Source organism: Bdellovibrio bacteriovorus (assembly GCF_001592745.1).
GTDB lineage: Bacteria > Bdellovibrionota > Bdellovibrionia > Bdellovibrionales > Bdellovibrionaceae > Bdellovibrio > Bdellovibrio bacteriovorus_B.
Map to the genome: position 1 here is coordinate 317,384 of NZ_LUKD01000001.1, position 56,865 is coordinate 374,248.

Consider the following 56,865-nt stretch of genomic DNA (forward strand, 5'->3'; position numbering starts at 1 on the left):
TTTGAAGATAGATGAAAAATCCGACCCCGGGTTCAGGGTAGCAGGACGAGAAAAGAGAGAGCGACCCATGTCGGATGCGACCTTAGGAGCCTCGATATGGGGCAGACGGCCACGATGGCCGGCTGAGCGAACGGCCCCGGCTGGAAGGTTGGGCAGGAGCCCAACCTGGGAAGACCGAGTCCCCGGTTTTTTATTTTTCAAGCAATCAAAAGTGAATTCAATAACCCAGAAAGATCAAGCGTCGTCCGTAGGGGGCATCCACCTATTATATTTCTCTCATCAGAAATCACTGGGTCTCATAGCGTCTGCGGACCCACTCACTTATGGCATGCTTGACATTAAATAAATTAATTATACACTGTATATTTTAAAGGAGTCTCTATGATTACTGGACATGTCTTCATCGCTACGAGTCTTGACGGTTTCATCGCCCGGATGAACGGCGATATCGAATGGCTCCTCACTCGGGACGATCCGAACGAGGATCACGGTTACAACGACTTCATTAAGGACGTTGACGGAATTGTCATGGGCCGCGGAACCTACGAAAAAGCTCTCACATTCGAAAGTTGGTACTACAATCTTCCCGTGGTCGTTCTCTCGAAAACGCTTACCGAAGAGGACGTGCCCGAACATCTCAAAGATAAGGTTCAAATTTCAGCACTTTCTCCGCGAGAGGTACTGTTGCATTTAGAGAAAAAAGGATGGAGGAGGGCTTACGTGGATGGCGGTCAAACCATTCAGTCCTTCCTTCGAGAGAAATTGATTTCTGATCTCGTGATCACTTCTGTTCCGGTTCTCATAGGCGGAGGACGTCCGCTGTTCGGCTCGCTGATTGAAGACATCTCTCTCACGCACATCAAAACGCAGGTTTTTCCATCGGGCCTTATTCAATCCAAATACGAAGTGAACCGATGACTTCAAAGCGAGGACGCCCCCAATGCGACGCCGGAATAAGTGTGGATTTGATCCTCACAACGTCTCTAGAAATGCTTGAGCAAACCGGCCCCCATGGGTTTTCGATGCGGGCTCTTGCCTCAAGCCTTAAGATTACCCCGATGGCGATTTATCACTATTTCCCCAGTCGGGCTGCACTTATGAAGGCATTATCTGACGCAGTTTATAGCCAAGTCGTAAAGAATTTTGAATCTGCTCAAGGCGGCGAACGAGTTAAAATCAAGCACCTCCTAACGAGCTACTACCAGATGGGACTTCGGTACCCCAATCTGACCCTTACCGTCTTTTCAACTCCAGAAGCATTTTCGACTGAGGCAAAACGCATCACAGATCTTTTGTCCGAACTTTTGGAAGCGACAGCTCTTTCCCCGAAGAGAAGACAGATGTGGTTAGATATTCTAATAGACTTCACCCACGGTAGCGCCATCGCGACGGCGATGGTGCGCCGATCTAACGTTACCTCGGCGAAGAAACAAAGCCTGCGCTACTTCCAACAGCTCGACGAACTCCTTGATCAAATGTTCTAATTCGGCAACCATCCTCGGCTCTTGAATTTTAGAAACATGGAGTTTCCGGCTAAAAGCCAGAGATCTAAGATCCATTTTTTCAGAACTAAAAAGAAGGCTTAAGAACCGCGAGTCCAATAGCCACCGACGAAAGAATCAAAATCACGCCATAATGAATCGCAACGAACTTGGGCTTCTTCTTAATAGTGAACGCCACTACCCAAAGAAGAATCCAACATGCTGTCTTTGCTTGTGCCCAGTTTGGAAAATTCTCGTGCATGCCCAGCACGCCCACTAACTTAAATGCCGTCACGAAAACTAAAATCCAACTGATGCCGTGGGTGATGAAGCCCCATTTGCGAAGAGCGTTTTTGCCACCGATCCAGCATCCGCCAATGATAAATCCCAGGCTGACAACAAGGGCTGCGATACTGATGATATGAAGTGTTTTATACGTTAAATATTCCATGAAGACCTCTCTTATTAATGAAGGTCCACTCTAAAACCTCAGGTTAACTTGAGGTCAAGATGCAAAAAGTTGCGGGGATGCTTTCTTTTAGAGAAGAGCGGCGCCGGGACCTTTTTTCGCTAATCTGTCTTTTGGATTTCTTAACGGGCACTCTTTCAGAGATAAACATCCGCAACCAATGCAGCTATTCAATTGATCTTTCAGCTTCGTCATATGCGTGATTCGCTCTTCAAGATCTTTTTTCCATTTTGTTGATATCTTTTGCCAGTCAGCTTGTGAGGGCGAACGATCCTGAGGCAACAGTTTCAAGGTTTCTGCGATTTCCAGTAAAGAAAACCCAACACTTTGCGCCGCTTTAATTATAGCAACTACACGCAACATGCCTCGAGGAAAGCGTCTTTGATTGCCTTCCGTGCGCCATGATTTGATCAGGCCTTTTTCTTCATAAAAATGAATAGCAGATACAGGAACGCCGGATCTTTTCGATAACTCTCCAACACTCAGTGTTTGTCCTAATTCATTTGCGCCAAACATGCCAACCTCAACTTTACTTGAGGTCTAGCATGATCCATTGATCAGGTCAAAAAACACTTCGCGCAGATCCTCCCACAAAAAGGCTTAAACAGTCTCCGGCTTAAGACTCTTCACTAGGACTTCTTCACTATGACCCGAGTTCAGGGGCGCCGGCTCAGGGTAAAGATCCTGATAAGTTTTAATATGATTTTCATCAATACGCTTGTATAAGTCCGCGCGGCTGAGATCTTGATGTCTTGAGAATCCCATCGCACCGATAATATGCGCCACTGTTCCCAGGGTTTCGCCGTGGAAATTCTTAACACGTTCGCGCTTCGTGGGAACGTGCAGACCTTTTACCAAATTTGGATCTTGGGTTGCTACACCGGTCGGGCACTTGTTGTTGTTGCAGCGAAGTGCTTGAATACAACCCAAGGCCAACAACATCGAGCGAGCTGCATAAGTGGCATCAGCACCAATACAAAGAAGCTTCACGATATCAAACGCAGTGGTGATTTTTCCTGTCGCCAATACTTTTACTTTATCGCGCACGCCGAATTTTTTCAGGGTGTCTACGACAATCACTAAAGCGTCGATGCCGGGCATCCCCATATAGTTTGAGAATTCCAAAGGTGCGGCACCGGTTCCACCTTCCGCCCCATCAACCGCGATGAAGTCGGGATAAGAGTTCTTTTGCGCCATCAAAGACACCAGCTCTTCAAATTCTCTGCGATGACCTAAGCACAGTTTAATACCGACAGGTTTCCCGCCGGAAAGCTCGCGCAAGGTTTCAATGAAGGTCAACATCTCTGCGGCATCGTGGAAAGCACTATGTCCCGGAGGAGAAATCACGTCTTTCCCCAAAGGAACGTTACGAATATTGGCGATCTCTTGCGTGACTTTCTTTCCCGACAAAATTCCGCCATGACCTGGCTTAGCACCTTGAGACAGCTTGATCTCAATCATTTTCACATGAGGGTGTCGCGAATTCTTTTTGAAAAGTTCGGGATCAAAAACGCCGTCATGAGTGCGGCAACCGAAATAACCTGTTCCGATTTGCCAAATGAGATCTCCACCCATTTCCAAATGATACGGAGAAATACCGCCTTCCCCCGTGTTATGAGCGAAGTCGCCATCTTTAGCGCCGCCATTTAAGGATAGAATCGCGTTCGTCGAAAGAGAGCCAAAGCTCATCGCAGAGATATTTAGTAAGGATAAAGAGTAAGGCTGTTTACATTTTTCTCCGCCCACCATGATGCGCAGATCTTTTTCGCTGACATGCTTGGGATACATGGAATGAGTCACGAACTCATAGCCTTGTTTATAAACGTCGTGCTGAGTTCCAAACGGAACAGTGTCTAAAACTTTTTTGGCGCGCTGATAAACCACCGAACGTTGTTCACGACTGAACGGGCGACCATCTGTATTCGACTCAATAAAGTATTGATTGATCTCGGGGCGAATTGATTCCAAAAGATAGCGGAAATGGCCAAAGACCGGAAAATTCGATTTGATCGCGTGACGAGTTTGACGAATATCGCGAATACCCAACGCGAAGAAAGGAACGAAAAAGAAGAGAGATAACAACCCGATCGTCCAATAGAAATAAAATAAAACGTTCAACACACACACGACCACAAGGGCGATGTAAAACTCTTTTCTCATTATTGAGCCTCTAAATATGCATCCCTAAAACAATTGCGAAATCTTCAAAGCCCAGTATACAAAACTTTACCGATAAAGACAGTCACTTGGACTAAGGCTGTGCGCAGCGCCTTGGATCCGAACTTCATTCAAGAATTCGCCGTTTACGTCGTGCTGCACCACCACGGCACCATATCAGTTCATCAGTTTTCAGTGGTGTTCCAGATCCAGTCTATCGCGGAACGCAAAATTTCCTTTCCGCAGCGCGATAGGCCATTGTTATCACACGGCGACTCTTGTCGGAGATACCCCTGCATCTGCGATCACATTCAAACTACCAGTCATTCTCTGTACCAAAAAAAGTTAAGTAAGGCCAGGACCTAGAGGGGGTCAGCCAGTATCTTGGACCGATTCAAAACGCCGCCTCAATCGAACTTTCTTTTGAGATTTACCCGCGCACGCCGCGAACGTCTTTTTCGAAAAAATGATGAAAGTTCCTGCCAGTAAACTGCGCTTAAAATTGAACCAATTTTTTCATAATTTTCGCGAAGTTCAATTTTCCCGGGGCCTACAAACGTTAATGCGTTCATTGTTCGTTTCATTTTTTACTTCCTAGGTTGAGATCGATCTATGTTTAATAAATTTTCTTACTTCAAGTGCACTGACTGGAATCATTGTTAAAATCAGAAACAATATACATTCAGTCCACCCGATGTGAGTGACCTTGAAAACATTCTGAAATAGCGGGAAATGGTGAAGCGAGATTTGAAAAATCATCGGAACCATGACGGCCGCAATGTGATACATGTTGGAAAAAAGGCCCAGCTGGAAAACAGTCTGAGTTTCGCTACGACAGGCGAAAGATCTAAAGAGTTCCGCAAATACCAGGAAAGTAAATACATGTGTACGAGCCGTCGTCTCATCTTCATATTTTAAACTGTATCCGTAAACTAAAAGTGACATTACGCCGATCGTGATGCCTATAAAAATCATTTCTTTGTAAAAGTGACTGCTAAAAAAATTCTCTGCCGAAGGCCGCTTTGTCGTTTTCAGGAAATTCTTAGGCACAGGTTCTGCGGCCAAAGCCAGTGACGGTAGACCGTCAGTAACAAGATTAATCCAAAGCAGGTGGATCGGAGCCAGCGGTGCTGGCCAACCCACAATGGCCGCACCCAACATGATCAGAATTTCAGAGAGATTTCCCGAAAGAAGATATTGAATCGAGCGGCGGATATTCCCATAAATAGCCCGGCCTTCTTCCACCGCTGAAACAATTGTCGCAAAATTATCGTCTGTAAGGATCATTGAGGAAGCTTGGCGCGCGACCTCGGTTCCACCACGACCCATTGAAATGCCGATTGACGCCTGCTTCAATGCGGGAGCATCGTTGACTCCGTCGCCGGTCATAGCAACAACATGTCCGAGGGCTTGCCAGGATCTTACAATTCTCAATTTATGCTCTGGTGAAACCCGAGCGTAGACTGCTACTTTTTCAACTTGTTCGCGAAGCTCTGAATCGGATAGTTTTTCCAACTCGGGCCCGGCAAGAACACCATTAAAATTCTTGTCCAGGATGCCAAGTTCACCGGCAATTGCTTTCGCTGTCTCTGGATGGTCGCCTGTGATCATCACAACTTTGATCCCAGCCGCGCGGCAATCAGCTACCGCCCTAATGCTTTCAGTACGAGGCGGATCGGCAATGGATACAAGGCCTAAGAATTCCAAATTTTTTTCAACTTCGGACCAGGCAGGGAATTTTGTTCCTCGCTCAGCTATTGTGTCTGACAGATCTCTTCTCGCAATGGCCAAAAGTCTTCGTCCCTTAGCAGACAAGTCCTCTACGTTTTGAACGATCTTTTGCCGATCTCCTGTCGATAAATTGCAAAGCGAGATGACGGATTCAGGAGCCCCTTTACAATGAACCAAGATACCATCCCCATGCCGGCAAGCGACGCTCATTCTCTTTCGGTCGCTATCAAAACTCCATTCGAAAACTCTAGGGTACTTTCGCGTGAGACTGCCTGAATCCAAGCCCGCGTTTTGGGCTAAAACCAGCAGTGCAACCTCTGTGGGATCACCCGAATGACCGCCATCAGAATTAGGCGCCGCATTCGAGCACAGGACTGAACTCGTTATTAATTCAATCTCAGACTGAAGACTCTCGTCCACGGAGCGCAAGCCAGACTGCAAAGTGTAAACCTCACGAATGCGCATCTTTCCTGTCGTCAGCGTTCCAGTTTTGTCGGTACAAATGACACTGGTTGATCCCAGAGTTTCAACCGCAGGAAGATGCTTCACAATCGCATTCTTTTTCGTCATACGTCGAATGGCTAATGCTAACGCCAAAGTAACTACCGTCGGAAGCCCTTCAGGAATCGCGGCAACTGAGAGACTGATCGCAGTCATTGCGATCTCAAGCCATACTTCGCCGTGCAAGTATCCTAAGATGGCGACAAGAATGACGACGACTCCGCAGGCCCATAACAATTTTTGACTGACTTCCTCAAGCCTCAGCTGCAATGGCGTTGAAGCTTTGTCTGTACTTTCCAGGAGACTGGCAATTTTGCCTTTCTCCGTTTTAAGTCCGGTAGTTGTAACGATAGCCTTCGCAGTTCCTGTGGCCACTGCAGTTCCGGCAAATAACATATTTTTCCGATCAGCCACGACAGTCTCGATCTCTACCGGAGAAGTTCTCTTAGTAACAGGAATAGACTCACCAGTTAAGACCGCTTCATCTGCCGAAACCTGTCTGGCTTCAATGAGGCGAGCATCAGCTGCGACAAAGTCTCCGGACTCTAGAAATAAAATATCACCGGGAACAATCTGAGAAGCCGGGATCTCATGAATTTTACCGTCTCTTATGACTCGCCCCTTTGGTGCCGACATTTTTTTCAGAGCTTCAACCGCGGCTTCGGCTTTGATTTCTTGAAAGAAACCAATCAACGAATTGATGATGACGATTGTTAAAATGGCGACTGCGTCCACTGTTTCGCCCAAAGCAAACGAAATGACCATCGCCACTATGAGGATAATGACAACTGGGCTTTTAAATTGGTGAAGAAGGCGCGAAAGTCTTGAGACCTTCTTTTCGGTTCCCAATATATTGGGGCCAAACTTTTCTAGTCGGCTATTAGCTTCGTCAGGCCCAAGCCCTCGGTCCACGGTGACCTGATGTTCAGTCAAAATCTCATCAGCTTTTCGCGCCCAAGGGGGGATGGAACTATTTGGGCTCATGGCGTCCTTTGTGCGGGATAGACCCTTTTTTCCCTTAAGAGATAGAGGACCGGAATGACGAACAAAGTAAGTAATGTCAGTGAGATGAGGCCACCGAACATCGGCGATGAAAGTCGCTTCATCACGTCTGCGCCAAGTCCGGTAGCAAGCATGACAGGCAAAAGACCAAAGATATTCATGCTGACCGCCATGAGAACCGAACGCATGCTCTTTTGGGCTCCATCAACCGTAGCCGCGATAAAATCATCGTGACCCTTGAGTGTCCCTTCCTTACGTCTTCGATTCCATGCCTCGTCAATGAACACAATCATGATCGAAGCGGTTTCAACTGCCACACCAATTAGCGCGATGGCCCCAGCCCAAACAGCGACACTCGTGTTGTAATTGAGCCCCCACATGAGGAGAATGCCGCCAATGAGAGAAAGTGGAACAGAGAACATGATAAGCAAGCTTTTCGATACAGATCGCATACTGAAATACAGAAACGCGAAAATGAGTAAGAGTGTGAGTGGTAAAATGATTTTCATTCGATTCTGCATTCGCTCTAAATATTCATATTGCCCCGTCCAAGACACAAAATAACCAGGAGGCATTTTGATGTTTTCCAGAACTGCTTTTTTAGCATCGTTTACGTAGCTTCCGGGATCTCTATCTTGTAAGTCGATGTAGACGTACCCGGCTAACGAACCATTTTCGTTAAGAACCATTGGCGGTCCCTTTCGGGTTACGAGCTGGCCCAACTGTCCAAGCGGAATCTGTGTTCCAGTTGGAGTTGCCACAAGAGTCCGACTGAGCTTATCAATGCTATCTCGAAGTTCCCGCGGATAACGCACATTGATGGTATACCTTTCGCGACCTTCAATGGTTTGGGAAATTTCCATTCCACCTATGGCAGTCTCGACCACAATTTGGACATCACCAACGTTGAGACCATATCTTTGTAGATCTTCTCGGTTCGGCTCAAAATCGAGATAGTAGCCGCCAATAATTCGCTCGGCGTAAACGCTTCTGGTTCCAGGAACATTGGCTAAGGTTCGCTCAAGTTGTTGTCCGATGTCCTCAATGACCTTGAGGTCTTTACCAAACACCTTGATTCCGATGGGTGTACGTATACCCGTGGAAAGCATATCAATTCGCCCACGAATTGGCTTCGTCCAGGCGCGGTTGAGGCCCGGTACTTCGACGGCTTTGTCAAGCGCCGCAATCAGTTCATCTTCACTTAAACCTTTTCGCCATTCAGATCTTGGTTTCAACCGAATGGTGTATTCAAACATTGAAAGTGGTGCTGGATCTGTTGCTGTATCAAACTTGCCAGCCTTACCAAACACACTTTCAACTTCTGGTACGGTCTTTATAGCTTGGCTTTGGCGTGTCAGAAGATCTGTTGCTGAGGTCACTGAAATTCCGGGGACTGTAATTGGCATGAAAAGTAGATCACCTTCCCATAGCGAAGGCATAAATTCTGATCCCAAACGCGAAAAGCCAAACAGGCTCAAGGCCACCATAGCTGCGGTGGCAACCAACACGACCTTTGACTTCTTCAAACACCAAATCAAAGCAGGTCTATAGAGCGATTGTAACTTTCGGTTGACGGGATTTTCTTCTTCAGAGCGAATACGACCTTTCAGAAAGTAGGCGATCAAAGGCGGTGTCACAGTGATCGACACAAGGGCCGCGGCAATCATTGCGAAGGTCTTCGTGTAAGCCAGAGGATGAAACAGCTTTCCCTCTTGCGCTTGCAAAGCAAAAATAGGAAGAAATGAAACACTGATAATGAGTAAAGCACTAAAGATCGAAGGGCCGAGCTCTTGACAAGCCTCTGTCACAAGCTCCAAGCGGCTTCTTGATTGGCCATGTTCAGCAATTTTCTTATGAGAATTTTCAATAAACACGACGACACCATCTACAATGTCGCCAATGGCTAGAATGATTCCTCCCATCGACATGATATTAAGACTGATATCGAGGTGATAAAGGGGAATCATTGATATCAAAACGGACAGAGGCAGAGTAATAGCGACGACTAAAGCACTTCGGACGTGAAAGAGAAAGAGCAAAATGATTAAGCAGACGAGAACCATCTCTTCAAAGATGTTGTTCCTGAGCGTCTCAATGGCTTCTTGAATCAGACTCGAACGATCATATACGACTTTTAACTCTACGCCTGGCGGGAAGGCTCCTTTGACTTCCTCAATTTTGGCTTTAACTCGTTCAATGACTCGGGAAACCTCTTCGCCTTGTCTCATGACAATAAGGCCGCCGACCGTGTCACCTTTTCCATTGAAGTCAGAAAGGCCACGACGAATATTTGGCCCGATATTCACACGAGCCACATCCGCAACTCGAATAGGGGTTCCTGTGGAGCTTAGGCCTAACGAGATATTTTCGAGCTCACGAGGATCCTTAATATAGCCAAGACCTCGCACGTAATACTCTCGCTCAGAAATCTCGAGGGTCCTTCCACCAACATCCTTGTTGTTTTCCCGAATGGCACGGATCACACGCTCGATGGGAATTTTGAGCGATGCCAAGCGATTGGGATCGACTTCCACTTGATACTGCCTTTCAAAACCGCCAATGCTGCTGACTTCGGCTACCCCAGGCACAGAAGCCAGCCAATACTTCAAATACCAATCTTGAAAAGTCTTTATCTCAGCGAGATCATGCCGGCTTGATTTGTCTTCGAGCACATACTGAAAAACCCAGCCGACACCCGAAGCATCGGGACCTAAAGAAGTCTTTGCCCCCTGGGGAAGTTGCCCGGAAATTTTTGATAAATACTCAACAACTCGGCTTCTGGCCCAATATAGATCCGTATCGTCTTCAAAAATCACATAGACAAAAGACATTCCGAACATTGAAAAGCCACGAGCCACTTTAACCTTTGGAGCGGATAACATTGAAGCAACCAAGGGATAGGTGATCTGATCTTCCACAAGATCCGGGCTGCGGCCCATCCATTCGGTGTAGATAATTACCTGAGTCTCAGAGAGGTCAGGAATCGCATCGACTTGAATATTCTTAAGGCAGTAAATACCCCAAAGACCTAAAAATGCGGCAATAGCGAAAGTGATTCGAGAATTTCGAGAACACCAGTCAATTATCCTTGCAATCATATGCGATCACTTTCCATGGCCACTGTGTCCTTCTGAAGCTTTCTCTCCTCGCTGCAACGCCGCCTGAAGCTTACTTTCTGCATCTATAAGAAAATGAGCGCTGACGACAACTTCTTCGTTTTCTTTCAGTCCTGAAAGAACAATGAACTCTTGCCCAACGCGCGCACCTACTTTGACTTCTCTGGGTTCAAATCTCGAATTCTGCCTTCGGACAATGACGATTCGACGAACGCCTGTATCAATCACGGCATCATCAGGAATCACAATCGCATCACCCAAATTTTTCTTAAGCTCAACGTTGGCAAACATTCCTGGCTTGAGTTTCTGGTCCGGGTTTGGCATTTCAATTCGAGCTTTTGCGGTTCTTGTCTCCATTTCGACTTCAGGATAAATGTAACTGATCTTTCCTTTTAGAGTTCGATTCGCGTCGTAAGGAAGCTGAATGACTGTTTCATCGCCAACAGAGATGCTTGCCAGGTCATATTCGTATAAAGTGACGATTATCCAAACTTTCGATAGATCTGCGATATAGTAGAGCTCCATTTCTGGAGTGATATACATGCCTTTAATGGCTGTCTTATTGACGATAACTCCATCAACGGATGACTCAAAAGTGAGTGCTCTCTTGGCTTTTCCTGACTGTGTGAGTTTTGAAATTTCAGTTTCTGGTACGTTCCAAAGTCGCAAACGTTGAAGTGCGGCTTTAGCGATTTCTTGACCTGTACTGCCTTGCTTTCGTGCCGATAGATATTCTTCTTGAGTTGAGACCAGATCAGGACTGTAGAGACTGTAAAGCGGTTGCTTCTTCTTAATTTCCTTTCCGACATAATCTGCAAATACATCCTCGATCCATCCATTGATTCGAGTATGAACGTGGGCTTCCTTTGTTTGATCAGCCGTCACGGTGCCGACGGTGCGAATCGTGTGGTCGACTTTGCGTTTACTGGCCTTAGCAACCTTCAATCCCATTTTGCTTTGCTGTTCGACTGGAACTTCTACAGGAACCCGAGGATCCTCTTTCCTGGGTTCGGCTTTCTTTTGATCAGTTGCTTTCGGTGCAGGCGGAGGACTTCCGTGTTGGTGTCCAGCTTGAGCGAATGCCGACCGGGCTAGGAACAATGATATAAACGCTACTATCAAATGATTTTTCATTACATACCTTCCATACCTGAACCGTCATTGCTTCGAGTTCCACCAGATTTGGTTTTGCGAGTAGGTCCGCTTATTCCTGAGCCCATATTGACAGTTCCTGACCCCATTGAACCCATACCAGCATCAGATCCCATGGAATCGCCACCGAATAAGCTCGGCCGGCTTGGCGACAAGCGAAGAAGAGGCGGACTAGATAGCAAATCCTTCAGTCGCAAATTTGCTAAAAAGACATCCATTTGAGCCGCAACAAGCTCAAGTTCTTGCATGCGCTGAACCTTCAACGAATCAAGATACTGATCGAGAGATAGCTTGCGAGATGAATAACTTGTCTTCGCGTTCTGAACCGCTAGTCGCGTCGAGGGAAGGACTGAAGAAAGGTATAGCTTGACCACATCCTTGGAAGTCTTCAATTGCTCTTGAGCTTCCAACCACTCTGCGGAAATTCGGTTTACAAGACTCTGTCGCTCAAAATCGGCAACTCGCTTCTGTGCGGAAGCGGCCTGGCTCAAATCACTTTGCTTTCTCCAAAAGAAGAGCGGAAGACTTGCACCAAGCATGACACCCCAATTTTTCTTTTCATCCATCATTTCAGGATCAGGTTCCATCATCATTCCCTGCAATACGAAATCAGGAAAATAAGAAAGCTTTGCGAGTCGCTCTTCTTCGGAAGCCCGCTTCAAATAAAGATCAATCGAGCGAAGTTCGGGTTGTGCTGAAAGATCCGGCTGCGCAGGAGGGCTTGCGGGCTCCCTATATTCGAAGGCTAAAACAGGGATGGCAGCCTGTGCGGGCTGATTTCTCATTTCATTAAAGACGGCCGTGAGCGATTTTTGCTCCCTTTGAAGCCGCAGCTTCTCGACCTCCAAGATATTGAGCTCGACCTGTGAACGAAGCCATTCGTGGTGTCCAGAAGTTCCCGATTGATAACGGGCCTTGGAGCTATCAGCGACCGTCTTCAAAATCTGATGAAGGTCTCGATTGAGTTCAATAGCCTTCTGATTCAGAAATGTTTTGAAATATATTTGAGTTGCGAGAACTCGAATTTGCCGCGCGGCTGTCTCAACATCGCTCTTTGCTGAATCAGCTTCGTGGGTTGCAATAGCTGATCGGGCGGAGTTCTTTCCAGGAAAAGGAATCGTTTGACTAATTTGATATTTCTTAACGCCGCCCATACTACCATCAAAGGGCTTCTCATCTACGCCTGCGGCGATAAAGGGATCGTCCCAAGTAGAAGCTGGCCGCACCAGGAACTGCGCCTTCTCTGCAGCAGCCTTAGCCGCCTGCAAAGTTGGATTCGCCTCTTGCACTTGTGTAAGATAGTCTTCCAGCGCGCCCGCTTTCGCGCCTGCACTCGCACTCAAAGCCAAACACAATGTTGCAATCATGACTTTCACCTCGTGCCTCCAGCTCTTGCAAATTCCACGAGACCCTTCTTGCAGCACTCGGGAAGCTCTTGGCTAATAAGTTGAATTGCTCTATTAGCTTTTTCCATGAAGTTTGCTGAAGATTCGACTTGGTGATACTTCGGATGCCCAGACCAAATCCGATGAATTTTCTCATCGATACTTTGCGCCTGTAAGGCCGTTTCGATTCTCAAAGGATTTTGGTGGTTGTATCCGTGAGTTTCGCTGGGGGCTCTCAAGTGGATGACCGCTTGGTATCGGCTGTATTCAATATCTTTTGATGTTCTCAAAGTGGACCAAAACGTCTCTTCTTCAGAGGGCCAGTAAGCGACTCCGTCAAGGGTCCCTCGATCGCAGAGACCCAGGGCCCATTTCTTTTCGTTGAGAACCAATTCTTCCATATCACGCTGAATGTGAAAAATAGCCTTCTGGGCTGCAGCTTTTCCTGTGGGCGTTTCTAGACGCCAGAAGCCTCCTCCAAAAATAATGGAAGCGGACTCCGGAAGTATGGCGACATGTTCACAAAGCATTTTCTTTATCATTTCAAGGACTGCCGTTTTACCAGCACCGGGTCCTCCCGTAAGAACGACGAGCTTTGTGTCGTGTTTCAGATGCTGACAGGAACATTCGATGTCACATATAATAGGAGACGCGCTCATGTGCCTTCCAAATCATAAGTTTGCTCGTGCTTCGGCACTTCGCAAGACCATCCGAATCGATTGCTGAGATGACCCTTCAAAGATTCGGCAGCTTCGGGTTCGCCGTGAGTTATAAAAACCTTCTTTGGATGAATATTGGATTTATCCAGCCATTGAATGATCTCAGTGTAATCAGCGTGTGCGGACATGTTTTCAAGTACGTCGACTTGTGCGCGCACAGGAATGAACTCGCGAAAGATCTTAATCTCTTTTGCTCCATCTTGGATCTGTCGGCCCCTTGTTCCGGCGGCCTGAAAACCAGCGAGCAAAATGTGATTCTTAGGATCTGGAGCGAAGGCTTTTAGATGGTGAAGAATTCTTCCGCCGGTAGCCATGCCGCTGGCAGAAATAATAACCATAGGCCCCTTTCTCTCGTTGAGAGCCTTTGATTCCTCAACTGTCTTTACATACCGAACGACTTCACAAGTTTCACGGCATTGTTCATCTGAAAGCTTATGAAGTTGTCGATAGTCGCAAAAGAGTCCGGTGACATTAGAGGCCATTGGGCTATTGAGATACATCGGAATATTGGGAATGCGTCGCGATCTCTTGAGGACAGAAAGGTGATACATGAGAGTCTGGGCCCTTCCGACAGTAAAGGCTGGAATGATAACGACACCATGTCTTTTGGCGGCGTCATTAATAACTCTTTCTAGAGCAGCCTCGGGATTGGATTGACCGTGTTGACGATTGCCATAAGTCGATTCGACGACCAGGTAGTCGACTTCAGGAATCGAAACTGGTGGGCGAAGAATGACGTCTTGCTGTCGTCCAACATCCCCAGAGAATGCGATTTTTCTGTCACCTACAGATACGACGACAATCGCTGATCCCAAAATATGGCCTGAATATAAGAAACGCACTTTAGTGCCTGGGACAACCTCGAATTCTTTATCGAAAGGCTGGGGGTGAAAATATTCCAGGGATTTTTCAGCTTCTAGTTTCGTAAAGAGTGGAAGTGCAGGATTGTGTTTGGATAGCTTCTTGCGGTTAAGAAACTCAGCGTCCTCTTCTTGTAGGTATCCCGCATCAGGAAGAAGAATGCGGCAGAGGTCCAACGTCGCCTCGGTACAATAAACAGGCCCCTGAAATCCCTCTTTAATGAGTCTTGGAATATAACCAGAGTGATCGATATGCGCATGGGTCAGTAAGATCGCATCAATCGACTTCGGATCTACTAAGAAAGGTTCCCAGTTCTTAAGTCGAAGATCTTTAAGACCCTGGAACAAGCCGCAATCGATCAAAATATTTTTGTTTTTAATGGTGAGTAGATATTTCGATCCCGTAACAGTTTGTGCGGCCCCCAGAAATCGAAGTTGCATAAAATGACTCCTCCATCGGGACAAATAATCTCAATGCACTAAACAGAATGTCCCAGCTGCCACATTCGGCACTCCCCTTCTAGGAACCCGTTTCAAACCTGTGGATTTAACTAATCTATTGCCCATCTATCTCTCAGAGCTCGCATTTCGTTCAGTTCGGTTTCCTGAGCCTTGGCAATTCTTTTTCCTAAATTTCGTATAGCAGATCTTTCGGATCGTACTGCCGCTTCATTCCCTAGAAATATGGCGCCGGGATGGTGCATGATCATGGAATCCAAAAACGCGATATCAAATTCCAGCCCACTCAAGCGTTCCAACTTAGACATATCCATCTCTGCACCATTATATGTATATTCAGGGCTCGACGAATACCAACGTCTTCGCCATTCTTGAAGCTTCATCAGTTCTTCCTGTTGATCCTTTTTCATCATTTGAGCCATATGTTTCAACTTGGAGTGATAGGCCTTCGCGATGGCCATCTCTGCCATTTTGATACCACCTTCGTGATGGGCGCTCATCTCATCAATGAACTTCACACTATAAGGCCGTTTGTGAAAGGCTCCGTTCGCAAAAGCGACTTCATTCCCAAGAAATAAAACAAAAAAAGAAAAAACAAAGATCCATAATTTTTGAATACACATCATAAGACCCCCAATAATAAATTTTCACTCGAAACGTTTTTAGTTTTCAAAATTTCGTATTATCGGCTGATATTACTCTCCAAAGCTTCAATTGCTTCACGAGTTGAGCGGTTATTAATTTTCTCAAAGTCACCTCGGCGAGCCAGAAGTATACATCGCTCATTGTCGATCTCACGTTGGGTTCTAAAACCAAGTCTTCTTAAGACCGGCACAGGCGGACACCAACCTTGAACCGCATGCTGCAATAAGAAACCAGCCACAACTGCGGGTAATAAAAACCAACGTTTGTTAACTGTAGCACCCAACGTGAGGCCTGCGAGGACAATACTTGAAGCATTTGCTTCAATCACTCTCTCAATATCCCATTCACGTTCCAACTCGGCGAGACGCTGCTCAATGGCATCAACATCAAATCCTGTAAAGTTCAACCTGTCGATTGTCGCCTGTCGAATTTTTTCGTTGATGGCAGGTTTGGTATTTAATTGTACACGCGAACTACTCTCTGCGATTCGAAGTTGCACAGTTCCTCCTTATCTACCTGGAAATCCCAGGCTTTGTTCAGTTAACCAATTCAGTTTCCTTCTGGTCGTTCAGATACGTTACTTTCTCAATGCATCTAAAACATATCAGGCCACTTCGTCTTAAAGGATCATTTAATTGAAATACAGATTGTTCAAAAACAAGAACTCTTAATTGATCTAATTCCTGCAAACTTTTTGAAAACATTAAGACGAAAAGTCACAACGGAAAGACAAGTTGTCCTCTCTAGGACCTCAATAAACACAGGAACATTTTGGGAGTGGCTTACAACTTGCTCTTTCAATGATAGAAGGAGCAAGCAATGTCGAAACCATTCCTATTAATGACCTCAATCCTGATATGCGTTGGCTGTCAAACCATGCCCTCCTACAACGAGGCGGAACTGGATCGTAAAATTCAGGAGGAAAAGCCAGCAAATACTCCAGAAGATATTGTTCAAAGAGCCGCCGACGTATTTTCTTCTGCTCCCAATCTCACAGAAGATCAAAGAATCCGCCTAAACCGTCTTTACTTAAAAACCTATGCAGATTCAATGCAGATTAGAAAAGAAATTGGACAGATGAAATCTCTTCTCTTCAAAGAAGCCGCGATAAAAAAATTCAAGACTGGTGACGTGAATCAACTAACGCAAAGGATTGTTGCAGCCGACAACCGACGTTTAAATATCATGTTTAAGGCCCTCGAAGAAATGCAGAGTATAGTAGGATACGGCGAGGACAAACAAGAACTCTACGAATATTTGCGTAACTACGAAATACCAGGAAATGCCAGTCGATAAAGGTGTTACATGAATACTTATCACAGCCATCTAAATACCATTCCGGAAGCTGATTGTCTGAATATCTTAAAAAAAGCCAGTTTCGGCCACCTGGGCTTTCAGAAGAAAGACAGGATGATGATCCTTCCCATTAATTTTCTTTACAAAGATAAAAACATTTACAGTCATTCTTTAGAGGGAAGTAAACTGGAAGCAATGAGAGAACATCCCCGGGTCTGTTTGCAAACCGAAGTTACTGAGAGCGCAATAAAATGGAAGAGCGTTATCGCATGGGGACAATTTGAAGAATGCAGCGAGCAAGATGCAAATCAGATGATGCGGGACCTCATTAAAAACATGAATTTAACACATCAGAAATTTGGCGGTTCTTCTTTAGAAATAGACTTCTCTGCCCTATTAGAAAGAGCCGTTATTTACCGTATTAAAATTGACGAAGTCGTAGGGCGATCCGAAGGGTACAAGGATTGATATGACGAAAGCGCCTCTCTTAGCATGTCGTGGTCTGACAAAAGACTACACAATGGGAGAGATTCAGATACAAGCACTCCGGGGAATTAATTTAAATTTCAATGATAGCGAATTCGTTGTGCTTCTTGGGGCGTCCGGCAGTGGTAAATCCACGTTGCTTAATATTCTTGGAGGATTGGATGTGCCGACCTCAGGAGAAGTTGTTTTCGAAAACAAAACCTTAAGCAACGGCACCGCCGAAGAACTCACCTTATTTCGTCGCGAGAACGTAGGTTTTGTTTTTCAGTTTTACAATTTAATTCCGAATTTGACCGCCGCCGAAAATGTAGATCTTGTAACAGATATTTGCGAAGACCCGATGACATCAGCAAACGCTTTGACTTTGGTAGGCTTGAAAGAAAGACAATTTTTTTTTCCATCTCAACTTTCTGGGGGAGAACAACAACGGGTCGCCATCGCTCGTGCCATCGCGAAGAAACCCAAAATTCTTCTTTGTGATGAGCCTACTGGCGCCTTGGACCTACAGACAGGAAAAATGGTCTTATTGGCTATTCAACAAGTGCACAGAGAACTTGGTACACTGGTGATCGTTATCACCCACAACTCGGCCATTGCCGATCTGGCAGACAGAGTTCTTTATCTTGGAGACGGAAAAATCTTAAAGGAGCGGATCAACGAAAAAAAGATCTCTATAGATGAGGTTTACTGGTGAAACCTTTAAATACAAAACTGCTGCGCGACCTAGGCTCACTAAAGCTTCAGATTTTTTCCATGGCAGTTTTGCTATCCTGTGGAATTGCACTACTCACCGCTTCTTGGAGCGCCTATGTTTCGCTCTCGAAAGCCCGTGATGAATTTTATCAGAGCTATGAATTCAGTGATATTTTTGCAGAGGTGGTGCGTGCTCCCTCCTTCGTGTTAACGCAGATTCAGAACTTACCGGGCGTAGATTTTGCCGAAAGTCGCATCACAGCTTCAGGCCTAATTGATCTTGAGTCCCAAAACGAGCCCGCACTCGGGCTCGTGATCTCGATCCCGAAAACACTTGGACTGAACCGAATCCATTTGCGTGGAGGCCGCTGGCCTGAAGTCGGTTCGAGCACGGAAGTGTTGGTGCATGAAAGCTTCGCTTTAGTTCATAAACTGAAGGCCGGAGACATCTTTTTTATCAACATCAAAGGACAACGTCGAAAGCTGCAGGTTTCCGGTATTGCTATATCTCCGGAATATGTTTATGCACTCAATCCTCTAGCACCATTTCCTGACGATCGTCACTTTGCTGTTCTTTGGATGCTTGAAAGTGCATTAGAGGAAATCACCGGGCTCCAGGAGGCCTTCAACGGCATCGTCATCAAGAGTCGTCGAGATAAAGACATCCCGGGTATTATAAGAAATGTCGATCTGATTCTTGCTCCCTACGGGGGAATCGGCGCCTACGACCGAAGCCAACAGATCAGCAATATGTTTGTACAAGATGAAATTCGCCAGCAAAGATCTATGTCCTATGTCGTTCCTACTATTTTCATATTGGTGGCTATCTTCATTTTACATACGGTCTTGCATCGTCTTATCAGTATCCAGCGTCCACAGATCGCGACACTAAAATCGTTGGGTTATGCTTCGTCGTCAGTTGCTCTGCACTATTGGAAGCTTGTCACAGTTATTTTGAGCGCAGGACTCATTCCTGGCTTTCTTTTTGCGCAAGGAATCGGTCTTTGGTATGCATCTTTGTATCGACAATACTTTCGTTTCCCTAGCATCGAATTTTCTGTCTCCCCCATCGCATTCATAATAGCCATTTCTGTCAGCTTCATTCCTGGTTGGCTTGTAGTCTTAAATGCACTCAGGTCGATCTTTCGACTTCAACCCGCTGAAGCCATGCGGCCGTTGACCACATTGAATTTTCAAATGACACGGGCTCAGACTCTTTTTACCACTCAAAAAAAGACACTGACCAAAATTATTTTAAGGGATCTTTTGGCCCGCCCCATACGTACATCTCTATCGGTTCTGGGGCTCGCGGCCGCCGTCGCCATTCTTATCAATGGAACGTTCTGGGGAGACGTCGTCAGCTTTTTTATTCATCGTCAATTCCGCGAGGCCAGCCGAGAGGATCTCGAAGTGCGCTTCGTTCACCCAAGAAAAAAGGAAGTGGTGAGTGAACTTTTGCGTATTCCAGGGGTCGAGATGGTCGAAGGCGCGCGTATCGTGGGGGTCAAGATGATTTTTAGAAATATCCGTCAAAATACAGCGGTCATTACGACACAAGAAAACCCTCAGCTGCGACGCGCTCTTTCTGTAACAGGAAATCTTATTCGTCCTTTGCCGGGAACAGTTCTCCTTACACGTTATTACAAAGAAAAATACGACCTGACGTTCGGAGACCGCGTCACTCTTGAAATATCTGACAAGAGCCACAAGCCTTTTTCTGCGGTCGTGGGTGGCTTTGTTGACGATATGGTTGGAGCCGCTGTTTATGCAACCAAGTCAGATCTTCAGCGTTGGCTTCATGAAGAGTCTGCGATTGACAGTGTTTATCTTAAAGTGGACCCCAAAAAAGTTGGGAGCATTTATGTGCGTCTAAAATCCGCCCCGGAAGTTTTATCCGTTCAAGTAAAAAGTCTTCTCTTACAAAGTTTCAATCGCACAGTTGCAGAAATGATCACCGTCTTTAAGACGATACTCATTGGTTTTGCCATATCCATTACGTGCTCGGTTTTATTCAACATGTCACGCATAAATATTTCAGAGAAATCTTGGGAGCTTGCTAGTATGAAAATCATGGGGTTCAAGAACTCTGAAATTTTCCAAATTCTGTTTCTAGAGATAGGAGCGCAAGTTCTTGTTGCACTGGGGCCGGGATGCATTCTTGGATACTATCTGTCTCTTTTAAGCACCCGCCTTATTCATTCTGAAACTATGGCCTTTCCGTTGATCATTCTTCCATCTACCTATGCCCTGGCCATAGTCGTTGTCGTGCTGTCCTACACTGTCATCGGTATATACGTACGAAAAAGCATCACCCGCTTAAACATGACTGAAGCATTGAAGGCGAGGGACTGAAGATGAAAAAGGCAAAGACCCTTCTAGCTCCGTTCATCTATGGACTTTTATTCTGTGTTGCCGGACTGAGCCTATGGCTTTTGTTCCGTACGAAAGCCGTCGAGGTTGAGATTGTATCAGTACAAAAGAAATCTTTCGAAGAAATTTTGACTCTTGATGGGGTCGTACGTTCGACCACAAAGTTCACGGTCACCGCTTTTACTACGGGCGACTTAGACAGAATCGATCTCAAAGTAGGTGATCCTGTCTCCAAGAACCAAAAAATCACGACTCTGCATTGGGACCTTCACAAGAGTATCGTAAGTCCCGTAGACGGAATAATTTCAAAAATTTATCGTGACTCTGCTGGTCCCGTGGCTCGTGGCGAGCCTTTAGTTGACATCATAGACCCGATAAACCTTGAAGTCGTTGTGGAAGCATTGACGACGGATGCCGTGAGATTGAATGAGGGAACGCGTGCTTACATAGATGCTTTTGGCATGGAACCTCCACTTCCCGCAAAGGTACGGCGAATCAGTCGGGCGGGATTTGTAAAACTGTCCGCTCTGGGAATAGAAGAAGAAAAAACACCTGTATATTTAAAGTTTTTAAAGAATCCCCCCTCATCTATAGGGGACAACTTTCACGTGGAAGTACACTTTATAATTTCACAAAGAAATAATGTACTCACCGTCCCCGCCGGGGCTCTTTTTAAAGATGAGGATTCTTGGGCGGTCTACACTCTTGAAAAAAATAGAGCGCGTCTAAGAATCGTAAAACTCGAAGTCAAAACCGACACCGCCGCAGTGGTTTCCAGCGGTTTAAAAGAAGGAGATCTTGTCATACTCTTTCCTAGCGATCTGATATCAGATGGAAGAAAAGTAAAGGCACGTTCCTTCAAATAATTTGGACAAGTTGTCTAGTCAAAATGTCAAGTTGTCACTGACATTCCTTAAAGGCTCCAATTCAGTTGGCACCGACTTTGCTATCATAAATCAAAAATCTGATTATCAAGGAGGCACGTGATGGCAAGCAATCTACAAAAATGGTTCGATAACCGCAGTTTAAGTCCATTCAAAAGTTTTTCCCAAATGGACGATCCGTTTGAGAGAATTCTGAATGAATTGATGAACATGCGTAAAGGCAGTTTAAGTCAGTTTGAATTTTCCCCTTCCTGCGAGATATCCGAGGAAGACAACAATTATGTGATGACATTTGACCTTCCGGGTGTAAATAAAGAACAAGTGAAGGTTGAGGTCGACAATAATCAAATCACGGTTTCAGCAGAACGCCGAGATGAGAAAAAGAAGGATACAAAAAAGACACACCTGTCGGAAATCCAGTACGGTTCCTATCAAAGAACATTTACTTTACCAAGCAGCATTGACGAGAAAAGAGTGGATGCAAAATTTGATAATGGCGTCCTCACACTGACAATTCCCAAAAATGTAACGACCAAACAAAAGCAAATCCCGGTGCACTAAAATGATTGAGGCTTACGACATTTCGTGAGCCTCTGACCGCATCCCATTTGTAACTTCAAAACTCCAGAAAAATTGTACTAAGCTCAGACTCAGCCACTGAGGTCGGAGGACCTATGTCTCAAGTACTGAGTCAAGATTTTCAATCTCATAACATACAGCTGCAACGCCTGATAAACTCGTTGCCAAGAATTGCGCAGACAGACGCCAATATTCTTATTCAGGGCGAAAGCGGCACGGGAAAAGAAATGCTGGCAAGAACTATTCATCGGCTGAGTCCCCGCGCAAGCCGCCCCCTCCTGGCGGTGAACTGTTCCGCCATTCCCGAAGCTCTATTTGAGTCGGAATTGTTTGGTCATCGGAGAGGCTCTTTTACCGGTGCCGTGAATGACTACAAAGGCATTTTTGAGGCTGCTAAAGGCGGAACCGTTTTTTTAGACGAAATCGGTGATCTTCCTCTTCATTTGCAATCGAAACTGTTGCGGGTTCTTCAAGAAAGAACAGTGCGACCAGTTGGCGCTACGTCCGAATATAAAGTGGAATTTAATATCATCTCGGCAACTCATAAGAATCTAAAGCAGGAGATAAAAGAAGGTAAATTCCGCGAAGACCTTTATTACCGTCTCAATGTAATTCCCATCACTCTGCCGCCCTTGCGTGAACGCAAAGAGGATATCCCTAATCTGATAAATAAGTTTATAACAATTATTTCCGAAAAGTATTCAAACCGAATCTCTGTGAAGTTTTCTGAAGACGCCATAAAACATCTTATAAACCGTCCCTGGTCAGGCAATATTCGGGAACTTGAAAACTATATCGAAAGAGCTGTGGTTTTAAACCTAAATAGAAATATTATAGGCGTGAAGGAACTACCCGAAACCGAAGAAAACCAGACATTTTCTTTGGGAGACATTTTTAAGGATCTTCCGAATTTAGAAAATCTTCAGAATACTTATGTTCATTACGTCCTTGAGTCCGTAAATTACCATCAAGGACGAGCGGCAGAAATACTAGGCGTCAGTCGAAGAACAATATCCCGAAAATTAAATCAAAAGTGGAACTCAAACTCTTTTAAAAATAGCTAACTTATTGGAGGTAAAACTTATGGAGTGGTTTTTAGTCGCAAATCAACGAGAAGCAAAAATTTTCGTGAAATCAGAGGGCATTGAAAGAGTTCGCAAGATACACTCTTTTGAAAATCCGTTGTCTCACGAAAAAAAAAGTGACCTTATTAGAAAAAAAGCCGGACGCGGCGTCAAGTCGATAGGAAAAATTGCATCTATAGGCTACAGTGTAACGAAAAGAAGCGACCCACAAGAACAGGCGGCAATCCAATTTGCACGAGAGATTTCCGAGATGTTATCCAAAGAGCTGGAAAATGATTCTTTTCAATCGCTAACAGTATTCGCTGAGCCAGACTTTCTTGGAAAAATCCGACACGAGATGAGCCAGACTCTACTAAAGAGAGTCACCGACTGGGTTCCTAAGGACTTGTTGAAAACGCCACAAAAGGAACTGGCGCAGGCTATTCTTGGATAAACCATTATCTGGAGGGATACTCGGTCCCTTCCCTACAAACCTCTGATGACGCTACGACAAATAATTACCGGTATCGGAGATTTTAAAATAACGTTGCGGGCGGTGCTTCCTAGAAAAGTTGTGAGAAATCTATTTCGGCTGTGGGTGCCCATCACAATTAAATCGTAAGCACCTTCAGCCTTCTTTGCCAGGACATCTTCCAGATTCGCTTCTTCTTTGAGAAACAGTGCTTCCACATCTGCGTTTATCTTTTTATACTCCTCCACCTTATCACTTAACAGCTTTTCTGCATCCTTGCCTATTTCTTCAAACATGGAATCTACAGACGTGGGGACTACGTTGCGCGAGTATAGCATTTGTTTCAAGTGATAAATTTCGTGTCCCGGTGAATTGCAAATCGTCAGTCGCGCATTCAGCTTCCGAGCTAAAGACGCCGCATAGTCTTCTGCGCGCACGCTGGCGGAAGAGAGATCGGTTAGCAGTAAAATTCTTAAAACCCCCTCTTCTGGGAATTCGAAATGAAGTCTTTGTGCTTCGGGTCCCACAATCAGGATGGGGGTTGCCGCTCGTCTTAAAACTTCTTCTGACGTACTCCCCAGAAGCGCTTTTGCAATTCCATGCTTGCCTTGAGAACCCATCACGATCATTTCGAGTAAATCGTCGATCTTTTCTTCAGAAAGAATATGAGTAACAGGGTCTCCTTCTTTTAAAAAGATTTTTGATTTTACGGGATAATGAGCCATGTCGACTTCTAGAAGTCCCATCGATTCTTTATCTTTTGCTTTAACCTCTTCGACCACGGGTCTACGAAAAAGCCGTCCTTCTAGGTTTTCGACAAAAATAACCCTCAAAGGGAGCTTCAGTCGTTGGCTTATTTCTGCTGCGATGGCTCTCAGTATATGAGACCGTGATCGCCCTTCTTCAGATGTATTTGCTATGTCATCAGCTAATAGAACAGATTTTTCAATCATAAGATCCTTCAACGACCGGGTTTCATCTTGAGTGTTACTTGAGCTTCTTCATAACCGCCAAGATCGGTCAGCTTTTTAAATCCTTGGTCCCTCATAATCGTAACGGCTAGCGTGGCCCGCTTGCCAAATTTGCAGTAAACTTTATAACTATCGTCTTTATTTAATGCCGACACTCGTTCCGAGAAATTACTGTTTAAAACATCAATATTTATTGCGCCTGGAAGGTGGCTTTCAGAAAACTCTTCGGGAGTTCTAACATCCAAAAGAACATCCCTTGCAAACACCGTCGAAGTCACTAATAAGACAAATAGGAATGCAAACCTTACTAGAATATACATAGAGTTTCCCCCTCCCCTAATGTTATTAATTGAATCCATTAAACGCCTGAACTTTCGAGGGAGAATGCATCAATACAGAAGTACAATTAACGTGTCTTTAAGTACGCATCGACCACTCTTTGCATAGCAAAGAGTCCCGAGTCCACTTTTTTTAGAAAGGACTTATCGTGAGCAATAAACACAAAGTTTTTGTGCTGTGACCACAAAGATAAAAGTCTTTGGTTGATTTCAATAGCCTTCTCCAAAGTTTCAATGCGCATTGGATTACCACCTTCGATTGATATGCCGCCGACAGCAGCAGTTTCAAAAAAAAGGACGACATCATAGCGAGTCAACTCTGCTTGAAGACTGGTGCTTAAGCTTTCAAAAAAATCGTTGGATTCTCCCGGCCAATAAGCGGCTCCGTCTACTGTTCCTCGGTCGCAAAGTAGAATTCTGTCTTCATATTCTGCCGCCTGGGCATCTTCCAAACAGACCTGCACCTGATAGATTGCTTTTTGTGTGACCTTTTTTACGTCCTGTCGCAAGGACCGTGGAAATCCTCCGGAGTAAAGAAGAGTCGCGGCTTCAGGTACAATGACTACGCGCTCTCCTAATTCACGTCGATATAAATCTGCAGCGGTGGTTTTTCCTCCACCGGGCCCTCCTGTCAAGACGACGCGAAAGTCCTTTCTAGGCATTGGCTTCCCCCCAAAATATTATGGATGAATTAAAATACTTCAGGTGAAAAATGTACTCGCAAGTGCAAAGAAGCATGTTGCGAGAATTTCACGGAAATGAAATATCACAAGGGTGGAGGTCTTTAGTGAAAGCGATGATCCTAAAAAGCCATGCGATGATCGAATACAATCCCCTTCAATTGACGGATGTCGAAATACCGGAGCCTGGTCCCGACGAGGTTTTGATTAAAGTACTCTGCTGTGCCGTTTGCCGCACGGACATTCACGTTATTGAAGGAGACCTCAATCCATCAACAATGCCAGTGATCCCTGGACATCAAGCTACGGGAGTTGTGACAAAAGTTGGAAGGCACTGCAACTTCATCAGTGTAGGCGACTGGGTTGGCGTTGCTTGGTTAGGTAGAACATGTGGCACTTGTATTTACTGCCAAACAGATAAAGAGAATCTTTGTCTACAGCCTCAATTCACTGGATATAATCTTCAAGGAGGTTATTCCGAATACATGGTAGCTGCAGAAAAATTCGTTTACCCTCTTCCTAAAGACGCGAACCAATTTCAAATTTCTCCCCTTTTATGCGCAGGTATCGTTGGGTATCGCGCCTTAAAAAGAAGTAACTTCGAGCTTGGTCAACATCTTTTGTTGATTGGTTTCGGTTCTTCAGCTCACCTGATGTTGCAATTAGTTGTTGCCCAAGGTGGAAAAGTATCTGTTGTAACTCGAGCTAAAAATCACCAAAAGCTCGCCTTGGAGTTAGGAGCCGTCTGGGCCGGTGATTCAACTGCTGATCTTTCAGAAACAGTGGACTGTGCCATTCTTTTTGCCCCCGCTGGTGACCTCGTTCCACAAACTCTTTCCGCATTGAAGAGAGGTGGAACGCTCGCCGTGGCTGGTATACATCTTTCGCCCATTCCACAGCTTGAATACGAAACACATCTTTTTTATGAAAGGGATTTACGGTCCGTAACGGCTAATACAAGACACGATGGCGTCGAGTTCTTACAGAAAGCTTTTCAATATAACATCTTGCCTAAAGTTCAAATCTACCGTCTTCAAGACGCTAACAAAGCTCTTCTCGACTTGAAAATGGACCGCATAAACGGAACAGCGGTCTTGTCGATGCCCGATTCCGATTATTGAATGAACTACTGTGCCATCCATCCACCATCAGCGACCAGTGCATGGCCGGTGACAAATGAGGCTTGATCTGAACAAAGCCAAACCACCGCCGCAGCAATTTCTTCAGGAGAGCCGACACGCCCCATGGGCGTAGACCTTTTTAACTCTTCGAGAGCCACTGGGTCTCCTTTGGTAAATCGGTCGACCATAGGTGTTTGTATGACTCCAGGACAGACCGCATTCACTCTGATATTTTGAGACGCATACTCTAAGGCCGCATTTTTCGTCAGTCCGATGACTCCGTGCTTGCTGGCTACATAAGCAGGAATCGCCTTGAATCCAACCAAGCCAGCAATAGAGGAACAATTCACAATCGCACCTCCTCCACCTTTGATCATGCTGGGGATTTCATACTTCATACAAAGCCAAATACTGCGCAGATTAACATCAATGACTTTGTTCCAGTTTTCCTCAGTAGCGTCTGTAACGAAAGCCTGTTCCCCTTCGATACCCGCATTGTTAAAGGCATGAGAAATCGGTCCCATACGCTTTTCGACGTGTTCGGCAAGAGTTTTAACGGCTACAGGGTTTGAAACATCGCACGGAAAAAAGACGGCTTCTCCCCCATTTTGCACAATCAAGCGAACAGTTTCTATGCCACCTTCCTCGCTCTTATCCGACACCGCAACCCAAGCACCTTCCTGAGCAAAGGCTATGGCGGAGGCTCTTCCAATTCCCGAGCCAGCTCCCGTGACAAGAACTACTTTCCCAGAATAGTCGTATGTAAGGCCTGCCATAACTCCTCCATCTCAATAGGTTTCGCACAAATTAAGCCGATCGAATAGGTGTTTGCAAACCAATCACATTTTTTTTTTGAAAGAGAAGCGTTTCCAAAATTCAAAACAAAATACTCCAACAATAGATGCAAACAATGAAAGCAAAAGATCCTGTGCATGTAAGAAAGAGAAGTGAAATAGTCCGCGAAAAAAAGGGACATAAAGCACAAGTAACAGAACGACCAAAGATGAAATTACAACAGGCCAAAGGAACCTGTTACGCGAAAAGCCTTTCCAGTCCATTTCACGCATCCAGCTTCTATTCATAAATACGAGTGCCAGATTTGAAAAGAACAAGACTGTAAAACCCAACGCACGCGAATCTAGCTCTCCGCGCCCCCGCTTCAGAGAATATAGAAAAACAAAAAAGATTATGGAGAAGATAATCAGACCTTGCACAACGGCCGGAGCCATGGCTTTTCCGGAAAAAATGGGCTGATCTTCTCTTCGCGGATTTCTTCGCATGATATTCGTCGAGCCGGGCTCAGCTTCAAAAACAAGAGAACACGTCGGTTCAATTAAAAGATGTAAGAACGCGACGTGCACCGGCATAAGAATGATTGGAAGATTCAGTAAAACAGGAAGAACCGAAATACCTGCTATAGGAATATGAACGGCAGTAAGATAGCCAATGGCTGCCTGAAGGTTATCATAAATTCTCCGTCCTATACGAATCCCCTTTACAATGGTCGTAAAATCGTCGTCTAACAACACAATCGAAGCCGCTTCACGGGCCACATCAGTCCCCTTTTGTCCCATGGCAATTCCCACCTGTGCTGCAGCCAGCGCGGGCGCATCGTTCACTCCGTCGCCTGTCATAGCGACCACCTCTCCCCGTTCTTGAAGGGCTTTAACGATTCTGAGTTTCTGTTCTGGGAGCATACGGGAAAAACAATTTGATTCATTGAGTTGTTCTTTCAACTCAGTGTCCGTCATTTTTTCCAGATCAGAACCACTAAGAATTTTCTGCGACTGACGCAGGCCGATTTCTTCTGCCACCGTAGCTGCTGTTTTGGCATGATCTCCCGTCATCATGATCACACGTATTCCCGCCTCATGGCACTCTTTGACGGCATCCGCAACGCCGGGCCTTACAGGGTCAGAAAAACCCAAGAGCCCTAGAAACTCAAGGGGTAGATCAATCTGATTAGCTGGCAACTCATTTTCATTGCATGCACCTTGCGCGATCGCGAGCACACGCAGACCTTGTGCCGCAAGTTCATCGACCTTCGCATTAACTTCAATCTCAAGAGCCGAGGGAAGTCGACACATTTTTAAAACGGCTTCGGGGGCTCCCTTTGTTGCAATCATCAACATCTTTGAATCAACAGAACGCCAAAGGTTACTCATAGCAAAGAGTTCGGGAGACCATTGGTACTGCAAAACAAGTTGAAGGGGTTTTTCTTGACCTTGATATGCTTCCTCGATAGCCCTTTCCATAGGGTCGAAAGTTTTTAAATTACTTGCTAAGGATGCCGTTCGCAGAAGATCTAGTTCTGAGACTTGAGCGTAAAACGAAGTGACTTTTCTTTGAACTGTCATTTTATTCATTGTCAACGTTCCGGTTTTATCCACGCACAAAACACTCACCGCCCCAATGCTATCGACGGCGCTTATCTTACGAGTTAGAACGTGTTTTTGCGATAATCGTCTTGTTCCTAATGAAAGAAAAATCGTCAATACTGCGGGGATCTCGTTAGGTAAAATAGCCATCGCGAGTGTCAATCCAACAAGAACACCGCTGGCAAGGTCTTCATGAAAAAGAACGTAAACTACTCCAGTCAAAATACTCAGAAGAACTGAAAACACTGTCAGAATTTTGACAACGCGCTGGGTTTCTTTTTTTAAGGGAGTCTCTGCGCGCCGTGCTGACTTCAGAACTTTTCCGATCTGACCCAATTTTGTTTCTGTACCGATTGATGTGACCTCTGCCAGGGCTTGTCCTTGCACAACGATGGTGCCCGCCCAGGCTGGATCATTGACATCTTTTCTTACCGAAAAGGATTCTCCCGTAAGAAGGGATTCGTCTACCTGAATTTGAAACGGCTCTCGTAATACGACATCCGCAGGAACGATATCCCCCGCCCGTAGTTGTACAAGGTCGCCAACGACAAGCTCCCGAGCAGGAACTCTTTCCACGGAACCAGCTCTGATGACTATGGCTCGAGGACTTGAAAGATCTCGCAGGGACTCTAGGGCATGCTCCGTCTTTCCTTCTTGATAAAGAGTGATAAATACAATTAGGCCCCAAAAACCGAGCAAGACAAAGGCGTCTTGCCTTTCACCGATAAATGCATAAAGTATCCCGCAGGCAGCCAGCAGAATTGTCATAGGTTCTTTTAAAATTTCAATTACAAGTCTCAAAAAACCATGACTTTGATACGAAGGTATTTCGTTCGGTCCAAACTTTAGATGCCTCCGTCGAGCTTCTTCCGAAGTGAGACCTCGCAATTCCAAGCTTCCTCCTGAAGGTCATTTTTAAGGCAACTTAAGAGGTATCCAGAAAGTAAATGTGGATCCTTCACCGAATTGTGACTCTGCTTTAATATCACCACCATGTTCAACCAGTATGGACTTTGCTATAGAAAGGCCAAGACCGGAACTCCTTTCCCCTTCGCTCGGTAAAGTACTGGTGGTTCCAAAATCCCTGAACAACTTAGAAAGATCTTCTTTACGAATTCCTTGTCCTTGATCCGCGACAGAGAAAAACAGTCGATCGGAATCAGTCCATACTGAAAATCCAACGTGAGTTCGCCGTAATGAAAACTTAACCGCATTCGTAAATAGATTATCGAGAACTCTGCGGATACGATGAGGATCCATAAGGACAACTTCCGGAAGTCCCTCTGCAAGAGATACTTGTAGCTTTATATCCTTGCTCATTGCCAATATTTTTCCGGCAGAAGCGGCCTCCATACAAAACTCATGGAGATGAACACTTTTGTAGTTCAATGATGACGCTACTTCCTTAAAGTTCTTAATATTAGATATTTCATCCAATAAAACCGTCATAGAAATGGCATTCTTTTTTAAAATAGTACAGATTTCTTTGATCCTGGAGGGCAATGAATCATACCAGTCCTCACTGACGGCAAAATCAAGATATCCTTGAATCACACTTAACGGCGAACGCAAATCGTGAAGCACCTTTGAAAATTGTTTTTCCCGTGATTCGATCTCGGTAAAATAGTTTTTTAGACGAGCTTGCTCCACTACGATCGACAACTCATCTGCAATCGAGCTAAAGACTTCAATATGTGTTTCATCATACGTATTCTTCCGACAACTGGAAAAAAAGACCACGCCAACAGCCTTGTTTTGAGCTCGAAGAGGACAGGTCAAGCTTGAGCGAATTCCATCCTTTAATATCCGCTGAGTCGAATTTGATTCAGGATGTTCTTTTTGATATTTCTCCAAATCGTTTATTATTCGTGGAGAACCCGTATCAATAATTTTCTTTAAGCTGCTGCCCGCTAACTTGGCGGAGTAGTCTTTTCTTAAGGACGCTACCGCAACGCGAGATCGAACCCACACTAAGCGTATGCTCTGTCCTTCCTCTTCCACCAGGGCGATTCCAATTCTGTCATAAGGTATAAGAATCTCTAACGATTCGAAGATAGAATCCAAAAGTTGTTCGAACGTCCATCCAGAACCAATTTTGAAATTAATTTCTTGAATGATTTTACCTAATAGAGCGTTTACAGCATTTTTGCCATCACCAAGATTCTTTTCCATGTCAGCAGCATACAATAATATGAAATTGCGAATCTATGTGACCGGTGAAATAGCAGTTTATTGGATAAGATTGTGTCAATCTTGATGACAACTCATCAAGGTATACTGAACTTACTGCGTCTTTTGACTTCGGCGGAAAAATTGCAGATAAAAACGCAATTATAATAGCGAGGACTTTATGAAGCAGATTTTAGCTTTGGTAATCACTTTAATACTATTTGGCGGGCACTCCGGAGCCTCTGCTGCGGAACCAAAATGCGAAGAGCGCGCAAAAAGTGTCATACTGTCAAAAGGGCTTCATCGCGGCGAAAAGGCAGTTTTAGATCGAATTCATCTGTTCGCCAGCAATCAAAATTACGAAGGCTACCACGTCTTTGTGACTGTGAATCTGAGAAGCGGGACCTCTTTCAAACAGGTCTGCGAAATCATCATGCAATCTTCAAACTGCTCCTATGATGATACCTTTGGGTGCGCAGCTAGCGTGGATGATTTATAGGTCTACAAAAAATCTACTTCCTAATCACGAATCCGTTGCGAAGGTTACTAAAACGACAAGCCTCAAGGGACAAGTGACCGCCGCCGCTGATTCTAAATACGCTGTATTCCAAGACTATGACGAACAATAGCGTCTGAGTGCGGCCCCCAGTTTTTTGGCGGCTTCGTCTTCTAAATCCGTTTTTCTTTTCACTAGGTACACATATTCTTTTCTGCGCGGAAAACGACGTGGCAGAGATTTTTCTTCTAACGCAAATTCAGGCTTCACGATCTCGTTATGCATCTTCGCAATAAATTTTGGAATGTAAGCGACCGCCAGACCGCGACGGCAGATTCCCAGAGCTGTTTCAAGCATTCCAACACGATAACGAATGTGGCGTGGAAACGCCTCTTCAGGCCAGCCGTCCAAACCACGAACCCTGTTCGGTGAACCTTCGATAGGACCAATGGGACTTACAAAAGGAACATCTTCAGCATGTTCGTTGAACTTATTCTTAAGACCGAAAATCCCCATTTCAATCGCCTGCACGCGCAGGTGATCCAGCTCGGGATGCGGAACCGGAATGTACGTGATAGCGAAGTCGGCTTCACGCCCAGCTACCGCCTGCTCCATCCGGCCGGGCGTCAGTTCATGAATCAGGAAAGATCGTCCACTAAACGTGTTACTTAAAATGCGCTCCATAAAGTGCGTCGAAAAAACTTCAAACGTCGCAATTCTTAAAGGCTTCAATTCACCGGCAAAAGAACCAAACAAATCAGCTTTATTAATGATGCCATCAAGTTTTTTGACCACTTCTTCCAAAGCAGGAGCCAAAGCGCGGGCGCGATCAGTGAGCAATATACCGCGTCCATCGGGTAACAGAAGTTTTTCATCCAGCTCCCTTTCAAAAACTTTGATGGCCTTTGATAATGCGGGGGCGGAAATATGATGAAGTTCCGCCGCTTTAGTGATGCTGCCGGTTTTTACTACAGATAAAAAGTAACGAATGCGATTGATATCCATTGGTTAACATTCCTAATCCATAATGAAATTATATTCAACGGTTTTATGGGTTACTTCTTTGAGACCGCACTCCAAGGAGAAAGTATGCGCCTACTAAATCCAATTGTAAATCTGACCGAATTTATGTCTGAGCCTGTCCAATTTATGCGGGATATGGATCATCAAGGTGAGCCTCAATGCTTGCTCCTGGGCCCTAAACGCTTCGTCTTTGTTTTTGATCCGGAGCGAGCCCAAGAAATTCTTATTAAGCGAGCTGACATATACGTTCAAAACCGCACCGTTTTCGATCGAATACAACCCGTAACTGGGAAAAAGGGCCTGGTGCAGCTTTCCGGAAAAGAATCGCAGGCAGGACGCCTGAAATCCCGTTCTATGTTTAACGGCGCCGGATTAGACACGGCACGAGTGATTATCGAAGACTATTGTGATGAATTTCTGAGAAAAGCGGCGATCCAAAATAAGATCGACGTTACGGCAGAAATGACTTCATTGATTTTACAAACAGCTTTAACGATTTTCTTGGGCGTGCGATCTCCTGAACTGGCGTCTAAAATCGGAGAAAAGTTTTTACGTCTTAATTATCTCTGTGGGTTGCGCATGCGCTCTTTAGCTCCCGCACCTTTGTTCATCCCTACCCGCAAAAATCGAGAAATTCTTTGCCTGCAAAAAGAGATTCGCCTGATGCTTGAAAAGCATTTGCAAAGGGAGTCCGGCGTTCCAAAGGCATTTGAGGGTGATGAGAACCTGATCGATCACTGCATGACTTTTCTTTTTGCAGGACACGAGACCACGGCCGCCTCGTTAGCCTTCACGCTATTACTTCTGGCGCAAAATCCCAAATATCAAGACCAAATCGCTCAAGGTGACGAGGCAGCGACGATGGCCGTTTATAAGGAAAGCCTTCGTCTATTCCCGCCGGCGTACATGCTGGCACGACAAGCCACCCGAGATGATGATCTGTTAGGCTGTTCCGTACGAAAAGCCGATCAGGTTCTTATCGGCATCACTGAATTGCATCGCAGCCCGGGTCTTTTTCCTGATCCCGGTCAGTTTAGGCCCGAACGGTTCGCAGAAAAACTCAAACATCCGTTATCCTTTATTCCTTTCGGAGCCGGAGGCAAGTCCTGCGTCGGTGAGCGCTTAGCGTATTTTGAAGCAGCCATTGTCTTAAAAAAAATCTGTCAGAGGTTCAAGATTTCAGGCCCTTCCGCGCCTCTTCAGGCAGAGCCGCTGATCACACTTCATCCTTTGCCAAATCAATATATATTCCTCCACTCTCGGGGAGAAACTCATGACTAAATTTCCATTCACGAATCTCCGGGATGAGATCGAAACTTTAACAAAAACCTATCGAGAGTCTTCAACCTTGCGTCCGGAGGTTTTATTTCGGGATTTTCTACCGACGGGTTATCGTTTTACAACTTTGACTTCTGTCGACGGTCGCTTTGTAGATCTGGCGATTTTCGCCAAAGTTCATTTGGGAATGATAGTCACTCTTTATGATGATCTTGCTGATCATCCTCGGTACTACAATCCAGAGCTACTCCAACATTTATACAAACTAAATGTCGGAATAGACCACGTGCCGGCAAGAAGTCTGGCTCTGCAAGATCAAAAAGTCTTCAACTTGGCTCGATATCTCTTTCAGCGACTTGCTCTTCTGCTTCAGCACTTTCCCCACCATAAGGAGTTATTCCCCGTTCTTCGTTTTGACCTTGAGCAATTCTACATCAGTAATAAATACTCTGAGTTGATGACAAAATTTCCCGCTGTCAGAAATCTGACTGAGTCACGTCTTCTAGGACCATACAATATGGGAATGGTAGCCGCAGGCACCATGGACCTGATGGCGAGTTCGGGATTTGATAGCCGCGAACTTGGAACTTGTCGTGAAATATTTATTTTAGGTCAACGCGCTGGGCGTATTAGCAATCTTCTTTTCACATTGAGAAGAGAAATATCCGAAGGCGATCTAACGAACGAAATACTTATGACATCGTCGGAAAACTATCAAAATCCTTTGCACCAGGAGTTTGCCGACATCCTTACGAAGTTGCAAAATCAAGGAATACAAACTTTCTCGACAGCACAATATGCGACTGGCTTACAAGCCCTGAATCAACTTCATCAAAATCTGGAAGGCCAAATATGAAACGCGATCACGCGCTGGTCATAGGAGCCGGAATTGCAGGCCTAGCTGCAGCCCAAGTTCTATCAGAACACTTTAAAAAGGTCACCGTCCTTGAAAAAGACCCGAGCATTGGGTCTAACAATGCACGTAGCGGTGTCCCTCAGGGGCGTCACCTTCATGTTTTGTTAAAGCGCGGGCATAAAATTCTCCGTCAGCTATTTCCAAAAATAGAAAAAGACTTCGAGGATTGCCCTTACATTGACTGGTCCCACGATACCGCATGGGAAAATCGAGATGGCCTCTTTCCCCACTATCCGTCACTGATTCGCACGGAAGCCATGAGCCGTCCTCGTTTAGAGAGCCACATGCACTTCCACGTCTCCCAGAAATCACGGATCGTGTTTCACAAAGCCGAGGTCGAAGAAATTTTCGTTGAACAAAACACCGTTAAACGTGTGCGTTGTAAAAACAATCTACTGTTCACAGCGGATCTTGTGGTCATCGCTGGTGGTGCTTTTTTTCCGTTAAAAAGACTGCTACCCACGTTGTCGCTTGAGGCCTTCACGAAAAAAACTTCCATCAACATCACCTATCGTTCCGTTCAGTTCACAAAGGCCTCTTTGAAATTTCAAGATTTCAAACAATATTATTATCAGCTCTCGCCCCCCACAGACACGAGAGGGGCCGTGATTGCACCGATAGAAAATGGCCGGTATGTCGCCACTTTGATCGAATACTCGTCTTCGCTAAAAGGCAAAGCAGATTTCGAAGACTTTATGAAAAGAGCTTTGCTTGTTCCAGGAAAACACTGTTTTTCCCTTCTGAAAGATGGTCAAGCACTGGGAGAACCGGCCTATTTCCACAAGTCCCACATGCACCTTCGCCGCTTGCATAAAGTTGTCGGATTTCCAGTAAATCTTGTTGTGGTAGGCGATGCGTTTTGTTCGCTGAATCCCGTTTTTGGCCAGGGAATGACGGTAGCTTTGGAACAAGCCCTGCTTCTAAAAAAAATGCTTTCTCAAAAATATTTTACAAGCCGAAAGTTCCACAGCGACGCGGAGGCTTTACTTCGCGTTCCCTATCTACTTTCAAAGCTGGGTTCACAAACCCACCCTAGCTTCACCAAACGATACCTCGAGAATTATTTGCATCGCTGCCAAGAATCTTCAAAGCTGCACCTTCGCTTTTTAAAAACCCTGCACCTTGAAGGAAGCGTTCTTGATCTATTGGATTTCACGTCCTTCATTAAAACTCTACTCGGGAGACACTCATGATCAAGCTTCATCAATATCCAGCCATTTGGGGATTACCCAGCTTGAGCCCTTTTTGCATCAAGGTGGAAATGTTTTTAAGAAAGAAAAACATTTCCTATCACGTGATCGTTGAAAAGAATCCCGCACGCGGTCCCAAGGGAAAGATGCCTTTTATTCGCGATGGCGATAAAGTCGTCCCCGACTCTTCTTTTATCTTGCAGCATCTTGCAAACACACACACCACGTCCGCTTTATCCGCTCTGAATAACGCTCAAGGAGTTGCCTTTCAAAAAATGATTGAAGAGCATTTGTACTTTATTTTGCTTTACAGCCGCTGGATAGATCCGAGGGGCTGGGAGGTCATAAAGAAAGATTTTTCTTCATTGTTTCCGCCCGTTGTTGGCACACCCTTTCTGCATTTCTTGCGACGGCGTCTGCGCAGCCAAGCCTATCTGCAAGGTCTAGGACGGCATTCCCAAGAAGAGGTTTATTTACTGGGAAAACAAGTAATGACAGCGCTGTCTGATTTTCTTGGCGATAAGGCATATTTTCTAGGAGAGGAATTTACGACCTTGGACGCCACGGCCTATGCCTTTCTTATCACGATTCTAAAACAACCCATACCGAGCCCGTTACAAAAAGATCTTCTTAGCCACGCGAATCTTGTGGCCTATTGCCGGCGGGAAGAAGCGTTGTGCTTTCCTGAATTTGCAAAAGGGGTCACATCATGAAAACACTGCAGCAGATACAACAACAAGCGCTACTTCACATGGAGTACGGTCGTCTGGAATTAGGTCCCTCTGTTTCGGCAAACCCTGTCAGCAGTTATTTAGATCTGGCTTTGTATGAAAAAGAAATGGACGGCATCGTTAAAAAAAGACCTTTACCCTGGATTGATTCATCTAAAGTAAAAAATGTCGGTGAATCCTACAGCGCCGAATTTTTGGGAGTGCCTATAATCGCGGTTCGCGATGAGCAGCGTAAAATCCGCGTTTATCTCAACGCCTGTCGACACCGTGGAGCACAGCTTAAAGTAGTGAAAGAAGAACAGATAAAATTGGTGTGTCCATTTCATGGCTGGTCTTATTCGACCAACGGAAACCCCTCGGAAATTCCCGAAAGGCAAAATTGTTTTGCGAGCGTATCTTCGACGGCCTTTCGTTTAAAAGAACTTCCTGCGTATGAAGCAGCCGGTATGATCTGGATTATTCTTTCGCAAGACGAATTTTCTTTCCCATCCGCGTTTCAGCAATTACTCGAAGACCGCGAAGAGCTCGGCTTCCTCCCCAGGCACGCCCTGACGGAAAAATCATTTATTGCGAACTTCAATTGGAAGCTTGGCGTAGAGGCATTTCTTGAAGTTTATCACTTTACGCATGCCCATGCTCCTTATCTCGCACAGTTGCAATTTCCCAATCTCAGTATTTCAGACACGCAGGGGGAAAACTGCCGGATCGTCGTACCTTTAAGAAAGCCTTCGGAAGACACATCCCTTTTGCAATGGGCGCAAGTTATGTACTTTATTTTTCCTTCAAGTTTTTTGCTCTTTTATGACGACCACGTGGCTTTGATTTCATTGCTACCGCTTTCGATCAATCAGACGCTTTTTCGCGCGATTCCACTTGTGCCTAGTGAAGCCTCAAAAACAGATTCAAAGATCCAGCAAAAAATCGATTTTCTTGAAGTGATTATCGGACAAGATATTGAAATTTTAGAAGGCATTCAAAAAGGTCTTCAATGCAAAGCCAATCGCCTCTTCACGTTCACGCGTCTGGAATACCTTCTTGCAAAATTCCATCAAGACTTGCACGTCGGTCTAAGCACGCAGGTCCCATGAAAAGTAAAGAGCCACCCCAGGAGGAAGTGGCTCTATAAAAATTAAAAAAATAAATGCTAATTACTTGTAACCAACTTTATTCATCAACTCTTTCGCCTTAGGAGCTTTTTCAGCGATTGTTCCAACATTTGTCGTGTCTTCAACAAATGCACCGAAGTTGATCAATGTTGGCGCAATTTCAGCTGTGCGGTTAGATGGGTATTGGCTGAAACCGTTAGCGACTACTTCTTGAACTTTTTTAGAAGCAAGGTACTCAAGAAGCATGTTCGCTTCTTTCAAGTTCTTGGAAGCTTTCGTGATACCGATACCAACGCCATTGATGTGTGCACCAACGTCTTTTTGGTTTGAGAAGAAAGGTTTCACTGGGAAGCTTGGGTTGTCACGAACAAGAGGAGCCAAGTAGTAAGTGTTCGCAATACCTACAGAGCACGTGCCGCTAGCAATAGCGTGGATAAGATCTGTGTCACCTTTGATTGGATCAAGAGCTAAGTTATTCACCCAACCAGCAAAGATCTTCTCCGTTCTTTCTTCACCCAAGTGGTGAACGAAAGAAGCACCCAAAGCTTCGTTGTAAGAGTTGTTAGAAGTTCTTAGGCAAAGGTGGCCTTCCCATTTCGAGTCTGCCAAGTCTTCATAAGTCGACAAGTCCGCTGGGTTTACTTTGTTTGTGTTGTACATGATCACGCGCGCACGATAGAAAATCAAAAACCATCTGTTGTTCGCGTCAATCAAGTGAGCCGGAATGTTTTGAGTAACATACGGGGCATTGAAAGCTTGCAAAAGGCCTTTGCTATCAGCTTGTCCTAAGTAAACGATATCTTTATCAAGGTACAAGTCAGCGGGCGTGTTCGCGCCTTCCGCTGCCAGACGATTCACAAGATCAGCAGAACCTGCATTGACCACTTCTACTTGGATGCCAGTAGCTTGAGTGAAGGGAGCAAAAATAGGTCCCAAACGAGCACCGTCGTAAGAAGAGTAAACGACCAATTTATCAGTTTTAGCGAAGCTGATGCTTGCAACTAGAGACAAAAGAACGCCAACGATCAATTTTGACATGACAGATTTCCTTTCACTTTGTGTTGGCGGGTTGTCGGCCATATCAGAGCGAAAGTCAAAGAATCGGGATTTTGTAGTCAGTAGGTTTTCAACTACGAGGTGATTAGGTCGCTAAGTAGATTTAACTGAAAATTATACCCGCCTTAGAGGGCAAACACCCTTTTATCAATCATCAATAAGGCCGATATTTAGCGGGAGGCCCGACCGCACAGTCGAGCCTCAATACCTATTTCGCTAATGAAAAACGAGACGCCAAACTTTGCGCCAAATCTTCTTTACGCAAAACCGTCAATAAATCGATGCAATCAAAGTCCTCGTCAAAAGCGGGTTCGCAAGCAACCTGGGCGCCCAACTTCAGATAAGATTTCAAAAGAGATGGAATTAGGTCTTGAGCTTCTGCTGATTGCTCTTCGGTCAAACCCTTATCGAAGTACTCGAACCAATTTTTAAAATCCGGCATCGTAAATTTCTTCGTGGGCTTGCAAGGATATTTTTGTGACACCAAGCCTTGGTCCACAAGGTACTTATGAGTCAACGCCGCTTCCCGAGGCGAGTTGATTTTTAAACTCGAGCAGCCAAAAAGAACTTTGGTGCCGCTTAAGTTCATGTACTCTGCTATTCCTCTCCACAGTAAAGAGATGATAGAGCCTTTGCGAAAGTCTTTATGAATGCAGGCGCGCCCCAGCTCTAAGAAGGGACCATCATTCTCTCTAAAAAAATTTTGCAATTCAAATTCTAAAGCGGTGTAAGACTCTTTTGAAAAGGTTGAGCAGTTCACACGATAAGTGCCAATGATCTTTTTTAGTTCCTTATGAACGATGATCAAATGGTCAAAGTAGTAATCAAATTTATCAAAATCCAATCCCGCCCCTGTCATCCCGCGGAACTCTTGATTGAACACTTCATGACGAAGACGAAAGCTTTCAATCAACTCTTCAGGCGTCTCTGCGGTTTTAATCACATAAGAGCCCACTTCAATATTCATATTGATTTTGGCTTTGAACTTATGGACTCGATTCCAACGAAGCTGTGTAGTCTGCTTTAATTGATCGACCAATGCCATCATAGATTTCCCCCTGGTGAAACAAGGACGTTAAAAATTGAAGAGCTGCAAAATAGGTTTTAAAGACATCGTCAGCACTTCCCAAAAAGGGGTTCACCTCGACGACATCCACTGAACGTAAAGACGAATGCTGCGAAAGAGTCCGCCCTAGTGTCATTACCTCATCTAATGTGAGGCCCGAAGAGACAGGAACGCCCGTTGAAGGAGCGACTTCGGGGCTAAGGCTGTCGATATCAAAACTTACGTGCAAAGGCTTTCCTTGAACCTTAGAAAGAACTTTGCGAGAGACTGCACTCATTCCTTGAGTGCGAACATCTGAGGCGGTAAAAGCCGTGATCCCCAACTCGCGAACAATTTCTTTTTCAAAAGGGTCTAGATCCCTCACACCGACGTAAATAAGGCGGTCCGCACGAAGAGAATTCTGAATCCACGGAAAATGAGAGGACGCAACTCCCTGCACGTTTAACAAAATGGACAAAGGCATGCCGTGCAAGTTCCCGCTTAATGAATATTCAGGAAGATTCACATCCGTATGCGCATCAACCCAAACGACGTACCCCTCTGGATTCTGAAAAGCAAAGGCTCCCACTGTGGCCAACGCCACGCTGTGATCGCCGCCCCAATTTAAAAGAACTTCAGGCTGTTTCAGAAGATACTGAATTCTTGCATAGGCTTCTTTATAAGGAAGCCAGTTAAAAGCCGAAATTTCGTCTGCAGAACGCAGCTTTATTCCGAAAGGTTCGGGGCACAGGACTTCTCCACAATCCACCAAATTGAATCCCTGCTTTTTCAGGAAAGGAAAGTACTGACGAAAGTATTCGTGAGAGCTCTTGAGTCCATTTTGCTCTTGGCCGACTTCAAAGCCGAGGCCCAGAAAATTGATTTCCTTCATTAAGTAAAGGGTGAAAGGAAAAATACATTTTGTCGTGTCATGGTTTTGTCAGGCTGCCTTGACTTAATCAAAACATTGCTTCTTTCATTCATGCCATTATGATCAGGGCATGAAAGCCATTACATCATTCACTGATTCTGTGGGACTCTTCGCAAAAACTTATCACTATTTGCAAAAATCAAAACATCCTGAAGCCAGCGTTGAAGATCTTAAACTTCAGTGGGCCAAAGACATGCTTTCTCGCCTGCGCATTGATCTTGAAATTTCCGGGAAAGTTTCAGAGCAGAAATCCCTGCTGTTCCTGGGGAATCACGTGAGTTACTTAGACATTCCGCTTCTTATGAGCACAGTCAGGGGTCTTTCGTTTGTCGCGAAAGAAGAGGTCCGCTCATGGCCCGTTATCGGATCGGCGGCGAAAAAAATTGAAACTGTCTTTGTGAAACGTGAAAGCGGTTCTTCCCGACAGCTCGCAAGGCAGTCTATTCAGAACGCATTGACCCGCGGCCAGCGCGTCGCCATCTTCCCTTCTGGGACCACTTGCATGCATGAAAAGAAATCGTGGCGTCGAGGGGCATTTGAAATCGCGCACGAAAAGAATCTTCTCTTTCAACCTTTTCGTATCACCTACTTACCCTTAAGAGCTGCCGCGTATATTGATGATGACTTTTTGCCTACACACTTATTCAATCTTTTTGGTCTAGAGCGAATTCACGCCAAATTGGAATTCCACGACCCCGTGCGAATTAAAGATCCGGTTGTGGATTGTGAATATTGGCAAAACTGGACGAAGAGCTTCGTCACTGCCCGCCAAAACTAAGGCGGCACAGCCGCGTTTATTTTCGATTCTTCTTAGCAATGGATAAAAGAAACGCGTTTTCGCCCTTCTTACTGATCTTGGCTTTCGGAGTTACCGTCTTCTTGACGGGTCTCTCTGTCTTTTCGGCTTTGGTGAGTTCAGAAGATTTTACCGGAAGTCCTAGTAACATATTACCGCGCGAAATTTCACGCATCATCTGCTTGACCTCGTCTTCGAAGTTTTCAGACTCTGCCGGAATATAAAGCCAGTCTTTATTTGCCGGATGATTTTCTAAAAAAAGATATTTCAGAAAAAAAGCGTTCTGAGCTTTTTTCTCAATTGGAAAGATGCATCCATTCCAAAGCTCAAACGGATAACTGACGCCTTTGTGTTCATAAAGCCCGCGACGCTCGACCAGAATAAGGACAAGCTTCATATCGACATAATAAGCCATCCCCCCGTTTTTAGGGGCGCAGTCATAACCAACAGGTAAAAGCTCTTCAATCCATAAAAGATTGCGGAGGGGTGAGTGTTCCATGCGACCCAGCATACACCAAAACGCCAGGTTTCACTAAATGTAGTTTTCTTGATTACACAATAATGAATATCCGAAAGATCTCTTTATCCCTAAAATCAGGTCTGGAGGTGTCTTATCAAATTCACAAAGTTTATTGACCGAGAAGATGCCGCCCACCGCCTTTCCGCATTTTTAAAAGAAAAAGGGCATCCCCGCAGCCCCAATTCCGTGCTGTTAGCACTTCCTCGTGGCGGCGTTCCTATTGCTCATGAGCTGGCACAATCATTGGATATTCCCTATGATGTTTTAATCGTAAGAAAAATTGGTCATCCTGAAAATGCCGAATACGGAATCGGCGCCCTGACGGAGGAAAACATTCTTTGGATCAACCCCGAGATTCCTCCTGACTTCAGACCATCGCAAAAATTGGTACAAAGAATTATTGATGATGAAAAGGCGGAACTTCAGCGACGACTGCAATTATATCGGAATGGCAAAAGCCTCAAAGACTTGAAAGGAATGACCGTCTATCTGGTGGATGACGGTCTCGCAACAGGTGTAACTGCTCGGGTCGCCGCAAAATACATTCGGGATAAAGGCGCAAAAGAAATTTATCTGGTGGTTCCCGCGGGTTCAACCAGAGCGTCAAAACAAATGCGCCAAGAAATCACTGACGTGCTCAGCCTTATTGAAACAGACGACTTCGCTTTCGTCGGACAGTTCTACGAGTCCTTTAACCAAGTGCCAGATGAAGAAGTCATGAAACTTCTCCGCTCTCGGCCGAAGAGATTCTCTTAAAACTTCCCTTCATATTTGCGCTTTTCCACTGATCAAAATATCGGCACTAAAAATAGCATTATCGAGATTGGCCATCTCTTTATAAACCGCCGTATCAGGCTGAAATCACTATATTTCATATGGCGTTTGTTCTGTTCAATTTTCACTGACTTTTTATAATGACTTCTATGGAACTATTACGACAGCTTGTTGTCTTCAATGTTTTCTTCCTGGTTTTTTCTTCTTATGCGCTAGCAGAGTGGAGTTCAAGAAACAGATTGGAAGTCGGGATGACGGACAACGCACTTCGAACGGATTCGGAAAAAGAGGGCGATTTTTTCTTCTTGGCGGGAACGTCGAATAAATTTTATTCAGTCCCCGGCCATATACTCGGCCTACGCCTTCAATATCAAGACTATAACAAAGAGGACACCAATGATTTGCTTTCATTTGGTGTATCAGATGAGCTTGATTGTTTTGGTAAAAGAACCTGCGAATTTGAATTGAAAGGTCAAGAATACGTTCACGGAGAACCGGGAACAACGGACTCTTCTTTCAATAACTATGCATTCGCTGCAACTGTGTCCCAAAGCAAAGACCTCCGTCAAAGTCTGACGTTGGATTTAAGTGCCGGATATGAAGCGCGCAGCTTTTCTTCACTAAGTCGTTTTGATAATTCGATCTTCGGCAGTGCGACTTTGGGTTACGACCTTACTTCGCAAGCCTATATCGAGGGTTATGGTGAAGCGGGCGTGGTTCTTTCTTCCGCGAGCGAATACAGCGCGTTTTATATCGATATGTCCATCTTGTCGGAGTATACGCTGAACAGGTTCTGGAGTTTCAGTGCGGAACTGGGACTAAAACAAACTAGCTTTTTAAGTCGTGACTTAACGACTGAAACCCAAGTCACCCGCAAAAACGGTAGAGTGGTCAGTCAGGTGGATACTTCAAAAGAAACTTACAGCGCACTGTATCTATCAGGTGAAGCCATGCGCCGTTTTTCAATCAACTCATCTGGCAGTATTGTGGTGCGTTCTTATCAACAGCGTTCGCGCAGTGGTTATCAAGATTATAAAGAAAACGAAATATTGGCAAAGTGGCTCATCACTTTCTAACGAAGGAGTGTTAAATGAATAACAAATTAATTCTTTCCGTCTTAGTCCTGGCTTTGACGAATCCGATGCTGGCTAGAGCTGAAGACGAAATCGCTGCCGCTGAAACACAGATCACCGAAGAGGCCGCTCAGCCCGATTACGAAGCTCGTCTTAAAGAAAAATACAATCTGACAGACGAACAGATTCAAGCCATGAAGGATTCTAAAATATCTGAATCGCAGTTTGCCGTTGTCGGAGCTTTAAGCAAAGAATCCGGTAAAACAGTTGATGAAATTTTAAAAATGAGAACAGAAGATAAAATGGGTTGGGGTAAAATCGCAAAAGAGCTAGGCCTTCACCCCAGCACTATCGGTCAGGCGGTCTCTGGAATGAACCGTCAAGATGCCAAAGCTCACGAGAAGCATGAGTCTCGCGACGACAAAAAAGAAATGCGTGAAGCCAGAAAGGAAGAGCGTAAGCAAATGCGTGCCGAAAAAAAGGAGGAACGTAAACAAGCTAAAGCTCAAAGGAAAGACAAGAAAGTTCAGTAATAGAATTCATCTAAAGGGGCTCAAAGCCCCTTTAGCCTTTCTTACATCTGCGATGGTAATAAGGCCATGCGAGATTTTACTCGACCCGCCTCTAATTCCTCAAGCCAATGGTTGACGTCTTTCATCGGTGCTGTTTCCACTTGGGGTTTGATTTTTCCTTCGTCAATCAATTGGAAAATTTCATGCATCTCTTGATGTGTTCCCCAAAAAGCCCCTTGAACTCGCACTTGATAGCTGATCAACGGAGTGCTGATCACCGGGACATGCGAAGAGCCCAAGCCCACTAACACAATCGTGCCCCCGGGGCGCACAAAAGTTTGCGCTTGAGTGAAAGTGGAATCCCGACCAACAAAATCTATAACCACATCAAACGAGGCGGGTTTGATTTTTTTATCAATCTCTTTAGAGTTCACTGTTTCGTTGGCGCCGAATTTTTTTGCGAGCTCTAAACTGCTTTCGCGCAGATCGGTGGCGGTGACTTTGGCTCCTAAAGCCACTGCAACTTGCACACCATTGATGCCCAGGCCTCCTAAGCCGATCACTAAAACCTTCGAGTTGGTTTGCACTTCGCCCAGGGTTTTAATTGCATGATAAGGGGTTAAAACAGCATCTGTCGCCACTGCGGCGACCTCCGGTGAAACTCCCTTGGGCACTTCGACAACGTTTCGCGCCGGTACAACTAAATAGTCAGCATAAGCGCCATCTTGTCCCAGCCCCACAAAAGTTCTGCCAGGTCCGTTGCATAAGTTGTCATGCCCCGTTCGGCAGTACGTACAGTCGCCACAGGGATTGGGACCATGTACGGCGTAAAGCCCGCCTACCTTAATATCCGCGGAGACTTCATTTCCTTTTTCCACAACTTCGCCACAAGCTTCATGACCCATCGTGAATGTGTGCGGATAAGGAACTTCTCCGGCCAGAACATGAAGATCAGAATGACAAATTCCTGCGGCGCGGATTTTTAATAGAACATCTCGCGGGCCGGGCCTTGGCTTGGGAATATCAGTGAGTGAAAGTTTTTTTTCGCCGGGAACGTACCGAGCGGCAAACATAGAGTCCTCCTCTGTGAGAGTCCCCAATTTATCTTTCAAATTCAGAAACAAAAAGATGTGAAGAAAGAAGTGTCAAAATACTACGGCAGTATCTGTGGGCAAAAAAAAAAGCCCAACACAGGATGTTGGGCTTTCATAAAAATCATAGACTGGGATTGATTATCTGCTAGCAACTTCTTTAACAGAGAGCACTTTGCATTTACCCGCTTTGTCTTGGACTTGAACTTCGTAGTCCACTTCCCAAGTTTCGCCGTCTTCGTTGTTGTCCGCAATAGTTACTGTGTAAAGGTAAGGATTGTTCCAGCCTTCTTCTTTCACAGAAGAGTATTGAATTCCTTCAGAACCTTGAACCGTGCCTACAGCCGCTTTGTAAGTGCGGATAGCTGCCGCTTTAGCGTGATTTTCGCAAGGATTTGCAGCAAATGATTGAGCAGAAGAAAGAAGAACAAAAAGAGCTAAAATAGACTTCATGGCAGTCTCCTTAAAAAGTAAAATAGAATTGGAAGTCTTATAGCGCATTTTTCGAAAAAGAATTGTCAAGATTGAGTGGGCGTGAAGAAATTATCCTCTCTGGGCGATCATCATAAGACTGGCGTGAATGATCGTTAGCGCCAAGGCCGCCTGTAAGACCCCAAGCACAGAGCCAAGAATCAACATAACGACTTTGCCAACCCTCCCCATCAAAATTCGAATATACTTTAAAGCCAAGGCATCAAGAATTAGATTAGCCACGAAAAGGCTCAAAACCAAAACCGTGCGATCCCAGTCATGACTTAACGCTAATAAGACGATCAAAGCCCCCACGGAATGAGGATTGATCAGCATCTTTAAAGCCACAGTAAGAGGGGATACTTCCGCTTGATGTGTTCCGGCAGTTTCTGTCTCAGCATCCGAAGATAATAAAATCTTAAAGGCTACCAAGGCAAAAATGATACCCGCTGTCAGACCTAATACGGGCGGCGGAATGTGCCATTTCAACATGAGCTCTTTACCAAGCAGTCCCAACACCACAATCACGGGTACTATGATGATTAAAGACTTGAACGCCAGAGTGTTGATTTGTTCTTGCGTCATCTCGCGTGTGACTTTCGCAAACTGTGCAAGATGACCTAAGGGACCCACCATAATAAAAAAGATAGTAAAAAGTTCTGAGGGACCCGCTATATATCGGAACTCCATTGAATTCTCCTAACTGAGGATGAGCCACACCGTTGATGCAACACCGACTAAAATTAAAGCCAGAGTAAATGCCAGAACCGATCTATTTGAGGGAGTGTAGTTATTGTTCGTGATCGCATCTGCTGTTTTTCGATAATTGAACAAGGACCATATCAACATCGCAGATCCTAAAAAAACCATGCCGATTCCCAAGTCTTTCGTGTCGTGCAAAAAAGAATGTCCGTAGCGAGACATCGTTTTGTTATCGATAAGAAACCAAGCAAAGCGATTGATGGTAATACCGAAACTAATCAAAGAAATTCCGGTTCGCATATAAGCCAAGTGAGTGCGCTCATTCGCCAGATGCGAGCGCATCGTCGCCAAGCTACTTCGGACCTCGCCCATCTCGGTTCGTTTTTCTGAAAGCGAAGTTCGATGTTCTGACAAGTCGGTACGATGCTCTGCCATTTCCGTTCGTTTTTTCGCCATTTCATTGGAGTTCAACTCGGGTTCTGTCATGTGCGCTCTCCGCGAATCACACACCGGAATCCCAAGTGTGACGTTGACGTATCCACAGGCTGCGCCATGCGCGCCGAAGGTCGATAGCGACGACAGTAGTTAGGCGCACACAGATGCGAGCCTCCTTTCATCACTTTTCTGGGTATCTGCAGTGTTTGTCGAGGATCATAGCTTTCCGCCTCTGCGGCTCCGCGAGGATTTTTTGGAATGCAACAAGCCTTGTGCTTTTCTTCTGCATGTTGAGGAGCATACCAATCCACAGTCCACTCCCACACATTGCCAATCATGTCGTAAAGGCCGTACTCATTAGCGGGAAAACTTCCGACAGGAGAAGTGCCTTCAAATCCATCGGCCGCTAAGTTCTGCCAAGGAAACTCTCCTTGCCAGATATTGGCTTGATGTCCGTGAGCAGGAAGCAACTCGTCGCCCCACGCAAACTCACGCCCTTCATGACCTCCACGCGCGGCAAATTCCCATTCCGCTTCTGTGGGTAACTTCTTGCCCGCCCACTTTGCATAGGCTTGCACATCTTTCCAGGTAACGTGAACGACGGGATGATCCATACGATCTTCAATGGAACTTCCAGGTCCTTGAGGATATCGCCAACTTGCTCCCGGCGTGTAATGCCACCACTGATAAGGATTTCGCAAATCAACTGGCCCCGAGGGCTTTACAAAAACTACGGAAGCCGCCGTCAGCATTTCTTTTTTTGCACCAGGATAAAGTGAGGCATCGGGTGCGACTTCACAAAACGTCACGTAGCCAGTGTCTTCGACGAAATTTTTGAAGTCTTTGTTCGTGACTGGCGATCGATCCATCCAAAACCCATCGACTTTCACTCGATGGGCAGGCGCCTCTTCGGCATAGTGATCGTTTGAGCCCATCGTGAAAGTTCCGCCAGGAATCCAAACCATATTCGGAGAAGGAGGTGTTAACTCCTTCTCCGTCTTTTCTTTTTCAACTAATATTGTGCTGCTCACGTGCTATTTCCTTCTTAATGAGTGGGGCGCTGCCTTTCCCCTTCGGACTTCCCTTTTTGTGACATACTTCCCATCTGCGAAGAACCTTCCTGTGACGGAATATGACCTTCAGAATCTTGGTGAGCGTAGCCAGCGGCGTTTGTCATCTTCTCGAGGATCTGATCGATCGTGAAGCTTGCCGCTTTCTGACGTGGTGGATACTCTTTGAAGGTTTCCATGAAACGCTTCACAATTTCTTGTCCCGCCATCAACGAATAAGCCTTCTGAAGATACCAGTCCCAGTAGGTGTTTGAAGTGATGTCTGCTCTTTCATAAGGGTCCGTTCGCAAATTGAAAAGTTTCGGCGCTCTTAGCGGAGTAAAAGGCTCTGCCCAAACACCCAATGTTCCCGGAGATCTTTGCTCCATAAACACAAACTTCCAATTTCCGAAGCGCAACGCGACCAAATCCCCGTCGTCGCTGAAATAGATGAATCCAGGACGCGGACTTTTTTCTTCCTTACCTGTTAATAGAGGCAACAAATTGTACCCATCGATGTGAACTTTAAATTTTTTGCCCGCAGCTTCATGTCCGCGAAGAAGTTTTTCTTTAATCTCAGGCTCCCCGGCTGCGGCAAGCAAAGTAGGCAACCAGTCGTGATGTTGCACAAGTTCATTTGAGATGGAGCCGGCTTTGATTTGCCCCGGCCAGCGAATAAGAAACGGAACACGGAAAGCTCCTTCCCAATTCGTATTCTTTTCACTGCGAAAAGGAGTCATGGCTCCATCCGGCCACGTGTTCATGTGGGGACCATTGTCCGTCGTATAAATAACGATCGTGTTGTCAGTGATGTTTAATTGATCCAACTGATCAAGCACTTGTCCCACATTCTTATCGTGATCAATCATTGTGTCGTGATAAGGCGACTGGCTTTCTCCCGCTTGACCGATGCTTTCCGGTTTTGTGTGCGTGCGAAAGTGCATGTGAGTGGTATTAAGCCAAACAAACCAAGGCTGCCCTTCTGAATTTTTACGTTGAATAAAATCATTCGCCGCAGAAACGAAGTCATCATCACAAGTCTCCATTCGTTTTCTTGTGAGAGGGCCCGTGTCTTCAATGCTTTGTTTTCCGACTCGCCCCCAACGTTCATGCGTTGTTGAATCGTCTTTATCCGTCGCTTTACAACGAAGAACGCCACGAGGACCAAATTTTTTCTTGAAGGCCCCTTGAGGATAATCAGGATCTTCAGGATCCTCTTCGGCGTTCAAGTGATAAAGATTTCCGTAGAATTCATCAAAGCCATGCACGGTGGGCAAAAATTCATTTCGATCACCGAAGTGATTCTTTCCGAACTGCCCCGTTGCATAGCCGAGCGGTTTTAACAGCTCTGCTATAGTGGGATCTTCATGACGAATTCCGATAGGTGCACCAGGAAAACCGACTTTGGAAAGCCCTGTTCTAAACACACTTTGGCCTGTGATAAACGAAGCCCGTCCTGCGGTACAACTTTGTTCACCATAAGAATCGGTGAACATCATGCCTTCTTTAGCAACTCTATCGATATTGGGTGTTTTATAACCCATCATACCGTGGCTATAACAGCTTAAGTTGCTGATACCAATGTCATCGCCCATAATGACAAGAATATTGGGCTTTGCGCTTTTTCCGTCCCCTTTTTGAGACTTCGCTTCATTGCTCTTAACCATACTTCCCCCTGCTTTTTATTAGAGTGAATTAATCCTTGGCTATTGGTTGATGATTTGGAAACACCTGCTTCCAATCATTCTTCATACTTAAAACTTTAAATCCAAATTTTTTAGAGGCTGCTAAAGACGCGCCGTCTTTTTCTTCGTAAGAGGCTTCGCGATCCGTATCATCATGATCAATCATGATTTGCAGATTGGGACCTGCCGATTCCCGCGAATAGCGAAGGTGGGCAATATCCCCACCGTTGCGCTCATTTCCTACAGAAAGAATCGGCCGCTTGCCAATATGACGAACAATCGAGACCGGCTTCCCTTCTTTGTCATTTACCATTCCCATCTTCGATGTGCGCATGATCTGAAGCTTGCCATCGCGCTCTTCCGTTTTATCAACCATAAAAGAACCGATCACATTCTGAGATGGAATGCCGTAAATATCCATCGCTACCGTACGCATGAAAGCGATGTCACCGCCGGAACAAATAAAAACCTTAAAGTCGTTGTCTCTCAGGTAAGTTAAAAGTTCCAGCATGGGTTGGTAAACAGTTTGCGTGTAAGGAACTTGATATTTCGGATGCAACGCCGTTTTGAAAAATTCGCGCACTTCGTTTGCAAACTCATCTTCACTCATACCGGAATGTGTAACAGCCATGATTTCCAGAATGTCTTTTTGGCTTAGCTGAGGAACCGCCGCTTTGCCTTTTGTGAGCAAGCTTTTATAAGGCTCTTTACTTTTTAAACGAGGATTTTTTTCTAAGACCAAGTGAAGCTTCATCTTGGTAAATTCGACTTCGACCGTGGGGACCTCGCTCCACAAAGTACCATCGTTATCAAAAGTTGCGATGCGGTCTTCGGGTTTTACAAATCGAGGCCCGTCAGCTTTGGTGACTTCATTTACAAATGTGATGATGGATTTTTTAAGCTCGCCCTCTTTCCAAGAAGGCAGAGGATCGGCTCCAAAAGATTGCGACACGCACACGAGAACCATAAAGCAAACGAAATACTTCATGAGAAATCCTGGGTTCGGGTTGAAGATGAGTACATCGTCTACCCATTGTGTCCTCCAGGTAAATCACGACATCTTTAGGTGTAAACAAACACTTATCGAATGTGCTACCTCCCACAACCCGTGCCGATTTTCTTTTGGAGACTATATATCGAGTCCAATATTGCGCTTGAAAGCTTGTCTACGGACGAGTTTGTAAAAATGACCGCGGTGGCTTCGATCAAGATCATTCCGGCAGAAGATCTTTGTTTGTAGTATTTCGTCATCAGATCGTTGGGAATGCGGCCTTCGCCTACCGCGCGCGAACGCGTGAGCGGCGCCATGATGATGCGATTTTTGAGAGTATAGGGACCAAGTTTAAGGGGTTCAAAGAAAGACTCAATGCTGCAGTTCAATAATGATCCAAGATAACACTTGAGAGCCCAAGTATTCCTGCCAAGATGTTTCTATGAACACGCGAGAGTTTGAATTTCAACCCACCCTGAGCGGAGATCTTCTAAAAATCCGACCTTTAAAGGCCACGGAGTTCGAACTCCTTTTTGAGGTTGCATCGGATCCATTGATCTGGGAGCTTCATCCTCAAAGGGAGCGCTATAAAAAAGAGGTCTTCGAAAAGTTCTTCACTCTCGCCGTCAAATCTGGCGGAGCTTTTGTCATTGAGGACCACGGTCAAGCGATTGGAAGCTCACGGTTTTATGATTTTCGACCCGAGATATCTCAAGTGTCGATCGGATATACGTTTCTAGCGCGCAAGTACTGGGGCGGAAAGTTCAATCGCGAAATGAAAAAGTTGATGTTAGAGCATGCTTTTAAATTCGTCGACAACGTGACTTTTGAAATCGGTGTGAACAATTTAAGGTCACGCAAAGCCATTGAAAAGCTGGGGGGCAAGCTTGTAAGCAATGTCGAACTAGACGGCGAACCCCACGTTGTCTATATGATCACCAAGAGTGGTTTTAATTTCTAATTAACGAGCAAAAACCTTTTGCAGCATTTGTTTTCCGTCCGTGAGTACGGGTTCTCCGTGAGCCAGAATGATGCGATCAAAATCAAAGCTCAGCACTTTATCGAGGGACCTATAAAAAGCGTTTTTGTCTTTGATGAACAAACGCTTTTCCGTCTTCGTCCAGCCAAAATGCCCATAGCTGCCTAAAATCTTTAAAAACATCTTCGTCAGCAATGAATCTGTTTGCTGAAAATTTGTAGCAAGATCCGAGACAATCAGAGTCTTCGTCTTGGGATGAAAAAATACAACTTCATTATAAAAAGGAGCTCCCTCGATAAAAACATGCTTCACTTCTGAACTCCAAGGAAAGCTTTGCTCGTTAGTGATAACTCCATCGAATTTAAAATCGGATCTCTTTTTATCCAGTTCCGGCGCGCAGAATATTTGAACTTCCGGAAAATGCTTCTTTAAATCAGCAACGTAAAGGTGATGCATTTTATTGGGAGCCACAGCCCAGCGGACCGTTCCCATCGCTTGAAGGTCCCGAACAATTTCTTCGGTCAGTTTAATCGGAGAATGAACAAAGACGTCTCCTGAATCAAAACGAATCGCCGTCATGCGCGCGCCAATGCTCACACCATAGAACTTCAGATCCTGATCTCTGGTCCAAACCTCGTTCATAAGTCTCCTTAACTTGTTCTTAAGCATGACCTAGAAAAGGAGTGTGTTCAAAAGAAAAGGCGCTTTTTGTGAAGCGCCTTTTAAAATTATCAATGATCGCACTACGATTAATCGAAAGAAGCCATCGTTTCATTTTTAATTTCAGTGATGTCCCCCGGCTTCCAAGCGCCTTCGAAGGCTTCTTTATCGGGACCATAAATTCGGAAGTAAGCAAACCAAGTTTTACCGGGAATGGTTTTTACCCACGTCTTTTCATTTCCCGCGGGTGCGCTAGGTCCAAAATATAGATCCACGGATTTTACGTCCTTCATATCTTTGAGTTCCACCAAAGAGCGAATCGCAGCATTGGGTCTGCCATTCTGGATCAAGCTTCTTGTTTCTGTGTCATAAACGGTGACAGACCAAAAAAGGCGAGCGGGAACGGGCATGGGCACTGTCAGTTTATAATGTCTGCCACCGTCCATGGCTTTGTTATTGGCATCTTTAAATGCTCCCCAATAAAGAGAGCCCGCTGAAGCATCCCGCTTCAGCATTGCTGGTGACATCACAATGGCTTGAGCAAAGTAGCGATCACGAGCGACCGGATCCATATCATGATTTGTAGCCCAGGTTGGATCGGAGTTTAGCAGCAGCCACTCCCACTTGCGGTCTCCCCACTTAATACGATCAGGACGATCTGAACTAAAAGAGGTTGTGAGCATTTGCGTTTTACCTTCTTTCGCTGCGGCCTCTAACATTTTTTTTGTAGCGGCGTCTGGCTTGAATTCTTTCCCCTTTTCAATGCCAAAGGCTTTCAACTGATCAAACATGATTTGATATCTAGAGTCCATCGGCTCTTCATTAATAACTTTAGCCAACTGCTGCCAAAACTGAATATTGCTTTCCCATTTCAACAAAGAGGTGTCTCCTTTTTTCCCCGTGGCATCAAAAACAGTCACTAACTTTGGAGACTTTATTGTGGAAAGAGGATAGATACGAAACTCTTTGATTCGTTCTTGCGTGGTCTTCATGCTTTGCCCCGCCTGAGGAATGACCCGCGCGACCAACATAACTTTGAAGGTATTTGATTGCGCAACATTAAATCCTTGAGGAACTTCAGACTTATATTGCGGAGGCAAGATGAGATACTTACCGCCTTTACCGCCATCTTGTCCGGGAATTCCCATGTCCACAATCCATCGCTGATGATGATCATCCACGAGTGCCATGAAAGGTCCTGCGGGAATTTCCACGACCATCGGTCCATCTTTTAAATCTAGAAGAGCGACCGCATAAGGTGTATCTTGATTGGCGGTGAAGGCAAGTACACCTGCATCTCCTTGGGCACTGAACATGCGAGCGTTGTCTTTAACACCCAAGCTTCGCATCCCGCTCATCATTCCTTCCATAGAAACCGTCGGATACCAAAAGCGATAGGCCTCCACGGCAGAACTGATGTCTTTAGGAGCATCGGCCGCATGAGCGTTGAAAGAAGCAAATAGAACTAACATAGGCAAAATGAATTTCATAAATCATCTCCTGATTATCCTTAGGATCCGGAGATTCGTTTTGCCGAGCAACGGTGTTGAAGTCTTAATGGTGACAAGCAAAAGGCGAACGGAACTTATGCCAAGCGACTTTAAAAAAAGATATCTTAGGACTTTTTTCGGAGGGATTGAGGCACCATTCGTGTATTAGAATGGGCCTCAATAAAAATTTAGAAGCCTAAGGCCGAAGCTAAAAAGAATTGGCCCATGGTTTTATTGTCTTCCAGTCTTTGCAGCACTCGGACTCCTAAAGTCATCGGCAAGAAACGAAGAATCTGTGATTCGAAGTACATTTCCGCACCATAGCTGTTCAAGGTGGCGTTCACATCTTCATCCTTCACGAACGTAGAATCGAAGAAGGCCGTCGTATACATTCGACGCAAGTAATACCACCCACCCAAATTCCAATCAGGGTAAGCCACAGGCACCACATAGTTCCCAGAAACCTTTTGATAAAACGGTACGTTTTCGTAATCGTAGCCGCGTGAAAACACATATCCGACAACGGTTTCATCTGGAAGGAAGCGATATGATGTCAACGAAGCCTCTTGTTTTTGTTCATCGTAGGTCACCAGAAAGCCGTCGTTATCGGCAAAAGCAGGCGTGTTCAACATGGCTTTTTGCAAGACGCGATAAGAAGACGCCACCGAATAATCAGGTTGTTCAGCATCATCATAACGGATCGTATAGCTTAGAAGCCATGGAGCAATAATAGAACGGGGCTTCGGACTTTTATTCCAGGTTAGGCTTAATGAAGAAGATGTTTTATAAAAGAAAGAGGTCGCATCTTCGTTAACAACATCATTGAATTCGTAAGACGATGTATCCGTATAGGCCGCACTTCCACTTAGAACACCGGTGAAATTATTCAGTCCACTTTGTTTGATATAAGGAATCAGTACACCCAGCCCCGCTGTTTTTTCTGTCCACTCTAGCTGATCATCCGTATTAAAGTCTTCAACCAGACGATTGCGGTTTTCAAGTTGCAAACGGAAGATCGGGTAATACTTCTTAATATCGAAATTCAAATCCGCAAAAGCCTTTCCTTCCTCAGCACTCGATCCCAATGTGGCGGAAAAACTTAAAGTACGAAGGTAGTTATCGGTTTTGAGCCCTAAACCACCGCCCCGACCCACATTCAGCCCCCACGTGTGAGGAATGAAAAGTTTTTTATCGAAATCCCCATAGGCCTGAGCTTGGTATTGATCCGCATTCTTTGTATAAAGATCGACTTGGTCAGGAAATGCCTGCGGAGCAAACCCGTTGTAGTTGTCTGAAGGCGAGGACCCTAAATATTTAAAATCAACCAATTGAGCCGCGTCGAATTCACCACATGCTGAAATCGGTGCCGAAGAAACTACAGATCCAAATGTGTCTTGATTGCTATAGTAAAAATTCTCTCCGTCGGACGTCGGCGTGTAAGCGCCTAGCTTCGTCGAAGTACAGCGAGCAAAGCTTTGACCATTAAACTTAAAGATTTCAGTGTGCCCTTGATACTGGCCTTCGAAAAGAACCTGTTTTTTGGCATCAACAAAAAGAGAATGAAGCATGTTGCGAGAAGGCGGCAGAATTTCTTTAGTCACTTTTTGAGATTTAAGATCGACAGCAACTAAAGATTTTAAGCCTGTTTTACCTCCGACAATAACCACCGCGCTGTCGTCATCAAGATAACGAACTTCCGCCACTTTTAAATCAGGAAGAGAGAAAGAATTAAGAACCTTCCCATTCAAATCAAATTCCGTGATATGCCAAGATTGATCCGCCATAAAACGCGTTGTGATAATTTTGGAGCCCGCTTTATTAAAACTCGGGTTGTAGATTCTTTCTCCATCAGTCACTTGCATTTTTTTACCTGATTTTAGATTTAAGACCACCAGGTCCGAACTGCCTTTATGGCCATAGCGCTCATCCGGAAGGAATTGCGTGTAAACGGCGTGGTCGTTCGATAAATCAAAACCCATGATCTCGCGATTATAAGGAAACTCTGCCACCAGTTGCTCTTCATTTCCTTTTTGACGAATCAGCTGTGGATGAGTGTCCAGAGTTTGACGAATGAAGTACAAGGAATCGCCGATCTTGTAAGGAGCAGAGTGTTCGCGGAAATCCACGACCTTTTCGTCCCCTGGCATGTCGTCTTTCCACTTCGTGCGCAGATCATTCATGGCTTCATTATAAAAATCCTGAAAGCTTTGTCCCGTCACATTTTTGAAAGCCACATAAAGACGCAATGGAATCGGAAGTCTTGATACTTCACGAATCACCTTTTCCCAAATATCTTCTCCGTATTTCTGTGTTCCGTAAGAAATCAGCGCGTAACCATACACATATTGGTTCGGAAGATCCGTGCGGTAGGATCTATTTAAAAATTGATCATAAGTCGGAATCTTATCACTTAACACCAAGGCCTTTAATCGCGCCATGAAACGTGGCGAGCGTCCGCGTCCGCCGTCGGTGTACTTTGTTTCCGTCCAGACCGCGTCCCCTTCAAAATACCAAGAAGGTAAACTCATCGCCATGGCCAACTGCTCGCCGAACTCTCCCATCAGAAAGTAAAGAACGCGCGTACCGTGTTGATTGAAGAAATCAAACTGGTTTACGTGTCGATATTCGTGGATAGAAAGTGTTTGGTACCATTCGGTAGAACCGACGTAAGGAAAAAACATGGAAGA

At 45.2% G+C, this 56,865-nt stretch carries 54 protein-coding genes and 2 pseudogenes (1 of these 56 running past the window's edge); 23 read left to right on the plus strand and 33 right to left on the minus strand.

Annotated features, from left to right (window positions below; genetic code table 11):
* Positions 1-381: 381 nt before the first annotated feature.
* The 3 genes and pseudogenes from AZI87_RS01505 to AZI87_RS01510 all read left to right on the plus strand — a co-directional run bounded on the left by AZI87_RS01505 (position 382) and on the right by AZI87_RS01510 (position 1,484).
* Complete coding sequence (locus tag AZI87_RS01505; RefSeq protein ID WP_063204679.1) at positions 382-918, plus strand: dihydrofolate reductase family protein; 537 nt, start codon at positions 382-384, stop codon at positions 916-918.
* Positions 915-1,097 (plus strand): annotated as a pseudogene (locus tag AZI87_RS18385) (TetR/AcrR family transcriptional regulator); the annotation flags it as partial. The gene AZI87_RS01505 and the pseudogene AZI87_RS18385, both read left to right, overlap by 4 nt.
* Complete coding sequence (locus AZI87_RS01510; protein ID WP_253696325.1) at positions 1,098-1,484, plus strand: hypothetical protein; 387 nt, start codon at positions 1,098-1,100, stop codon at positions 1,482-1,484. It begins immediately after the preceding pseudogene.
* Positions 1,485-1,569: 85 nt separating this feature from the next.
* On the opposite strand, the gene AZI87_RS01515 is transcribed toward AZI87_RS01510, so the two are convergent.
* From AZI87_RS01515 to AZI87_RS01565, 11 genes are all read right to left on the minus strand, one after another.
* The gene (locus AZI87_RS01515) at positions 1,570-1,932 is read right to left on the minus strand and encodes a hypothetical protein (RefSeq protein WP_063204681.1); all 363 of its coding nucleotides are present in this window, start codon (positions 1,930-1,932) and stop codon (positions 1,570-1,572) included.
* Between the two features lie 87 nt (positions 1,933-2,019).
* Positions 2,020-2,466, minus strand: a complete 447-nt coding sequence (gene soxR / locus AZI87_RS01520; RefSeq protein ID WP_063204682.1) for a redox-sensitive transcriptional activator SoxR — start codon at positions 2,464-2,466, stop codon at positions 2,020-2,022.
* A gap of 84 nt (positions 2,467-2,550) precedes the next feature.
* Positions 2,551-4,110, minus strand: a complete 1,560-nt coding sequence (locus AZI87_RS01525; protein WP_063204683.1) for an FMN-binding glutamate synthase family protein — start codon at positions 4,108-4,110, stop codon at positions 2,551-2,553.
* A gap of 591 nt (positions 4,111-4,701) precedes the next feature.
* The gene (locus AZI87_RS01530; protein WP_063204684.1) at positions 4,702-7,323 is read right to left on the minus strand and encodes a cation-translocating P-type ATPase; all 2,622 of its coding nucleotides are present in this window, start codon (positions 7,321-7,323) and stop codon (positions 4,702-4,704) included.
* Entirely contained in the window at positions 7,320-10,439 is a 3,120-nt protein-coding gene (locus tag AZI87_RS01535; protein WP_063204685.1) for an efflux RND transporter permease subunit, read from the minus strand. The genes AZI87_RS01530 and AZI87_RS01535 overlap by 4 nt, the downstream gene beginning before the upstream one ends.
* Before the next feature lie 6 nt (positions 10,440-10,445).
* Complete coding sequence (locus AZI87_RS01540; RefSeq protein WP_172795497.1) at positions 10,446-11,408, minus strand: efflux RND transporter periplasmic adaptor subunit; 963 nt, start codon at positions 11,406-11,408, stop codon at positions 10,446-10,448.
* Between the two features lie 182 nt (positions 11,409-11,590).
* Complete coding sequence (locus tag AZI87_RS01545) at positions 11,591-12,976, minus strand: TolC family protein (protein WP_253696668.1); 1,386 nt, start codon at positions 12,974-12,976, stop codon at positions 11,591-11,593.
* A 5-nt stretch (positions 12,977-12,981) separates the two neighbouring features.
* Entirely contained in the window at positions 12,982-13,653 is a 672-nt protein-coding gene (locus AZI87_RS01550) for an AAA family ATPase (RefSeq protein ID WP_081112095.1), read from the minus strand.
* On the minus strand, positions 13,650-15,014 hold the full coding sequence (locus tag AZI87_RS01555; protein ID WP_063204688.1) for an MBL fold metallo-hydrolase: 1,365 nt from the start codon (positions 15,012-15,014) through the stop codon (positions 13,650-13,652). Before AZI87_RS01555 ends, AZI87_RS01550 begins: the two co-directional genes overlap by 4 nt.
* A 110-nt stretch (positions 15,015-15,124) precedes the next feature.
* Positions 15,125-15,658 carry a DUF305 domain-containing protein gene (locus AZI87_RS01560; protein ID WP_063204689.1) on the minus strand — a complete coding sequence of 178 codons (534 nt, stop codon included), beginning with the start codon at positions 15,656-15,658 and terminating at the stop codon, positions 15,125-15,127.
* Between the two features lie 56 nt (positions 15,659-15,714).
* Entirely contained in the window at positions 15,715-16,176 is a 462-nt protein-coding gene (locus AZI87_RS01565; protein ID WP_216635243.1) for a YgaP-like transmembrane domain, read from the minus strand.
* Positions 16,177-16,496: 320 nt separating this feature from the next.
* Here AZI87_RS01565 and AZI87_RS01570 point away from each other — a divergent pair, with 320 nt between their 5' ends.
* From AZI87_RS01570 to AZI87_RS01605, 8 genes are all read left to right on the plus strand, one after another.
* A complete protein-coding gene (locus tag AZI87_RS01570) occupies positions 16,497-16,973 on the plus strand; it encodes a hypothetical protein (RefSeq protein WP_063204690.1) in 477 nt (158 codons plus the stop codon).
* A 9-nt stretch (positions 16,974-16,982) separates the two neighbouring features.
* The gene (locus AZI87_RS01575; RefSeq protein ID WP_063204691.1) at positions 16,983-17,441 is read left to right on the plus strand and encodes a pyridoxamine 5'-phosphate oxidase family protein; all 459 of its coding nucleotides are present in this window, start codon (positions 16,983-16,985) and stop codon (positions 17,439-17,441) included.
* Position 17,442: 1 nt separating this feature from the next.
* Positions 17,443-18,153 carry an ABC transporter ATP-binding protein gene (locus AZI87_RS01580; protein ID WP_063204692.1) on the plus strand — a complete coding sequence of 237 codons (711 nt, stop codon included), beginning with the start codon at positions 17,443-17,445 and terminating at the stop codon, positions 18,151-18,153.
* 59 nt (positions 18,154-18,212) lie between these two features.
* Positions 18,213-20,504 (plus strand): ABC transporter permease, encoded by a 2,292-nt coding sequence (locus tag AZI87_RS01585; protein ID WP_155722476.1) that lies wholly within the window; start codon positions 18,213-18,215, stop codon positions 20,502-20,504.
* Positions 20,505-20,506: 2 nt separating this feature from the next.
* The gene (locus AZI87_RS01590) at positions 20,507-21,388 is read left to right on the plus strand and encodes an efflux RND transporter periplasmic adaptor subunit (RefSeq protein ID WP_063204694.1); all 882 of its coding nucleotides are present in this window, start codon (positions 20,507-20,509) and stop codon (positions 21,386-21,388) included.
* 120 nt (positions 21,389-21,508) lie between these two features.
* Positions 21,509-21,967: an Hsp20/alpha crystallin family protein gene (locus AZI87_RS01595; protein ID WP_063204695.1), complete on the plus strand. Its 459-nt coding sequence runs from the start codon at positions 21,509-21,511 to the stop codon at positions 21,965-21,967.
* A 113-nt stretch (positions 21,968-22,080) separates the two neighbouring features.
* Positions 22,081-23,049 carry a sigma-54 interaction domain-containing protein gene (locus tag AZI87_RS01600; protein WP_063204696.1) on the plus strand — a complete coding sequence of 323 codons (969 nt, stop codon included), beginning with the start codon at positions 22,081-22,083 and terminating at the stop codon, positions 23,047-23,049.
* Between the two features lie 19 nt (positions 23,050-23,068).
* Positions 23,069-23,503, plus strand: coding sequence for a host attachment protein (locus AZI87_RS01605; protein ID WP_063204697.1), 435 nt, complete (start codon positions 23,069-23,071; stop codon positions 23,501-23,503).
* 32 nt (positions 23,504-23,535) lie between these two features.
* Here AZI87_RS01605 and AZI87_RS01610 read toward each other — a convergent pair whose 3' ends face one another.
* From AZI87_RS01610 to AZI87_RS01620, 3 genes are all read right to left on the minus strand, one after another.
* Positions 23,536-24,474, minus strand: coding sequence for a universal stress protein (locus tag AZI87_RS01610; RefSeq protein WP_063204698.1), 939 nt, complete (start codon positions 24,472-24,474; stop codon positions 23,536-23,538).
* Between the two features lie 8 nt (positions 24,475-24,482).
* Entirely contained in the window at positions 24,483-24,812 is a 330-nt protein-coding gene (locus tag AZI87_RS01615; RefSeq protein WP_063204699.1) for a rhodanese-like domain-containing protein, read from the minus strand.
* Between the two features lie 86 nt (positions 24,813-24,898).
* Positions 24,899-25,492, minus strand: coding sequence for an AAA family ATPase (locus AZI87_RS01620; protein ID WP_063204700.1), 594 nt, complete (start codon positions 25,490-25,492; stop codon positions 24,899-24,901).
* Between the two features lie 134 nt (positions 25,493-25,626).
* On the opposite strand from AZI87_RS01620, the gene AZI87_RS01625 reads away from it, so the two are divergent.
* The gene (locus tag AZI87_RS01625) at positions 25,627-26,631 is read left to right on the plus strand and encodes a zinc-dependent alcohol dehydrogenase family protein (RefSeq protein ID WP_155722534.1); all 1,005 of its coding nucleotides are present in this window, start codon (positions 25,627-25,629) and stop codon (positions 26,629-26,631) included.
* 5 nt (positions 26,632-26,636) lie between these two features.
* Here AZI87_RS01625 and AZI87_RS01630 read toward each other — a convergent pair whose 3' ends face one another.
* From AZI87_RS01630 to AZI87_RS01640, 3 genes are all read right to left on the minus strand, one after another.
* Positions 26,637-27,407 carry an SDR family oxidoreductase gene (locus tag AZI87_RS01630; RefSeq protein ID WP_063204702.1) on the minus strand — a complete coding sequence of 257 codons (771 nt, stop codon included), beginning with the start codon at positions 27,405-27,407 and terminating at the stop codon, positions 26,637-26,639.
* A 63-nt stretch (positions 27,408-27,470) separates the two neighbouring features.
* On the minus strand, positions 27,471-29,903 hold the full coding sequence (locus AZI87_RS01635; RefSeq protein ID WP_081112097.1) for a cation-translocating P-type ATPase: 2,433 nt from the start codon (positions 29,901-29,903) through the stop codon (positions 27,471-27,473).
* A gap of 21 nt (positions 29,904-29,924) precedes the next feature.
* A complete protein-coding gene (locus tag AZI87_RS01640) occupies positions 29,925-31,181 on the minus strand; it encodes a GAF domain-containing sensor histidine kinase (RefSeq protein WP_063204704.1) in 1,257 nt (418 codons plus the stop codon).
* A 452-nt stretch (positions 31,182-31,633) separates the two neighbouring features.
* Here AZI87_RS01640 and AZI87_RS18070 point away from each other — a divergent pair, with 452 nt between their 5' ends.
* Positions 31,634-31,807: a hypothetical protein gene (locus AZI87_RS18070; RefSeq protein ID WP_155722477.1), complete on the plus strand. Its 174-nt coding sequence runs from the start codon at positions 31,634-31,636 to the stop codon at positions 31,805-31,807.
* On the opposite strand, the gene AZI87_RS01650 is transcribed toward AZI87_RS18070, so the two are convergent.
* Positions 31,792-32,679 carry a LysR family transcriptional regulator gene (locus tag AZI87_RS01650; RefSeq protein WP_063204706.1) on the minus strand — a complete coding sequence of 296 codons (888 nt, stop codon included), beginning with the start codon at positions 32,677-32,679 and terminating at the stop codon, positions 31,792-31,794. The genes AZI87_RS18070 and AZI87_RS01650 overlap by 16 nt on opposite strands.
* An 84-nt stretch (positions 32,680-32,763) precedes the next feature.
* Between AZI87_RS01650 and AZI87_RS01655 the strand changes: the two genes are divergently transcribed.
* The 5 genes from AZI87_RS01655 to AZI87_RS01675 are packed head-to-tail and all read left to right on the plus strand — an operon-like array spanning position 32,764 to position 37,900.
* Positions 32,764-33,978: a cytochrome P450 gene (locus tag AZI87_RS01655; RefSeq protein WP_063204707.1), complete on the plus strand. Its 1,215-nt coding sequence runs from the start codon at positions 32,764-32,766 to the stop codon at positions 33,976-33,978.
* Positions 33,971-34,831 carry a hypothetical protein gene (locus AZI87_RS01660; protein WP_063204708.1) on the plus strand — a complete coding sequence of 287 codons (861 nt, stop codon included), beginning with the start codon at positions 33,971-33,973 and terminating at the stop codon, positions 34,829-34,831. The genes AZI87_RS01655 and AZI87_RS01660 overlap by 8 nt, the downstream gene beginning before the upstream one ends.
* Positions 34,828-36,084 (plus strand): NAD(P)/FAD-dependent oxidoreductase, encoded by a 1,257-nt coding sequence (locus tag AZI87_RS01665; RefSeq protein WP_063204709.1) that lies wholly within the window; start codon positions 34,828-34,830, stop codon positions 36,082-36,084. The genes AZI87_RS01660 and AZI87_RS01665 overlap by 4 nt, the downstream gene beginning before the upstream one ends.
* A complete protein-coding gene (locus AZI87_RS01670; RefSeq protein ID WP_063204710.1) occupies positions 36,081-36,794 on the plus strand; it encodes a glutathione S-transferase family protein in 714 nt (237 codons plus the stop codon). Before AZI87_RS01665 ends, AZI87_RS01670 begins: the two co-directional genes overlap by 4 nt.
* Positions 36,791-37,900, plus strand: coding sequence for an aromatic ring-hydroxylating oxygenase subunit alpha (locus AZI87_RS01675; protein WP_063204711.1), 1,110 nt, complete (start codon positions 36,791-36,793; stop codon positions 37,898-37,900). The genes AZI87_RS01670 and AZI87_RS01675 overlap by 4 nt, the downstream gene beginning before the upstream one ends.
* Before the next feature lie 60 nt (positions 37,901-37,960).
* On the opposite strand, the gene AZI87_RS01680 is transcribed toward AZI87_RS01675, so the two are convergent.
* The 3 genes from AZI87_RS01680 to AZI87_RS01690 all read right to left on the minus strand — a co-directional run bounded on the left by AZI87_RS01680 (position 37,961) and on the right by AZI87_RS01690 (position 40,911).
* The gene (locus AZI87_RS01680) at positions 37,961-38,956 is read right to left on the minus strand and encodes an extracellular solute-binding protein (protein WP_081112099.1); all 996 of its coding nucleotides are present in this window, start codon (positions 38,954-38,956) and stop codon (positions 37,961-37,963) included.
* A gap of 226 nt (positions 38,957-39,182) precedes the next feature.
* A complete protein-coding gene (locus tag AZI87_RS01685; RefSeq protein WP_063204712.1) occupies positions 39,183-40,022 on the minus strand; it encodes a GNAT family N-acetyltransferase in 840 nt (279 codons plus the stop codon).
* Positions 39,961-40,911, minus strand: a complete 951-nt coding sequence (locus tag AZI87_RS01690; RefSeq protein ID WP_063204713.1) for an arginase — start codon at positions 40,909-40,911, stop codon at positions 39,961-39,963. The genes AZI87_RS01685 and AZI87_RS01690 overlap by 62 nt, the downstream gene beginning before the upstream one ends.
* Before the next feature lie 109 nt (positions 40,912-41,020).
* Here AZI87_RS01690 and AZI87_RS01695 point away from each other — a divergent pair, with 109 nt between their 5' ends.
* A complete protein-coding gene (locus AZI87_RS01695; protein ID WP_063204714.1) occupies positions 41,021-41,728 on the plus strand; it encodes a lysophospholipid acyltransferase family protein in 708 nt (235 codons plus the stop codon).
* Between the two features lie 16 nt (positions 41,729-41,744).
* On the opposite strand, the gene AZI87_RS01700 is transcribed toward AZI87_RS01695, so the two are convergent.
* Positions 41,745-42,245 (minus strand): hypothetical protein, encoded by a 501-nt coding sequence (locus tag AZI87_RS01700; RefSeq protein WP_063206521.1) that lies wholly within the window; start codon positions 42,243-42,245, stop codon positions 41,745-41,747.
* 132 nt (positions 42,246-42,377) lie between these two features.
* Between AZI87_RS01700 and AZI87_RS01705 the strand changes: the two genes are divergently transcribed.
* The 3 genes from AZI87_RS01705 to AZI87_RS01715 all read left to right on the plus strand — a co-directional run bounded on the left by AZI87_RS01705 (position 42,378) and on the right by AZI87_RS01715 (position 44,646).
* Positions 42,378-43,022 carry a phosphoribosyltransferase gene (locus AZI87_RS01705; RefSeq protein ID WP_253696670.1) on the plus strand — a complete coding sequence of 215 codons (645 nt, stop codon included), beginning with the start codon at positions 42,378-42,380 and terminating at the stop codon, positions 43,020-43,022.
* A gap of 167 nt (positions 43,023-43,189) precedes the next feature.
* Positions 43,190-44,116: an outer membrane beta-barrel protein gene (locus tag AZI87_RS01710; RefSeq protein WP_155722478.1), complete on the plus strand. Its 927-nt coding sequence runs from the start codon at positions 43,190-43,192 to the stop codon at positions 44,114-44,116.
* Between the two features lie 14 nt (positions 44,117-44,130).
* On the plus strand, positions 44,131-44,646 hold the full coding sequence (locus AZI87_RS01715) for a hypothetical protein (protein WP_063204717.1): 516 nt from the start codon (positions 44,131-44,133) through the stop codon (positions 44,644-44,646).
* Between the two features lie 41 nt (positions 44,647-44,687).
* On the opposite strand, the gene AZI87_RS01720 is transcribed toward AZI87_RS01715, so the two are convergent.
* The 8 genes and pseudogenes from AZI87_RS01720 to AZI87_RS18390 all read right to left on the minus strand — a co-directional run.
* Positions 44,688-45,698: a zinc-binding dehydrogenase gene (locus tag AZI87_RS01720; protein ID WP_063204718.1), complete on the minus strand. Its 1,011-nt coding sequence runs from the start codon at positions 45,696-45,698 to the stop codon at positions 44,688-44,690.
* 159 nt (positions 45,699-45,857) lie between these two features.
* Complete coding sequence (locus tag AZI87_RS01725) at positions 45,858-46,169, minus strand: hypothetical protein (RefSeq protein ID WP_063204719.1); 312 nt, start codon at positions 46,167-46,169, stop codon at positions 45,858-45,860.
* A 90-nt stretch (positions 46,170-46,259) separates the two neighbouring features.
* Positions 46,260-46,877 carry a MarC family protein gene (locus AZI87_RS01730; protein ID WP_063204720.1) on the minus strand — a complete coding sequence of 206 codons (618 nt, stop codon included), beginning with the start codon at positions 46,875-46,877 and terminating at the stop codon, positions 46,260-46,262.
* A 9-nt stretch (positions 46,878-46,886) separates the two neighbouring features.
* Positions 46,887-47,375, minus strand: coding sequence for a YidH family protein (locus AZI87_RS01735; RefSeq protein ID WP_063204721.1), 489 nt, complete (start codon positions 47,373-47,375; stop codon positions 46,887-46,889).
* Positions 47,372-48,289 (minus strand): formylglycine-generating enzyme family protein, encoded by a 918-nt coding sequence (locus tag AZI87_RS01740; RefSeq protein ID WP_081112168.1) that lies wholly within the window; start codon positions 48,287-48,289, stop codon positions 47,372-47,374. Before AZI87_RS01740 ends, AZI87_RS01735 begins: the two co-directional genes overlap by 4 nt.
* Positions 48,290-48,369: 80 nt before the next feature.
* On the minus strand, positions 48,370-50,040 hold the full coding sequence (locus AZI87_RS01745; RefSeq protein WP_063204723.1) for an arylsulfatase: 1,671 nt from the start codon (positions 50,038-50,040) through the stop codon (positions 48,370-48,372).
* Positions 50,041-50,068: 28 nt separating this feature from the next.
* Entirely contained in the window at positions 50,069-51,046 is a 978-nt protein-coding gene (locus AZI87_RS01750; RefSeq protein WP_253696327.1) for an HAD family hydrolase, read from the minus strand.
* A gap of 197 nt (positions 51,047-51,243) precedes the next feature.
* Positions 51,244-51,426: pseudogene (locus tag AZI87_RS18390) on the minus strand (alkene reductase); the annotation flags it as partial.
* Positions 51,427-51,491: 65 nt separating this feature from the next.
* On the opposite strand from AZI87_RS18390, the gene AZI87_RS01760 reads away from it, so the two are divergent.
* Positions 51,492-52,010 (plus strand): GNAT family N-acetyltransferase, encoded by a 519-nt coding sequence (locus AZI87_RS01760; RefSeq protein WP_063204726.1) that lies wholly within the window; start codon positions 51,492-51,494, stop codon positions 52,008-52,010.
* Here the strand turns inward: AZI87_RS01760 and AZI87_RS01765 are convergent, their stop codons facing one another.
* The 3 genes from AZI87_RS01765 to AZI87_RS01775 all read right to left on the minus strand — a co-directional run.
* Entirely contained in the window at positions 52,011-52,670 is a 660-nt protein-coding gene (locus AZI87_RS01765; protein WP_063204727.1) for a DUF4336 domain-containing protein, read from the minus strand.
* Between the two features lie 107 nt (positions 52,671-52,777).
* Entirely contained in the window at positions 52,778-54,178 is a 1,401-nt protein-coding gene (locus AZI87_RS01770; RefSeq protein ID WP_253696338.1) for a DUF1254 domain-containing protein, read from the minus strand.
* A 188-nt stretch (positions 54,179-54,366) separates the two neighbouring features.
* Positions 54,367-56,865: the 3' portion of a hypothetical protein gene (locus AZI87_RS01775; protein ID WP_063204728.1), read on the minus strand. Its footprint extends 321 nt past the window's final position; the window shows 2,499 of its 2,820 coding nt (coding positions 322-2,820); the start codon falls outside the window, past its right edge; its stop codon occupies positions 54,367-54,369.

What these genes read in the sequence shown, in the direction of transcription:
- AZI87_RS01505 (WP_063204679.1), top strand. Translation starts at nt 382, where the DNA reads ATGATTACTGGACATGTCTTCATCGCTACGAGTCTTGACGGTTTCATC.
- AZI87_RS01510 (WP_253696325.1), top strand. Translation starts at nt 1,098, where the DNA reads ATGAAGGCATTATCTGACGCAGTTTATAGCCAAGTCGTAAAGAATTTT.
- AZI87_RS01515 (WP_063204681.1), bottom strand. Translation starts at nt 1,932, where the DNA reads ATGGAATATTTAACGTATAAAACACTTCATATCATCAGTATCGCAGCC.
- soxR (WP_063204682.1), bottom strand. Translation starts at nt 2,466, where the DNA reads ATGTTTGGCGCAAATGAATTAGGACAAACACTGAGTGTTGGAGAGTTA.
- AZI87_RS01525 (WP_063204683.1), bottom strand. Translation starts at nt 4,110, where the DNA reads ATGAGAAAAGAGTTTTACATCGCCCTTGTGGTCGTGTGTGTGTTGAAC.
- AZI87_RS01530 (WP_063204684.1), bottom strand. Translation starts at nt 7,323, where the DNA reads ATGAGCCCAAATAGTTCCATCCCCCCTTGGGCGCGAAAAGCTGATGAG.
- AZI87_RS01535 (WP_063204685.1), bottom strand. Translation starts at nt 10,439, where the DNA reads ATGATTGCAAGGATAATTGACTGGTGTTCTCGAAATTCTCGAATCACT.
- AZI87_RS01540 (WP_172795497.1), bottom strand. Translation starts at nt 11,408, where the DNA reads ATGGGATTGAAGGTTGCTAAGGCCAGTAAACGCAAAGTCGACCACACG.
- AZI87_RS01545 (WP_253696668.1), bottom strand. Translation starts at nt 12,976, where the DNA reads ATGATTGCAACATTGTGTTTGGCTTTGAGTGCGAGTGCAGGCGCGAAA.
- AZI87_RS01550 (WP_081112095.1), bottom strand. Translation starts at nt 13,653, where the DNA reads ATGAGCGCGTCTCCTATTATATGTGACATCGAATGTTCCTGTCAGCAT.
- AZI87_RS01555 (WP_063204688.1), bottom strand. Translation starts at nt 15,014, where the DNA reads ATGCAACTTCGATTTCTGGGGGCCGCACAAACTGTTACGGGATCGAAA.
- AZI87_RS01560 (WP_063204689.1), bottom strand. Translation starts at nt 15,658, where the DNA reads ATGATGTGTATTCAAAAATTATGGATCTTTGTTTTTTCTTTTTTTGTT.
- AZI87_RS01570 (WP_063204690.1), top strand. Translation starts at nt 16,497, where the DNA reads ATGTCGAAACCATTCCTATTAATGACCTCAATCCTGATATGCGTTGGC.
- AZI87_RS01575 (WP_063204691.1), top strand. Translation starts at nt 16,983, where the DNA reads ATGAATACTTATCACAGCCATCTAAATACCATTCCGGAAGCTGATTGT.
- AZI87_RS01580 (WP_063204692.1), top strand. Translation starts at nt 17,443, where the DNA reads ATGACGAAAGCGCCTCTCTTAGCATGTCGTGGTCTGACAAAAGACTAC.
- AZI87_RS01585 (WP_155722476.1), top strand. Translation starts at nt 18,213, where the DNA reads ATGGCAGTTTTGCTATCCTGTGGAATTGCACTACTCACCGCTTCTTGG.
- AZI87_RS01590 (WP_063204694.1), top strand. Translation starts at nt 20,507, where the DNA reads ATGAAAAAGGCAAAGACCCTTCTAGCTCCGTTCATCTATGGACTTTTA.
- AZI87_RS01595 (WP_063204695.1), top strand. Translation starts at nt 21,509, where the DNA reads ATGGCAAGCAATCTACAAAAATGGTTCGATAACCGCAGTTTAAGTCCA.
- AZI87_RS01600 (WP_063204696.1), top strand. Translation starts at nt 22,081, where the DNA reads ATGTCTCAAGTACTGAGTCAAGATTTTCAATCTCATAACATACAGCTG.
- AZI87_RS01605 (WP_063204697.1), top strand. Translation starts at nt 23,069, where the DNA reads ATGGAGTGGTTTTTAGTCGCAAATCAACGAGAAGCAAAAATTTTCGTG.
- AZI87_RS01610 (WP_063204698.1), bottom strand. Translation starts at nt 24,474, where the DNA reads ATGATTGAAAAATCTGTTCTATTAGCTGATGACATAGCAAATACATCT.
- AZI87_RS01615 (WP_063204699.1), bottom strand. Translation starts at nt 24,812, where the DNA reads ATGTATATTCTAGTAAGGTTTGCATTCCTATTTGTCTTATTAGTGACT.
- AZI87_RS01620 (WP_063204700.1), bottom strand. Translation starts at nt 25,492, where the DNA reads ATGCCTAGAAAGGACTTTCGCGTCGTCTTGACAGGAGGGCCCGGTGGA.
- AZI87_RS01625 (WP_155722534.1), top strand. Translation starts at nt 25,627, where the DNA reads ATGATCCTAAAAAGCCATGCGATGATCGAATACAATCCCCTTCAATTG.
- AZI87_RS01630 (WP_063204702.1), bottom strand. Translation starts at nt 27,407, where the DNA reads ATGGCAGGCCTTACATACGACTATTCTGGGAAAGTAGTTCTTGTCACG.
- AZI87_RS01640 (WP_063204704.1), bottom strand. Translation starts at nt 31,181, where the DNA reads ATGGAAAAGAATCTTGGTGATGGCAAAAATGCTGTAAACGCTCTATTA.
- AZI87_RS18070 (WP_155722477.1), top strand. Translation starts at nt 31,634, where the DNA reads ATGATGATACCTTTGGGTGCGCAGCTAGCGTGGATGATTTATAGGTCT.
- AZI87_RS01650 (WP_063204706.1), bottom strand. Translation starts at nt 32,679, where the DNA reads ATGGATATCAATCGCATTCGTTACTTTTTATCTGTAGTAAAAACCGGC.
- AZI87_RS01655 (WP_063204707.1), top strand. Translation starts at nt 32,764, where the DNA reads ATGCGCCTACTAAATCCAATTGTAAATCTGACCGAATTTATGTCTGAG.
- AZI87_RS01660 (WP_063204708.1), top strand. Translation starts at nt 33,971, where the DNA reads ATGACTAAATTTCCATTCACGAATCTCCGGGATGAGATCGAAACTTTA.
- AZI87_RS01665 (WP_063204709.1), top strand. Translation starts at nt 34,828, where the DNA reads ATGAAACGCGATCACGCGCTGGTCATAGGAGCCGGAATTGCAGGCCTA.
- AZI87_RS01670 (WP_063204710.1), top strand. Translation starts at nt 36,081, where the DNA reads ATGATCAAGCTTCATCAATATCCAGCCATTTGGGGATTACCCAGCTTG.
- AZI87_RS01675 (WP_063204711.1), top strand. Translation starts at nt 36,791, where the DNA reads ATGAAAACACTGCAGCAGATACAACAACAAGCGCTACTTCACATGGAG.
- AZI87_RS01680 (WP_081112099.1), bottom strand. Translation starts at nt 38,956, where the DNA reads ATGTCAAAATTGATCGTTGGCGTTCTTTTGTCTCTAGTTGCAAGCATC.
- AZI87_RS01685 (WP_063204712.1), bottom strand. Translation starts at nt 40,022, where the DNA reads ATGATGGCATTGGTCGATCAATTAAAGCAGACTACACAGCTTCGTTGG.
- AZI87_RS01690 (WP_063204713.1), bottom strand. Translation starts at nt 40,911, where the DNA reads ATGAAGGAAATCAATTTTCTGGGCCTCGGCTTTGAAGTCGGCCAAGAG.
- AZI87_RS01695 (WP_063204714.1), top strand. Translation starts at nt 41,021, where the DNA reads ATGAAAGCCATTACATCATTCACTGATTCTGTGGGACTCTTCGCAAAA.
- AZI87_RS01700 (WP_063206521.1), bottom strand. Translation starts at nt 42,245, where the DNA reads ATGGAACACTCACCCCTCCGCAATCTTTTATGGATTGAAGAGCTTTTA.
- AZI87_RS01710 (WP_155722478.1), top strand. Translation starts at nt 43,190, where the DNA reads ATGGAACTATTACGACAGCTTGTTGTCTTCAATGTTTTCTTCCTGGTT.
- AZI87_RS01715 (WP_063204717.1), top strand. Translation starts at nt 44,131, where the DNA reads ATGAATAACAAATTAATTCTTTCCGTCTTAGTCCTGGCTTTGACGAAT.
- AZI87_RS01720 (WP_063204718.1), bottom strand. Translation starts at nt 45,698, where the DNA reads ATGTTTGCCGCTCGGTACGTTCCCGGCGAAAAAAAACTTTCACTCACT.
- AZI87_RS01725 (WP_063204719.1), bottom strand. Translation starts at nt 46,169, where the DNA reads ATGAAGTCTATTTTAGCTCTTTTTGTTCTTCTTTCTTCTGCTCAATCA.
- AZI87_RS01730 (WP_063204720.1), bottom strand. Translation starts at nt 46,877, where the DNA reads ATGGAGTTCCGATATATAGCGGGTCCCTCAGAACTTTTTACTATCTTT.
- AZI87_RS01735 (WP_063204721.1), bottom strand. Translation starts at nt 47,375, where the DNA reads ATGACAGAACCCGAGTTGAACTCCAATGAAATGGCGAAAAAACGAACG.
- AZI87_RS01740 (WP_081112168.1), bottom strand. Translation starts at nt 48,289, where the DNA reads ATGGTTTGGATTCCTGGCGGAACTTTCACGATGGGCTCAAACGATCAC.
- AZI87_RS01745 (WP_063204723.1), bottom strand. Translation starts at nt 50,040, where the DNA reads ATGGTTAAGAGCAATGAAGCGAAGTCTCAAAAAGGGGACGGAAAAAGC.
- AZI87_RS01750 (WP_253696327.1), bottom strand. Translation starts at nt 51,046, where the DNA reads ATGAAGTATTTCGTTTGCTTTATGGTTCTCGTGTGCGTGTCGCAATCT.
- AZI87_RS01760 (WP_063204726.1), top strand. Translation starts at nt 51,492, where the DNA reads ATGAACACGCGAGAGTTTGAATTTCAACCCACCCTGAGCGGAGATCTT.
- AZI87_RS01765 (WP_063204727.1), bottom strand. Translation starts at nt 52,670, where the DNA reads ATGAACGAGGTTTGGACCAGAGATCAGGATCTGAAGTTCTATGGTGTG.
- AZI87_RS01770 (WP_253696338.1), bottom strand. Translation starts at nt 54,178, where the DNA reads ATGAAATTCATTTTGCCTATGTTAGTTCTATTTGCTTCTTTCAACGCT.